This is a genomic window from Lysinibacillus sp. NPDC097279 (genome assembly GCF_044761745.1).
Lineage (GTDB): Bacteria > Bacillota > Bacilli > Bacillales_A > Planococcaceae > Lysinibacillus.
The window spans coordinates 57672-115342 of sequence record NZ_JBIWDA010000003.1 but is presented as its reverse complement, the minus strand read 5'-3'; the positions used below and the strand labels follow the sequence as shown (position 1 = coordinate 115342).

Sequence of the window (57671 nt, the reverse complement as noted above, 5' to 3'; positions counted from 1 at the left end):
ATAAGGACCAAAATAAGCATAAATCAAGAAACAAGTTGCGATAATCATAATCGGTAGGCCTACCGCGCGACGAGCAGCCTCAAGCACGAGAACGACAGCAATTAAACCTACTAAAAAGTCCAACTGTGTAATAGTACCATTACGATTAACAAGCTCCGTATAATTTAATGCCCAATATGAACCAACAACAACAGATAATAACGATAAAATATAATCAAACCATGCAATTTTATGCTTTGGCGCTTTTCTGCGAGCTGGGAATAATAAGAAAATAAGTGCTAACCCAAACCCTAAGTGGACAGTCCGTTGAATCGGTGCTGTAAATTGCCCGAAAATCGCAGTATATAATTGAAACAATGAAAATGCTAATAATCCAAAGAAGATTACATGCTTCATGATTCCTGAAATCGTACGCACATTTGATTCAATATCGTATTTTTCAAGTATCGCTTGTTGCTCTTCTGCCGATATTTGTTCAAATTCTTCTTTTACTTCGTTGTTGCGTTCCTTCAGTTTTGTCATTTCAACCTAACTCCTTTCCATCTTTCATAAAGTGATAATCGCTTCACCTCAAATAAATAGGATTTACCCCTTTGTAAATCTTTTTTTAAATCATATTCATCATTCTTGTAAACAAATACAAGATCCAAATCTAAATCCCCAATAAAAATTGTAAAATTATCAATCACTTCGTTGTCAAATTGCAGAAAATATTTACCATCTCGTTGTGTTAATGTTTGATTTTCTTCCGCGTAACCTGGCATACCAATCGCTAAGTCTTCGTACTCCATTCCTAACATTTGAATACACTTCTCTTCGACGCATTGATAATATTCAAGTACATCCGATTTATGGATTGAATGTGTGTACCTTATACGAAAAGCATCATCAGCAGCAAATGGTATATAATGCACTTTCGGGTTGTCTATACGTGTTTCTGTAAATGCGAATACCTTTTGAAGAGGAAGAAAAATAATTATGCCAAAGCATATACAACATAAGGCTATAACAAAAACTATTCTTCTCTTTCGCATCACATCTGTTCCCCCACTTTAAAAACTATCCGCCTTTTTTGTTTTATCTTAACGAAACAAAAGGGACCCGAAGCTTTACGCGATCCGAGCCCCTTTGTCTGTTTAGGAAAATGCTTATTCTTCTGCTGGAATAGTCACATCAGACAGTCAAACTTTGAGTAAATAAAAGTTTCCTCATTAGCTTGCAACTCGTGTATCCGATGTTTTTTTATTTTTGTTCATCAAAGTACTTTTGCGCACCAGGATGAATATCAATACTAATACCATCTAAAGCTGTTTCCGCCTTAATAAATGCACCTTTTGCATGCGAAATCTTATCCGTGTTGTCATAAATTGCTTTCGTCATTTCATATACAACATCGTCTGAAAGATCCTTACTTACAGCTAACATCGCAAGTACAGAAACAGTCTCTGTATCGCTTGCAATACCGTAAGTACCAGCTTTTACAGTATCTTTCGCATAGTATGGATATTTAGCAATAAGCTCATCTGCTTTACCAGCATCTACACCAATAATATTTACTTTCGTTGTTGCATTTAATGCCTCTACAGCTCCTGTTGGTGTACCAGCTGTAATAAACGCAGCATCTATTTGACCTGATTGCAGACCATCCGTAGATTCACCAAAATCAAGATTTTGCGCTTTAATGTCATCCATTGTTAAGCCATGGATTTCAAGTAATTGTTCCGCATTCGCATATGTCCCTGAACCTGGGGCACCTACAGATACTTTTTTCCCTTTTAAATCAGCATATGTTTTAATACCTGAAGCTTCTGTCGTCACTAATTGCACAGTCTCTGGGTAAAGTGCACCTAAAGCAGCAATCGAATCTATTTTTTTACCATCAAACATTAATTTTCCTTCAGTTGCGTAATAAGCGATATCCGTTTGAACAAACGCAATCTCACCTTTACCATCTTGCAAAGCGGTCATATTAGCTGCAGATGCTTGAGAAACTTCTGCTGTTGTTTTAATGCCTGTTCCTGTTGTAATTAAATCAGCAAATGTACCACCTAACGCATAGTAAGTCCCTTGTGTACCACCTGTTAATAAACTTAAAAAGTCTGGCTTTTCAGAGCTAGCTGCATCACCATTCGCATTTCCCTTGTCTGAATCCTTCGAGCCTGTACTACTATCCGTTCCACATGCAGCTAAAATTAATAACGCAATGGCACTGAATAGGATTAATAGTCTAAATTGCTTTTTCTTCATATTAACCTTCCCCCTTTGGATATAATATAAGAATCTATTTAAAATTATCAAATTTAGTATAATTATGTCAATCTATTTATAGTAAATTCAGATAATTATATTTATACCTTTTGTCCCAATTGATAAAATTATTAGATTCAAATAAACTCTCATTTACCCTTTATTTTTCTATTTTAAACTATTAATCATATTTTATCAGAAAATATAATTAATTTAAAATGTATACATTTTGTATAAAAGGTACACCAAACTTCTATGAATAATCTCGTTACATCGAAAAGACTGTATCTATATTTTTCATAGATACAGTCTTAATATGTCCCTTATTGAATAACACCACATGCAATTCTTGCACCAGAATTACCAGAAGGGTCCGTTTTATAGTCGTCTGCCGATTCATGAATAACTAACGCTGTACCCTCTCCATCAAGTAAGGAGTTTTCTACATTTTTTTGTAAAGAGACACCTTCAGCTACGAAATTCAAATCAACAGTACCATCTTCTCCAATTTCTAAATTCGGTAAGTCTCCTAAGTGATAGCCCTTTGGATTTAAAGTACCGTGCTCTTTGTTGGTCGGATTAAAGTGAGGACCTGCTGATTCAAACGTTGGCGGTTCACACTTTCCTACAGAATGAATATGAATACCATGTGTGCCTGCGGGGACTCCATTTAAAGCTAATGTCACTTTGACCCCATTGTCAACTTCTTCAAAATAGGCATTTCCATAGCTTTCGTTATTTGAACTAATTACTTTTGCGGTTGCCGTTAAAGATGAATTTGTAGCGTTTACAGCTACTTTATCCTCTTTTTTATCAAAGAAGCTGCACCCCCCGACAAATATGGACAAAGAAATAATTAATATTGAAATTTTTTTCATGTTATTACCTCCTCTATTTCTGATGGTGCCCAACTCACCCATTACTTATGCAATATGTACCGCTAATTTCTCTTCTCTTATCAAAAGGTAATAAAATGAATTACAATACAATATTAGCCATAATCTAAAATAGTTTATTTTATTTGGAGTGGACTATTACATTTCATATCAAGTTGATTGGAGGGAGAACTTGCCACTCCTGCGGGAACGCACAGTTCGTAAGACCAAAAGAACGCGTGTTAGTGAGGGTTGCGGCTTACGATGAGCCCACAAGCGCACGTTCGTAGCGGAAATCAATGGCAAGAGACATCTTTTTTATTTCAAATGAAAAAGGACTATACCTATAATAGATATAGTCCTTTACTATTTATGATTGAATTACGCCACAAGCAATTCTTCCACCTGATTCACCAGTAGGATCAGTCATATAGTCGTCCGTTGATTCATGTATAACAATCGCAGTGCCTTCTCCATCAAGTAATGAATACTCTGCATCTTTTTTTAAAGTGACACCTTCTGCCATAACAGTCATTTTTGCCGTGCCATCCTCAGCTATCTCTAAATTCGGCAAGTCTCCAAGGTGGTGACCATTCGGATTATCCTTCCCATGCTCTTTAAAAGTTGGGTTAAAGTGGCCACCTGCTGTTCCGAAATCTGGTCCTTCACATTTTCCAGCTTCATGTATATGCATGCCATGTAATCCTTTTGCCTCTGCAGGAAATCCACTTAAGTTCAATGTCACCTTGACTCCGTTATCCTGCTCTTCAAAAAAGGCATCTCCATAGCTTTCATTATTAGAACCTATTACTTTTGCAGTTGCCGTTAAAGGGGCGTCAGCTTCCTTTTTATTACTGGCGCAGCCTACCAAAAAGACACCTAAAGAAATAATCAATAAAGTTGTCAGTTTCATTAAATTACCTCCTTTTTTTTATAGTTTATCACCTGTTTAAACACTTTCGCAACTCATAACTAGGCATTTATCCTCATAGTAAAAAAATAGGGATTTCTCAGAAAATATACTGAGAAATCCCTATTATTTTTAATTCAAAATTTTCACTGTAACTGTACGTACACCCCAATTACGGGCTTGTCCATCTGATGGAATAAAAACATCAATTTTATTTCCTTTAATCGCACCACCAGTATCTGCAGCTACCGCTTCACCATAGCCTTCAACCCAAACTTTAGTACCGAGCGGAATAACTCGTGGGTCAACAGCAATGACTTTTAAATTTGGATTTGAGCGTATATCTGTCCCGTTTGCAGTAATACCTGAACAACCTTCACAGTAAGCAGTATAAGCTGTAGCGCGCATTGTATATGTTTGACCATCTTGACTAGGTGGTGCACTCGTGACTGTTGTTACGGGTTTTGTTGTAGTTTTTTTCACAGTACTTGGAGTACTTGGAGTACTTGAAGTACTCGCTACACTTTTTTCAGTTTTAGGTTTTGCTGCAGTTTCCTTCACAGCTAATGTTTCACCAACTAAAATTAAATCAGAAGAGAGGTTATTCCATTCCTGTAAATCTTCAACTTTCACGTTATAGACTTTTGCAAGGCTGAATAATGTATCGCCTGCCTCAATAAGATGGGTATTGTCGTTCGTCCCCTCTTTTAAAATCCTTTCAATACTTAAGGTTTGTTCTGGGTCAACCCATATGGAATCAATTTCATCTAACTCCTTCAAATCGGCTAAACTCAAATTGAAAATATTGGGTAAACCCCATAGTGTATCACCAATCTGACCAGTATATGCTGCCTCAGCAGAAGTGGTACTCCCGAACACCCCCATGCCAAGGGTCAATGCTACAGCTAATGCTATCGCTTTTTTCTTCATAAAAAGTAATACCTCCAGTTGTTTTATTTTTCAGCATTCTGTTGCTAGCACACTAGAGAATTAAGCTCTTAAATATGCACGCAATATTGTAGAATGCAACTAAATATCACAGGACCTCGGACCTGATATTACAAATTATTACTATTTAAACAAGAATTTATACAATTCCGTTCATTTTTTTAGCAAATCACACAATTAATTGGAAAATAAAGTGTAAATCACTACTAACTATTTGCATATTTTATATAATGGAAATACTGCTTATGTTACCGATAATATAGTAACGGGGGTATCTAATAGATTGAATTTCATAATGTGGAATTTGCTTATGAGGCTACTACTAAACGTAAATATGAAGTTGATTGCTAATTAATTATGTCGCTATACATACTTATAGTTTTCAATATCCCTTTTATTGTAAAATAAATCTTAATTATACTAATAATAACAATTTTAATATTATTAGTATTATTCACTGTACAACATAGTGAAGTTGTAAACTAATCTGAAAGTTGGTGTCCTAGTGTGATTCGGGTAATAATAGCAGACGATGAGCCGTTAGCTCTGTTAAACATGGAAAAAAAATTAGAAGAATTTAATTCAGTAGAGGTGGTTAAAGCATATTCAACGATTAACGATTTGCTGGATGAGGCACCGACATTAGATTTCCATGTGGCCTTTTTAGATGTGGAAATGCCTGGTATGAACGGCTTGGAGGTTGCTCAATTATTAAAAAAGTGGAAAAAGAATGTTCTTATTGTTTTTGTTACTGCGTATCGAGATTATGCTGTTCAAGCTTTTGAAATTAATACTCTCGACTATTTATTAAAGCCTATTTCTAAATCTCGCCTTGAAACAACGATTAATAGAATACATGAATTTTTCCAATTAGAAATACCAATCACTAAACAAGTACAACAGATTGAGCCCTCCCTAAGCATCCATTGCCTAGGTGGTTTTACCGTCTTTCATAATAAGAACATCGTACATTGGCGAACTGTTAAAACAAAAGAGTTGTTTGCCTTTCTTTTATCTAATCTCAATAGTCATATACCTCGAGACACAATCATCGATGCCTTATGGGCTGAAACTGAATACAAAAAAGCAAGGGTACAATTGCATACTACAATTTCATATTTGCGAACAACGTTATCATCTCTAGGCTATTTCAACGTGTTGCAATATGCAAACGGGTGTTATATTTTACAAATGGAAAATTTCCACAGTGATGTTATGGAATTGGAGCAACTGTTAAAAGACAAAGAAACGTTTGGCGAGCTCGATGTAGAAAAATCAGAATTATTTATTCAAAATTATCATGGAGAATACATGGCCACACTAGATTACTCTTGGATTCATAGTAAAGCGAATTTTATCCATAACCAGCTTACACTTTTACTAAGTTATTTAGTCGAGCATTATACAGCAAAACATAATGCAAAAAAAAGAGAGCAAACTTTACTGTTGATGATCGAGTATAATCCTTATTCTGACAATACTATGCAGCAACTTATTCAGCACTATATCGAAGAGGATAATCGTGCTAATGCAGTGAGAGTATACAACACCTTTAAGAAAAATCTGTATACAGACCTTGGCATTCTACCTAATCAAGAGACAATATCGTTATATGCTTCTATAGCACATGAATAAAAATAATGTAGCTGCCTCCAAACCATCGTTTTTCAGAGACAGCTACATTTTTTAGTTCAATGGTTAATTGCAATCGATAAATCCTCCACTATACGTATACAATTTCTCCCTGATTGTTTTGCTTCATATAATGCTTGATCAGCAATAGCAATTAACTGATTTGGGCTACTAAAAGTGGAAGTAAAAACTGTTACTCCTGCTGATAAAGTAACTGGGCGTCCACTAGGATTATCTGCTAATGCTTGTTTAATCCTTAAGTCTTCAGCTAAAGTGACAGCGTCTTCGATTGCGGTATGCGGTAAAATAACCATAAACTCCTCGCCTCCATATCGAAAACAACTCCCCTGCTCATGGACACTTTCCTTCATTTTATGTGCAAATGCTTTTAAAACTTCATCGCCCACAGTATGACCGTATGTATCGTTCACATTTTTAAAATCATCCAAATCAATTAATATGATGGCATGCGGCACTTTTTCTGTAATTAATTTATTTAATACATGATCCATACTTCGACGATTTGGAATACCTGTTAATGAATCTAATTTCAACTGGTCTGTCAATTCGTCAATTGCATTTTGTGAGTCTGCTAGCGATTTTAACATAGTATTTTTCAAGTTACTCGCCTCTACATACCAGTCATTTATGGATTGTAAAGAGCTGATTTTATTACCTTTGCGTCCACTTTCAGAAATTTCCTGTAGAGGGTGGGTAATTTTCATAGTTAGCCACAGCACAAACGAGAAAACGATTACAAACATTATTAATAAAGGCAAAAACACTTTTTTTAAGAACGCACTTAAAGAGAAAACGTTTTCCATTTGCACCTGATTGTCGACTTGTTTAACCTTTTCCTTTGCAAAAGTTTCTGTTTCAGCATTTTCTTGTACATAATTTACATCTATATCCGAAACTTCTGTTATATACTCTTCCTGCACGTCAGGTTTAGATTGTACAAGCATTTCGTTAAAACTTTGATAACTAATCCAAATACTAATACTAGATGTAACGAGTACAATAATAATCATCATACTAATAATGACAAACGATAATTTCAACTTAAGTTTCTCCACAATAGATCATTTCTCCCATTGAGATGATATTTTGCAAAAGCTATATACGATTTCAATATAAAAGTTTTTATTTTAACATCATACGTCATACCTCTTAAAAAATACTTAACAACTAATAGTTTTAACCTGTTTACGAAAAGGTTAATTACTCAAAAAGAACTAAAAAATTTCTTATTAGTTACATAAAGTTTTCTTTTATAGAAAAGTACATTTTCTTTTTCTTCAATCCATGGCATGGTAAAACAAGACAATAAATTATTATACTTACAGGAGGCTCTATGTAGCGTTGAAAAAAACCATGGTCAAACATTTATTAATTATTACTTTAATATTTATCGCCCTTACTATTTTCCGCATCCTTTGGCTAGTATATTTTATGCCTTCTAATGACCAACCAACTGCACAAGCTGGTATTTTAGATATGCGCCATCAATCTTTATCAGAGGATGAAGTTTTTCAAATGAATGGTGAATGGATGTATTATCCTGAAGTATTGTTAGATCCAACTAGCTCCACGCATTTAGAACAAACGTTTAGAACTGTTCCTATGCAAGCTTCGCCAGCAAAGACACAGCACTTTGGCACTTATCGTTTAAAAATTTTGTTAAATAATAATGATTTGTCAGATTACCGATATGCAATACAAGTTCCTGCAATCTCAACTGCCTCGGCATTGTATATTAACGGCAAACTTGTAGGACAATCAGGTGAAGTCTCAACAGATGCTACCACGCATAAAGGGCAGGCCGTTCCATATACTGTATTTTTTACAGAAGAGCAGCCTGAAATTGATGTCATTTTACATGTATCTAATTTTGATACACCATCGAATGCACTTATTACTAAACGACTTTCCTTTAGCTCAGCAGCAGCGATGACGCACTATCAACTCATTACGGAATTAGCATTAGTAGCGATCTCAATGTTACTCATTTTGTTTGCCTTATTTAGCATTCTTGTCTTTCTCTTTATTAATCGCAAAAAAATAGTATTGCTGTTCACAGTAGGCTTTCTTCTACCTTTGGCTGATGAACTGATTACAAATGATCGGTCAATTTTAGATTGGTTACACTTAGATTATGTATGGTCAATGAAGCTTTCTAATATTATTTATCTCGGTGCTTCATTTTTCTTTGTGCAATTTATTCGAATCTTGTTAGTTCAATATCAACATGCAAAATATTTTCGATTGTTCACAATGCTATATACATTAGGAGCACTTCTCATTTTAGTATTACCTATTCATATGCTAAGTACAGCTAACCTAATGTTCTTTATGCTCTATATTGTGTCCTTTTTATATGTCTTAACACTTGCCTTGAAGGAATACATAGGAAATCAGGAAAGTTCGGCTTTTATTGCGTTTACAGCCATTGGCACAACAAACGGTATTATATGGGGCCTTTTAAAAATGTATTTTGTTTTAACTATTCCGTTTTATCCATTCGATTATTTAATGATTGCACTTGGCTTTTCAGGGTATTGGTTTAAACGTTTTTATGACAACAAACAACAAATTAATTTGTTAGTTGCCCAATTGCAAAGAGACGGGGAATTAAAAGATGAATTTTTATTAAGCAATGCACAAAAATTATGGGATCCAATGAATAAAATGATTACCTTAGGTCAAACAATTTATGATAATCCAGACAATAGTTTTGTCAAAGAAGATAAACAAAATTTAAAATATTTAATAGATATTGGACGTAGTATGTCATTTACGTTAAATGACATATTGGATTATACACGCTTAAAAGAAGGGAATTTACATCTTCATAAGAAAAATGTTCGTATTCAAGGAATTGTTTCAGGTATTTTTGATATGCTACGATTTATTTCAGCTGGTAAACAAATTCAAATGACGTCTACCATTGCCCGAAACTTCCCGCGTGTACTAGCAGATGAAAAAAGATTAATTCAAATCCTTTTCAATCTTCTACACAGCGCAATTAAATATACAAACGCTGATTTAATAGAAATTGACGCTACTATTGAGAAAAATATGGCTGTTATTCATATTAAAGATACAGGCTCTGGATTAGATAAAAAGGATATGATACTTCAAAATCATCTATTTTCTTCTGATCAAAAGAATGCAGATAATGATAGAATGCATCTAAGTTTACTTGTATCTAAGCAACTAATCGATTTACATGGAGGGTCATTACGTATCTATTCCAGTCCAAATAAAGGCTTTGATTTATTTTTCACTATACCAATTGCCGAAGAGATGGAAAAAGAGGAACAAATGAATGATGGACAACAAGACAAGGCATTTTTATCAGCAAGTTCTTCAAACTTTGAAGCCACTCCTTCTGAAAAACAGTTTAAAATTTTAATGGTTGATGATGATCCTGTTAATTTAACAATGATGCGAAGTTTATTTTCCCCTACAGAATATGACATTACAACAGTTACAAGTAGCGAAAAGGTGCTTGAATTGTTACCTATGCATAGGTGGGATTTAATTATTATAGATGCTATGCTTCCTTATCTCTCTGGATATGCTTTAATCGAAAATATTCGTCAGCATTATTCCTTACTAGAGCTACCAATATTATTGTTAACTGCTCGAAGTAATCCCGAGGACGTTTACACTGGATTTGCTTACGGTACAAATGATTATGTTACAAAGCCTATTAATGCACTGGAACTAAAAGTTCGGAGTCGCGCTTTGATCGATTTAAAATATAGCATTACTCAACGACTACATTTGGAAACAGCTTGGCTTCAGGCACAAATACAGCCTCATTTTTTATACAATACGCTTAATACAATTGCCTCGCTTAGCACTATTGATCCAAATCGAATGATTGACTTAATGCACCATTTTGGCAAGTATCTACATGCAAGTTTTGATGTAAGGAATTTACAACGGGTTGTACCGCTTCGTGATGAACTAGAACTCGTCCGCTCGTATCTATATATCGAACAGCAACGATTTGGGGATTTATTACAAATTGATTGGGATATCGATGAACATATTCAAATAGAAATACCACCAATTTCATTGCAAACATTAGTAGAAAATGCTTTACGTCATGGCGTATTAAAACAAAAGGATGGCGGAACTGTTTGCATTCGAATCAAGGAGTTTTCGGACTACGTAGAAATAAGTGTTATTGATGACGGTATCGGTATAGAAGATAGTACATTAACACAATTGCTTTCTGATACTAACACAACAAGTAGAGGCATTGGCCTACGCAATACGGACCTACGCCTTAAAAGAATTTATGGACAAAGATTGCAAATTAAAAGTACACCAAATAAAGGCACAACAATCACCTTCCACATCCCTAAATAGTGTCAGGCACTCACACAATTTTAACTTAGAAAAATATCTGGAGGCTCTTGCGGGAAGGAACAGCACAAAACATAAGCCGCAACAATCGACGTATAAACGATGGTTGCGGCTTATTTGTGCGAGTGCCAGTCACTCACACAATTATTATTACATACATTAATTACCAAATAACAGGCTTAGCTACCATTAACCAGAGCATAATGAGCAATAATACAATATACATCCATGCTTTTCGATGTAACAGTGAGGCAAATTTTTGCTGATTGTAGGCTGGCGTATTAAATGTTCGAATCGTTGGTTTAAATGCTCGCGCCAAAAAGACGATGGAACCCGCCATCACGAGAAATGTTAAAACTACCCAGGAAGTTGTCCATGGATATCCTCCACGCCACATTAATAAAATGCCAGAAGCAACTAGAACATGTCCCGCATGTTTAACAATTGTAATCGCGCCTTGAAATACTTGGATATATGGTGACATTTCTTCATGTGAAGCTGTACGCATTTTCTTTACTATTGCTAAAACTACAAACAATGGCCCAATCGAAAGGACAGCACTTAAAATATGTATATATAGTAGAAGTGTATAAATGGATATCATAATGCATACTCTCCCTTTAATAAGTCTTACTAATTATAGCATTCCCCATTCTGTTCTCTCATTCTAATTGTGAATCCTTTGTAAACGTAGCGTGAATCATTGTAAAATTGTTTGAAATTTACACAAAGAGGGTATTCATTATAGTAACATGCACTTATAAAACAAAAAGGAGTGATTCTTATAGGAATTCATCAATTTTTTACAAATCTCAATGATCTAGAACGTATTATTCGTTGCCCAGGACGCTTCAAATTTGAAGAGCATAATGTAGCTGCCCATTCTTGGAAGGTTTCACAATATGCCATGTTTTTTGCCACACTTGAAGAAATGAATGGCGCAGCAGTTAACTGGAAGTCATTATACGAAAAAACCATCAATCATGATTTCGCTGAAGTATTTATCGGTGATATAAAAACTCCCGTTAAACACGCTAGCCCAGAGCTTAAACAAATGCTCGCACATGTGGAAGAAAAAATGATGGAAAAATTCATTATTAATGAAATCCCTAAAGAGTTCCAGGACATCTTTTTCGAGCGAATGAAAGAGGGCAAAGATGCAACACTTGAAGGACGTTTGCTTGAATTTGCAGATAAACTGGATCAATTTTATGAAGCATTTGCAGAATTAAAGCGCGGTAATACGGATATGGAATTCGTCTATATGTACCAAACAGCGCTGGCGAAGCTTTTAGCTATTCCCCTTCCAGCAACAGTCGAGTATTTCCGTACTGAAATATTAAAGGATGCTGTTAAGGAGAAAACACATATTGATATTCAAACGCTAACGAATGAAATTTTAAACCAAAAAAAATAACGTGCATGTACAAGTTTTCCGATGAATTGATCGACGGAAGGCTTTTTTTATTTCTTAAAAAAAGTCGTATAATAGGAGGGATAGGAGGGGAAAATTTTGTCACATGAATGTTCAATAGTAGAAGATTTACTACCTTTATATAAAACCAAACATCTTCAAGCTGATACAGCTGAATTTGTGGAACAGCATTTAGCTACATGTAAGCAATGTCAGCAGTTGGCAGCAACAAAGCTGTCATCTAATCAAAACTTATCAATGAAAAGCACATTAACCTTTTTCCACCTCGTTTTCATCGTGCTATCTTTTATGTTTGCCCTCAACTCATCTTTGCTTGGCGATCATAAAAGCTTTGTCGCGTTATATGCCCTTTTCGGTTGTCTTACTTATTTATTTTATAAAAATATTTGGATAGTCTTCGCCATAAGCTCAGTACCTGTTTTTGTCTGGGCCATCATTAATAATTTTAGCAATCCACTTTATATCCAGGGTCTCTCCTTTATGGATATTAGTGCACTTATCATAGGCGCTAGCTATATCGCTCTATTACATACGATTTTTGCCTTGCTTGGCTCTGCCTTCGCAATTATTTTACGTCGGTTTTAAATGGTAAAAGCATCTCTCATATGAAAGATGCTTGTTATCATTCCAGCTATTAGGCTTTTTTCACGAACTCTGATTTTAATTTCATTGCACCGAAGCCATCAATTTTACAATCAATATTGTGGTCTCCTTCAACAAGGCGAATACTCTTTACCTTTGTGCCCATTTTTAACGTTGAAGAGCTTCCCTTTACTTTTAAATCTTTAAGTACTGTTACTGCATCACCATCTGCTAACAAGTTACCATTTGCATCTTTTACAATAAGTGCATCTGACTCTTGCTCTGTTGCACTAGTGCTCCATTCATGCGCACATTCTGGACATACAAAATTTGTGCCATCCTCATATGTATATTCAGAATTACATTTCGGACAATTTGGATATGCTGCCATTTCCGCTTCCTCCCTTTCATTTTCGTTAAGTAAATGATTACGCTCCTATCTTTACACACTTACTTTAATTTCGCAAAGGTTGTTCGTATTTTCCGTTCGTATTTGTGAAAAATATATGAAGCCATTCCATATAATCCAAGCGCTTCATATGTATAAATTTCATGATTTATAGCGCATGCCCATTGACTTTTTTCTATAAACCATCTTGCTTGCAAGTTTGATTATCATGCCGTATTATATCTTTAAAGGCTGCATTGTTCGTATAATATTAAGTTTTAACCTTTAAGCTGTAAAAGGGAGTTTTATTATTGGAGTTGGAATGACGGGCCTCACACCAAGGTGCATGAGGATAAGCAGGAAAACTTCTGCGAACACCCACTTTGAGGAGTGGTGGTTTAAAACTTTCTATAATAACTACGGCATACGCGGCTTTTAAATTTTACATTAGAGCCTCAAGGCTTCAAAGCGACTCACCCTTCATTTATTGGAGGGTGAGTTTTTTTATGCGCTTTACTAGCGGTCCATTAGCACTTTTCTGTTGTTGATTATTTATCATTTCCTAATAATTTACCGACGAACCCTTTATGAAATGCCTTAAATTACTTCATAATCCCCTCTAGAGTAACTCCATCTACTTTAAAAATCACTCCTGTTTCCATGCTCTTTTTCCTCTTCCGAAAAAACCTTATCACATGTATCTTTCACGACCTACTTTTGAATTTGGCGTAATTAGCAAGTGATTTGTCACTATTCGCTAGTTACAAGACGTCATAGGAAAGATACTATAAATATTGTCCTAACAACAGAACAATACGAAGACCACATTTTCAACTAATAGATAGAGGAGGCATATGTGAATGACATTACAAACGACTAATCGTATTAAAATGCCATTAGGTTTTTGGGATAGCATACGCCAATTAGGGCTGACAGCTCAAGATGTAGCTCGCAAAGCACGACTACCTCTCACTATTATTACTGAACCAGTAGTCACCACTATCCAATACTTTGCGATTTGGCAGGCATATTCGGAGCTGATTGATGATACTGCACAAGGAATCATTAAGCTTGCGACTGGCTTTGAAACAGCTCATTATCCTCCTGCTGTCTTAGCTGCATACCATGCTCGTGACTATCGCGATGCTCTTAAGCGAATGACAAGGTACAAACAACTGTGCCCTCCTGAAAGCTTACACATTATAGAGAAAAGTGAGGATTGTACCATTGAACTAGACTGGCTAAATACCGAGCAGCCTGGCCCTCCTATACTTACTGGTATTACACTAGCATTTCTGCTCGAACTAGGACGTAAAGGAACAGGGCAATCTTTGACTGCGAAGTTTGTGGAATTTCCTCACTTCACGGGTGATGTCCAGACACTTGAAGCTTACTTCGAATGCCCTATTCAAATTGGGGCAAAGTGTAGCAAGTTAACGCTACATCGAGAAGATTTGGACCGCCCGTTTGTCTCATACAACGCAGAGTTACTGGAGATTTTGACTCCAGTACTAGATCAATCGTTGAATGCACAACAATACAATCGCTCAATCACCCATATGGTCAAGTGGATTATGAAGCGTAGCCTATCAGGAGGACGCCCTGACATTCATACTATTGCAAGCGAGTTAGGGATGAGTGAGCGCACCTTGCAGCGCAGGTTAACAGAAGAAGGATCGAATTTTAAACATTTATTAACACAAGTTCGGCATGAGCAAGCACGTGAGTATCTATCAGACCCCTCTCTTGATATTAAAGAAGTGGCATTCCTAATTGGATATGAAGACCAGAACTCATTCTACCGAGCATTCCGCGCTTGGGAGGGTGATACTCCTTCCAAATGGCGTACTGAACACTCAGAAGAAACTCGGTAAATTAATTTCGCAAAATAACTACAGGAACAATCAAAGGGGAATTTAATATGGATATGGGATTAAACAATAAAACAGCCTTAGTTACCGGATCAACAAAGGGTATAGGTAAAGCAATTGCCCTCGAGCTTGCTAAAGAAGGTGTTAATGTACTAATTAATGGACGAAATGATGAAGACGTAGAACGAACTGTAAATGAAATTAAGGCAGATTACCCGTCCACTAATCCGCAAAATGCTACAGCAGATATTGTAGATATTCAACAAAGAGAAGCTTTATTCGAAAAATATCCTAATATCGATATTTTAGTTAACAATTTAGGTATTTATGAAATTATGCAATACGAAGACGTGGATGATGAAGTATGGATACAATATTTCCGTACGAACGTTCTTGCCGCTAATGGATTATCTAAATTTTACCTACCTAAAATGGTGAATAATAATTTTGGTCGCATTATCTTTATTGGGAGTGAAGAAGCAATTATGCCTTCTGGTCAAATGCCTCAATATTGCATGACTAAATCCATGCTATTATCGTTGTCTAAAAGCTTATCTAAACTAACGATAGGAACTGAAGTTACAGTTAATGCAATTTTGCCAGGACCAACACTATCTGAAAATGTGTATCAAATAATCGAAGGCTTATACTCTAATGACGATATGACATTTTCAGAAAAAGAAAAAGATTTTATGACTACCAATCTACCGCAATCTGAAATACAACGATTTATCAAACCATTTGAAATCGGTAGAATGACTACTTTTGTCTGTAGTCCATATGCATCTGCATTTAAAGGCTCTCCAATTCGTATGGATGGCGGTATGGTACCGACTATTTTTTAATATTTAACGATCTCATAATTATCTGGATTCTTCTTACTATAAAGAAGAATAAGACTAGCTAACAGCTAGTCTTGTTTCATTAGAATCAGTCATATTTCCATGAAATTCAAAATAGATTTTCAGCTACTAAATCATCATATATCCCGTTCACCATTAGCTTCCCATTTAGCAATTTCCTCTCGTACACGAGGGGCAACTTCTTTCCCAAGCAATTCAATGGCACGCATTACTTGATCATGTGGCATTGTACTTAACGGTACATACATCATAAAACGTGTAATCCCTACATGCTTACGCAAATGGATGATTTTCTCTGCAACCGTATCAGAATCACCAACATACAATGCCCCTTCAAAACATCGTGCAGCATCAAAGCTTGAACGATCATAATAAGCCCAGCCTCGCTCCCTACCAAGATTATTCATACCAGCTTGAGTGGATGGGAAAAATGTATCTGCTGCCAGTTCCCTATTCTCCCCTACAAAACCTATCGAATGAGATCCCACCTTCAGTTTGGAGACATCATGACCTGCATGGGCCGCTGCTTTTTTATATAACTGTACAATTGGTGCAAATTGCATCGGGCTACCACCAATGATCGCCAGCATCAGTGGCAATCCTAGTAATCCTGCACGGATGGCAGAATCCTGATTTCCACCACTACCGACCCATATAGGTAAAGAATCTTGAACAGGTCTTGGATAGACACCTAAATTATTTATTGCAGGTCGATGTCTGCCCTCCCAAATTACTTTTTCCGATTGACGAATTTTAAGCAGCAATTCCAAGTGTTCTTCAAACAGCGCATCATAGTCGTTCAAATTATAGCCAAACAACGGAAACGACTCGATAAAAGAGCCTCGCCCTGCCATTATTTCCGCGCGACCATTTGAAATGCCATCTAGTGTAGCAAAATCTTGAAAAACGCGTACAGGATCAGCTGAAGAAAGCACAGTGACAGCACTTGTAAGTCGTATATTTTTCGTTTGAGGCGCAGCCGCTGAGAAAACCATTGCTGGAGAAGATGCTGCATAATCCTTCCTATGATGTTCACCAACACCAAACACATCCAGCCCTACTTGATCAGCAAGGATAATTTCTTCGACCACTTCACGTAGACGTTGTGCATGACTAATCACTTCGCCATTATAAACATCTGGTTTTGTTTCTACAAAAGATGTAATACCTATTTCCATTTAAATCTCCCCTAATCCAATAGATTGTCATTTCCAAATGCCTATCTTACAGTTAGCCAATGTTAAATTGACTACTCAAAACCCAAAAAAGCATAGCGACAGCGCTGACAGAGGCGCCAAGTAAAGAAACCCCTCCCCAGCCGAAATGTGCGTATATTTGCGTGGAAGCAATGGAACCACTCGCACTGCCGATAGAATAAAACATCATATATCCAGCAGTTAGTCGACTCTGTGCTTCCCTACGTAATGGAAGAATCATCGTTTGATTTGTAACGTGGATTGCCTGTACGGCCAAATCAAGTAGCATAATCCCAATCACTAATGCGACCAATGTCTGATGTAAACAACTGATGAACAGCCACGAAATTAACAACAGTAATAATGCAATACCAGTCGTTCGTTGTCCGTAACCCCGATCAGCGAGTTTTCCTGCGCTTGCCGCTGCTAATGCTCCCGCAACACCAATGAGACCAAATGCTCCTATAGCGCTATGGGAAAGAGCAAAGGGCGGTGTGCTAAGTGGCAACACAAGCGAAGTCCATAAAATACTGAAATCAGCAAAAATCAACATGGCTAGCACCGAGCGAACACGTAATGTTCGTTCTTGCATAAACAAAGTAAATGTTGACCTTATCAACTGGGTATAGGTCAATGATTTCACTTCACGTTCAACACTTGGCAGAACTTTCAAAAATAAACTGGCTAGCAAAAATAAGATGGCTGCAGTGACAAAATATACTGAACGCCAACCTGCTAAATCTGTTACAATACCAGCAAAAGTCCGTGCAAGCAGTATGCCGATTACGATTCCACTTGTTACAATGCCCACAACACGCCCTCGTTCTAAAGGAGAAGCAATATTTGCTGCAAACGCCACGAGTGTTTGTGTCACAACTGCAAGAATACCTACCAAAGCCATACCCACGAAAAGTACTACGCTCGAGAATGCAGTCCCCACTATAATTAAAGCTATTGTGGATAATAGCATGTGACCAACAATTAAACGTCGTGGATTTAACAAATCACCAAGCGGCACAAGTAGTAATAAACCCAAACCATAAAAAATCTGTGTGATCGTAATGACAACACCAATAATGGAATGATCCATACTAAAATCATTCGATAATTGATCGAGCAACGGTTGCGCAAAATAGATATTGGCCACTGATATTCCACAAGCAGTTGCAAACAATAGTGTCATCGCCGGAGACATCAATGACTGTTTATGCCCATTATTTTTTACAAGTTGATTACCTACTCTTGTCGCTGTTTTGTACACACCTTAACCTCCATTACGTTAAATTAGCAACTATAACATACCGAACGGTACAATATAATTATTGGTAAATATAGCTTAAACTTATTTTGATTGTCAACACTTTTTCATTTTCTACAAGAGCGCTTCATTTTATAGATTTGACTAAAAACACGGCTGACACTATACTAATTACATACTGTTCGGTATATAAATAACAATCTAATTGTTAACATACAAAACATTAATATCGAAAATTGAAGAGAGGTATTCTTATGGCAAGAACCCGAGAGTTTGATGAGGATCAAGTTTTAAACGCAGCAATGCAGTTATTTTGGGAGAAAGGATATGAGGCTACTTCATTAAGCGACCTTACTTCTAGAATGGGCATTCAACGCCCTAGTATTTATTCAACCTTTGGTGATAAGAAAGAGTTATTCGAAACAGCACTTCGCAAATATACAATGTCCCGCGCATCCGATATTCGAACCAAGCTCCAAAGTCACTCCTCTATAAAAGAGGCATTTTCTACTTTTTTTACAGATATCATCAATGACGAATATGGAGGTGCACTTAGTAAAGGCTGTTTTTGTATTAATACGATGGTTGAACTCGCACCGCATGATGAGCGATTTGAAATTTTAACTAGAGAACATCAACTGTACCTAACTGTTATCTTTCAAGAAACGATTGAACGGGGAATACAATCTGGTGAGTTGGAAGCCAACACTGATGCAAAATCTTTAGCACAATCACTAATTATCGCATTAATCGGTCTAACAGTTATGATGAAATCCCGCCCTCAACGCTCTTTTATCGACAATGCAATCGCAACGACTCTTACATTGCTCAAATGACATTTAACAGTCAAAATGACAACGACTGTTGCCTAGAATATAGAATATCCAATAGATAAGGGAAAACTCGCATGTTGATAAAACATAAATCAACATACGAGTTTTTCATTTTCCTTAATACGCAAAAATTTCTCTATATTTGATGTAATGCTCTGGCCAAAATTCTTTTTCTTACCGATGCTAGTCAGCAAAGGTCTAGTTTTTTTATCAAACTAATTTGCAGTAATAGTCGATTGGTGTCGAAATGTAAAACTTTCAAATTGATATAACAATAGTATAATTAAGGAAATTAAGAATGGAGGAACACGATGAAGAAACTCTTTTATGTATTTTTAATTTCTATATTTGCAATATCCGTCTACTCTTATAGCCCAACTGTATCAATAGCAGCTACTAAAGAAGATGAAGTCACTATTTTAAAAAAGCAATTAAAGGAAAAAGACCAAAAGATTAAAGAACTGAATGAAAAAATCAAATCATTAGAAGAAAAAGTAAAGGCCCTCTCTAATACGAATCAAAATAAAGAAACAACCGAGGATCAACTTTCAAAAACAATAAAAAACGTAACTGTTACAATCGATAAAGTAGTGCAAGATTCTGATTCGCTAAAAATTTATGTAACATATATTAATAATACAAATGATAAAATTAGTAACGGCAGCGATTTATCTAAAATAGTGGCAAATGGTAAACAATACAGCTATAGTTCAGATTTTAATTTCAAAAGATGGTATAAAAAAGAAAATGTCCCTCACGCTGATACATATATTGAGCCCGGTGTCACTGCACAAGATGTTATTTTCTATGCACCTGTTGATTCGGATTCAATAAACATTTTAATTCGTGCTAACTGGACTGATTACAGATTTAATAATGTAAAAATTACTAAATAAAAAAGAACAGTCACTAAAAATGAAACGACACCCCAAAAGTAGTCTAAACACTAACGATTGGGGTGTCATTATTTTGTTGTTTCAGCTATTTAAATAGACCCAACTTAATTGTTCTCAACACGTTTTCCCTTAACAAATAGAGATAACACAAGCCCAATAAGAGCAAGGGCTGCAATAAAGAAGAATGCATACTTTGTTCCTTCAGCCATTAATTCAAATGGTGAAGCATTTTGGAATTTCTCGAAATGCTTGTTTTGTCCACTGACCATTAATGTAATAGCCAATGCTGTCCCTGTCCCACCTGCAATTTGTTGTAATGTACTCATAACAGCTGCACCATCTGCGTATAATTCACGTGGCAACTGATTTAGCCCATTTGTTTGCGCAGGCATAATAATCATAGAAATCCCTATAAAGAATATTGTATTCGCTAAAATAATTTGCCAAACGGGTGTATGTGCAGAAATCGTAAAAACAAAAAGCACACTTGCAATGAATGTTAGAAGGAAGCCAAGAGGTAAAAATTTCTTTGCACCAAATTGATCGAACATCTTCCCTACAACAGGTGATAATACAGCATTCATGGCACTACCAGGCAAAAGAATAAGACCAGCTACCGTTGCACTGAATAATAAGGCACCTTTTAAATACATTGGCAATAGTATCGCTGTTGATAAAATTAAAAGCATACCGCTAAATAACAACACCGTCCCTAATGTAAACATAGGATATTTAAATGTCCGTAAATTAATCATCGGCTGCTCCATTTTAAATTGACGAATAACAAATAACGCAATTGCCACTAAGCCAATAATAAATGGAATATATACGCCTGCAGAAGCAAAGGATTTCTCTGCAATAGTACTTAAACTGTAAATGAAACCACCAAATCCAAGTGTCGATAATAGAATTGAAACAATATCAATCGCTGGTTTTGTAATAGTAGATACATTATCGATTTGTTTTAGCCCCGCTATAACTAATCCTGCATAAAAGACAAGGCTAATCCAGAAAATATAAGACCAATCTAACGAGTCTACAATTAAACCTGCTAAAGTAGGCCCTATTGCAGGAGCTGTCGTAATAACAAGCCCCATTAACCCCATGACCGCTCCACGTTTATGAATCGGAAAGATTAATAAAATCACATTCATCATAAGCGGTAAAATAATACCTGTTCCAAACGCTTGAATGATACGACCTAGCAGTAAGATGGGAAAGCTTGGTGCTAAAGCTGCTAAAATCGTTCCTACAATCGAAAAAATTAATGATCCAACAACTAACTGCTTTGTTGTAAACCATTGAATGAGAAGAGATGAAACAGGCACTAAAATACCTATCGTTAATAAATAGCCCGTAGTAAGCCACTGTGCAGTCCCCGCTGATACAGTGAAATCAGACATAATATTTGTCAGCGCCATATTTAAAGCTGTCTCACTAAACAGCCCTATAAAAGCGGCAAACATAAGTACAAAAGCCATACTTTTAGGTTTTCGTACGGGTACAACTTGCATTGATGGAGCCATAAAATACTTCCTTCTTTCTTTATCATTAATTAGACCGGTCTATATAATAAGCATTAAAATGAAAACCCCTTTTTACTTTGAAAGCAATAAAGGGATCATTTTGTTAATTTGAATTAAAGGCTCACCCGATTTTTTAGTTATACATAACGTAATGCCGCCTTCAATTAATGCACTTATTGATTTGCTAATTAAGTAAGCACGTTCTTCACTAAACCCACTACTTCTTAATTTCTCAAAGTAAAGATTTCCCCATATTTCAAAGGTTTCTTCACAAGCCTGCCGTAAATTCTCATTTACAAATGCTGTTTCCATTGCGAGTAAACCCATTGGAACGTTTTTTAATTTTGATATTGGTTCTACATCTTGAAAAATCCTAGAAATAAACTCTATATGATATTGGAATGCCTGAGTAGGATCATCGAAAGCTGCTAAATTTTGCTCTATCTCTGCTGCAATTCTTGTTGCTGATAAATTAATCGCTTCAAAAGCTAATTGCTCCTTACCATTAGGAAAATGATAATATAAAGAACCTTTTGGAGCCCCACTCTCTTGGATGATTTGGCTTAATCCTGTAGCGTGATACCCCTTCAAATGAAAAAGCTCTGTTGCAGCTTCTAAAATTTTCTCTCGAGAAGAATTTTTACTAGACATAGGCTGAACCTCCCTTAAAAAAATTATAACGAACGGTCTACATAATAATAAAAGTCTTTTTGATTGCTGTCAAATTAAATTTTTTCAAAGCATCTTCTAACACAATGGATACTATATTAGTTCACTTCCACTACAAATGTGTAGGATACTTCACCATTTGACCAGCTAGCTAATACCTCATAAATGTATCGACCTTCGTTTTGCGGGACAGTCATTTCATTATTTTTTATCATCATTTCCTTATCTCTACCGTTTTCATTCCATAGATAAACAACCATTTCTGGATTTTCTTCAACCTCAATATGGATGTTTGTATTGGGGGCTAACTGAATTGTATGTAACTGATCAGCTACTTGGTTTGGAGATAAATGATCGGTTTGAACAGTCTCAGTTGTTAGCCCTTTTTTTCTTTCCCACCGATAACCGCCCTCATCCATTTCATAACTTTGGCCATTCACTTGAACCCACCCTGCCATAGAGGGTGGAAAACTTTCTCTATTATTTTGCGTTTTATTTACATCATTCGAACACCCCGCTATTAAAAGTGCAATCAAGCCAATTATTAAAAATAACTTTTTCAATGCACAACCTCCTTTTTCTAAATTTGACTTATATTTCTGAAATTCGTTTCATTTATTTAAAATAAAGTTTAAAGAGACGATTGCTCTTATTGAACAATCGTCTCTTATTTAAAGGGAATTTTCTTCACTGATGAATAAATTAATTCTCCTGAATTAGAAAAACCGCAAATGTTTACAGGTAAAAAAATCGATCCTTCTTCTCTTTTTAAGAAAAAACGCTGTCCAGCAGACTCTATAAATGGCACATTTTCAAAAATCCCTTTCTGCGTTTCCACCGTTATTTTAACGATTTCTGGATCTATCACTTCACCAAAATAATAACTGATATTTTCTTTACTCTTTCCTGAAGCACTCCATGTAATTTGATCGTCTTCTAATGGAGGGTAATATGTTGAGGATAGCGTGTTACCATCGCTTAATATCCACGTACCAAACCAATTTTGTTTTAGCTCTGCAACGGAAGTAGATTGGCTCGTTCGAAATATTGTTAACCATCGTTCATCAATTTCCTTAATGAAATAAACTTCCTCTACAGATTCAGACCAATTTTTCGTTAGATGCAAAACATCCTTTTCAGTTGGTTGCTGAAGATGATTGTAGGGTATAATTAATGAGCAAATTATTAATGTAAAAACAATTCCAAGAATTATTTTTTTCATAGCAATTGCCTTCCCCCTTTGCTTTTCGTATTAACATATTCAACAACATGCAAACAAACACCTTCAATTCGAAATATGAATGCACCATCTCATTTTAAATGATAGTGGTCGATTCCTCTTTTAAACTTTGTTTTACTAAAAAACTATTTCGATGTAACATTATTAAAAACAAGCCTAGAACAACTCGATTTTGTGAGTCTCTGGACATTTTTGTTGGCTCCTTGTAACATTGATTTATAAACATATTGTTTTAGTTTTCTTCATGGCTCACTGAAATGTTAGCCAATCACAAGCAACAATTTAGACAAAAAAAAGCTTGGCTTATTTTTATTTTGTTTTCTTTACTCAATGAATATAGGATATACTTTTATAGTCCTGTTATTGGCACGTAAAATAAAAATTTAAAATTCAAGAAAGTTTTATTGGAGGTTTATTATGAATTACAGAATTATTAACAAACAAGTATTTGAACAAGCGCAGCTACGTTCGGTTTCGGATGTACCATTCACTGAGGAAGAACTTCAAAACGGTATGAAAATAGCAGTCTCTAAAGCGGATGATACATTAGCTTTATATTTACTAGATATCGAAGGTCATAAAAAGTTCGAAGTGCGTTGGGATGATTCATCAGAAGTTTTCAACGGTTGGTATTCAGCATGGGATAATTTCTCTTGGTGCCTTGATGTAGTAAGCAAATAAATAGAACCTGATGAAATAATATCAACTAGAAACAACATCCTTTGTTTTCGGTTGATATTATTTTTATTTAAGTACGATTGTATCGGAGGATTAGTTATGAAAAATGTAAAGATAATAATGACTATTTTATTTATTGTCCTATTGAGCATACTGGCCATTTTACTTACTTCTGGTCCTCCTAAGCCAATTGTAACGGTAGAAGGGACAAAAATAACACTTGTACAAGGATCATATTGTTGGAAAAGGATTGCTGGAACAGGGTGTGTTGATAAAATTTCACCACCAGAGCTCCTTGAAAACAAAAAAATTACGCCCTTACCTGTGTCCCCTAATAGCGAAATAAAGATCAAGTTTACTAAACCACCCATTGATGAAATAAAAGTAGAGTACTGGTTGAACAATAGCGAGAGTCCACTAGTAACAGTAGAAGATGATGCTTTTACTGCACCTAAAGAAGAAGGCATCTATATTTACTCTGTTTCAGGTAGATGGGCCAAGGGAAGTTCGTCTTTCATTTTTAGTATACGTGTTAAATAAGAAATCATATGTTTAATAAGGAGTGATATTTTTGAAACTTTTTAACAAGATTAAATTTATCCATCCTATAAGAAAGTACATACATTTCATTTTAATAATTTTGATGTTTTCACTTGTCATTCCCGCTGGATTCAATCCAAAATATTTAAATATAATCATGTTTATTTTTGGACTGGTAGTACTAAATCGTGGGTTTGATTATAAAGGAACAGATAAAAAAGCATTTTATCAATGCTTGTACACAGGTCTCACAATGTGTTTAGTATTTCTAATATTATTCATCATCTAATAACTTTGGGTAAACCGTAACGGGTAGAAATGATTTACTACATATCGATTAGAAAAAATAGTTTCGACTCCCTATAACTTTGTATAATTCATAAGCAATTTGAACATATATGGAGTAACAAGGGAGGTAATCATTATGAAAAAACTACTTTATTTCTTAGTACTATTCACATTATTACTATCAGCCTGTGGCAAAAATGCAGAACCGAAGGAAGTCGCAGTCGATCAAGACACATCTGTAAAGGATATCGTGGGGGCAGTGGTTAAAAATAAATTCACTGTAGAAGAAACAAAAGGAATTGTTACTATATCGATTCATGATACAGATATACGAGAAGGCTCGAAAAATCAGATGCTGAAAGATTCCGGTAAAATATTTGCCGAGCTGTCGAAGCTAAAAAGTGTGAAAACACCTTCGATTATTTGGTTTGCGCCATTGACTGGCGCTAATAGTAATGAAGAAATGACGAAAGTATTAAGCATTTATTTTGACGAAGAAGATTTTAGAACCGTCAATTGGGCCGACTATTCACAATTAAATATAGAATCCATTGCCACTGAATATAAGGAAAACCCAGCTTTAGGAGATTAACAAATCCAAGAGATATTAGGACAAAGGTGTTTGTAAATTTTCGCTATGTAAAATGAAAACTAGATTTTCTTGCTTTTGCAAAATTAAAATTTAGAAGAGCGCCCTAGTTGTTGGGAGCGGAGGCGGCACTTCTGCGGGAACGCACAAAACGTATGACGCAACAGGCCGCACGTTAGCGAGGGTTGTGTCTTACGGTGTGTCCGCGGAAAGCGACCACCAAAGTGGAATTACAAAAAGCGTTAAATTGATTGCAGTCAATCTAACGCTTTTTGCTTTTGTCCCAACCTCTTTTAATATTCGATCTATGTATAGTTTCCCTTCATATAAAAGTGAGGGTGATACATGTTGTCCTTTACCGAATATAAAAATTTATATGCCCATTGTATTCATTAATACAAGACGCCAGCCATCTGGATCTTCAATCGTTACACCTTTTTCTGCCCAATAAAGATTTTCTGGCTCCACTTCTGGATAACCCATTTGCGACAGTCGTTGTACAATGCGTTGGATTGCTTCAATGTTTGGCATGTAAAGCACAAGAAGATTATCCTTTGTGGGTGCGGGACACGGGCTTCCTTCAATGTGCTCCGTAAATTCTAAATGATAATTAGCATTCGGCAGACCAATCATCATTCCATTGTAGCCTCGATGCCCTGTAAACGAACCAATCTTTTCTAAACCTACACCTTCACAATAAAACCGTTCGATTGCCGTTAATTGATGAGTTGGTCTTGCAACACGAACCTGTACAACTTCTTTTGCCCATTGTTCTTTCATCGCCATCTCTCCTTCTAGGACGATTATATAATGGGAAAACTTGAGAGGAGAACAGTCAATAGTCTGAGTTCTATTCCGCGTGCCATAGTAAATCTGCTTTTTGTAACGGCTGTTCCTTTGTTAAGTAATAATCCTCCGCAACCCAATATCTTTCCTCATACTTCTTCCTTATTGCTGATACGTCCCCTATATATGAATCACGCTTTAAAACTCTTTCTTCCCTAACATGTTTTGGGCATTCTAAAAATATCGTGTAGTCATAAAATTCCCTCCACTCATTACGCTGAAGAAAGACGCCTTCTATTAATAAAATACTATTCGACACAAATAGCCTTTTACTATTTATCACTGTATTCGTTGCCCGATTATAAAAAGGCAGTGTTAATTCTTGGTGATTATTATGTATTTTTAAAAGGCACTTTTTTATTAACTCTATATCCCATTGTAAAAAATAATATTCAAACCATTCTTCATTGCCAGTATTGTAACGTTTTTCACTTTCTACAATGTAATCATCGATATGTAGCACATTGATGATATATTCATTTTCCAGCGTGCCCACTAGTTCCTTTACAACAGTTGTTTTTCCTGCCCCACCTAATCCGTCAATGGCAACAATAAGCGGCCTTTGTCCTCTATCTAGACTGTTAAATCGTTTTATTACTTCCGTTGTTACCTGAGACACCCTAAGCAATTATCTCACGCTCCTAAAATTAAAATAACCAGTCTACTTCTAAATAAAGTAAACTGGTCTTTTTTAAATTATTGGGATAAAGCAACATCGAATGAAGCAGCGGTTTTCGCCTTTACTTCCTCCAATGTTACACCTTCTGCTAGTTCTATTAGCTGCATTCCTGTAGCTGTAAAATCAAAAACAGCTAAGTCCGTTATTAATCTGTGCACAACACCTTTACCTGTTAACGGTAACTCACACTGCTTTTTAATTTTTGACTCTCCATTTTTATTCACATGCTCCATCACAACGACGACTCTTTTCGCACCGACAACAAGATCCATGGCGCCTCCCATGCCCTTTACCATTTTCCCTGGGATCATCCAATTGGCAAGATCACCTGTTTCGGAAACTTCCATTCCACCTAAAATCGCAAGATCAATATGCCCGCCACGAATCATGGCAAAGGACTCAGCACTATCAAAAAAAGATGCGCCTGGCACAGCTGTCACTGTTTCTTTGCCAGCATTGATGAGGTCAGCATCTACCGCACTTTCCTCTGGATATGGGCCGATTCCAAGGAGTCCATTTTCGGATTGTAAAAGCACCTCATAATTAGCAGGAATGGCATTGGCAATAAGTGTTGGAATACCGATACCTAAATTAACATTCATGCCATTTTGTATTTCCTGGACAGCTCTATTCACAATTTTATGTCTTGTATCCGCCATCATGCTTCCTCCTTCTTTTTAACAGTTAAACGTTCAATACGTTTTTCATAGTTTTCCCCGAGTAATACACGTTGCACAAAGACACCTGGTGTGTGGATATGATCTGGATCCAGTTCGCCCACTTCTACAATTTCTTCCACTTCCGCAATTGTAATTTTGCCTGACATCGCTGCTAACGGGTTAAAATTACGCGATGTTTTTCGATAAATTAAATTGCCTAGCTTGTCTGCCTTCCATGCTTTGACAAGCGCAAAGTCTGCAACAATTCCTTCTTCTAAAATATATTCCTTACCATCAAAAACCTTGACCTCTTTACCTTCAGCAATTGGCGTTCCAACCCCAGTAGCTGTATAAAAGCCAGGAATACCTGCTCCACCTGCTCGCAAACGCTCTGCCAATGTTCCTTGTGGTGCAAGTTCAACTTCCAGCTCACCACTTAAAAATTGCTGTTCAAATATTTTATTTTCCCCTACATAGGAAGCGATCATTTTTTTTATTTGTTTATTTGCTAGTAATAATCCTAATCCCCAATTATCTACACCACAGTTATTACTAATTACGGTTAAATCCTTTGTTCCCTTTTGTTGTAACGCAGCAATAGCCTTTTCTGGAATACCACTTAAACCGAAACCCCCTACTGCTAACGTAGCGCCATCATTTATATCTGCAACGGCTTCCTCAAACGAATTCCATACTTTCCCGTCCACCATATTGAAACCCCCTAAAATTGCTCGTTTATTAAAGAAAATTCTACCTCATTCCTGTTTTATAAGTAAAGGGATTAATTGGAATGGTATTTATGCTCATTTTGCATAAATCGATGGATACTATTCTTTTTCCGTTCGAATAGTCTTTAATAATTGTTTTAACGCATAAGATTGATATGTATTTTTTTTTGTAATTACACCGAGACGCCACGGCATATAAAAATTTTTTAAAGGGATGATTTTCACATTCCGATTCGTTTGCTTTGCTGCAATAGAGTATGGCAAAAGGGTCACGCCTAAATTCGAGGACACCAGCTCCACAATTAAATCCCATTGTGAACTTTTATACCCTATTATTGGTGTGAAGCCTGCACTTTTACATGATTTAATAACATAATCATGCAATGAAAATTCCTCAGTAAAAATAATGAACGTTTCATTTTTTAGCTCTTGCAATAAAATCTGTTCTTGATTGGCTAATGGGTGTTGGTCATTAATAAAAACATAAAATTGATCTTCAACGAAAGATTGAACATTAAATTTCCGTTCGTCAGTCGGTAAAACTACAATGCCCATATCTACTTCTCCACTTTCTACTAAAGTACCAACTAATTTTGCTCCACGCTCGACTAGCTCTAAATGAACATTTGGATATTGTTGATGAAACTTACGTGCAATGTCGGGGAAAAACAAAGTACCAATGAGCGGAGGGATACCCAATTTAATAGATCCCGTTTTGATGTTTAATAAATCATCGAGCAATATGTGCAAATCATGGACAGAACGCATAATTTTTTGGCCTTGTTGATAAACGATATTACCAGCATCCGTTAACTCTACATGTCTTGTAGAACGATTTAATAACTCAACATGAAGATTATCTTCTAACTTTTTAATGCTCTTACTTAATGAGGGCTGTGATACAAAGCTTTCACTTGCTGCTTTCGTAAAATTTCCATGTTCTACTACTGCCATAAACGCCTTTAAATCTCGTAACTCCATATGAAAACCCCTTATTTATTCTAATTTGTTATGGAAAAATTCATTAAAGTATTAATTAGTTATAAATTCTCCTCATAATTTTATAATCCTTCCTCGAAAGCAAAATACCTATAAATACAAGAATGATAAGGTTTTCTTATATATAAAATAATATTAATGTCTATTATTCTTGAGGGACATTATATTTTTTCATTTCTATTTAACGTTTCATAATCTGTCATTAATTCCATTTTTCTCTTTATTTACCTTGTTCTCTATGTAATATTAGAAATAAGGGATGGATGAAATAGAAAGGGGATTACTTAATTGAAAACGTTAACACGAATATCAAATGCTATTATGGAAAAATATTTACCTGACCCATACATATTTGTCACTATACTCACAGTACTCGTGTTGTTATTAGGGGTCACGTTAACAGATTCCTCACCTTTAAATATGGTTACTTATTGGGGAGATGGCTTCTGGGGGTTGTTAGCTTTTACAATGCAAATGGTCATAGTCTTAGCTGCTGGTCATATTTTAGCGAATAGTCCAGTCTTTAAAAGAGGTTTATCGTCCGTTGCTAGTAAAATTAAAACCCCAAGTATGGCAATTATTATAGTGACATTTGTTTCTTTAATTGCTTGCTGGATTAACTGGGGATTCGGGCTTGTAATCGGCGCACTTTTTGCAAAGGAAATTGCACGTCATGTAAAAAAAGTGGACTATCGTTTACTAATCGCAAGTGCTTATTCAGGATTTGTTATATGGCACGGTGGTTTAGCAGGTTCAGTACCACTATCTATTGCAACAGATGGGCATCCATTTGCAAATATTATGGGTGTTGTACCAACAAACGTTACACTTTTCTCATCGTACAATCTATTTATTGTAATCGTCATCATACTAACACTTCCATTTTTTAACCGTTGGATGATGCCAAAAGAAGAAGATGTAGTTGAAGTTGAGCCATCTTTATTAAAAGAGGAAAAAATAGAGCTACCTAAAGCAGATAACCATTTTGCAAGTCGTTCAGAGCGTAGTTATGTCTTAACAATCTTAATCGGACTTATTGGTGTTATTTATTTAATACATCATTTCATAACGAAAGGATTTGTATTAGATTTAAATGTTGTAAATACTATTTTCATTGTGCTCGGTATCATTTTCCACGGCACACCGCAACGCTTTCTAGCGGCAGCGCAAGATGCTATTAAAACTACAACAGGTATTGTTTTTCAATTTCCATTTTACGCCGGCATTATGGGGATGATGACCGCTTCTGGCTTAGCCGCTGTATTTTCTGAGTGGTTTGTTAACATCTCTAATGACCATACATTCTATTTATTTACATTTTACTCTGCAGGCCTTGTAAACTTTTTTGTGCCTTCCGGTGGTGGCCAATGGACAGTTCAAGCACCAATTATGTTGGATGCAGCAACTAAATTAGGCGCTGATTATGCTAAAACTGCTATGGCTATTGCTTGGGGCGATGCTTGGACGAATATGATTCAACCATTTTGGGCTCTACCTGCTCTTGCAATTGCTGGCTTAAAAGCAAAGGATATTATGGGCTTCTGTTTATTTATCCTTCTCTTTACAGGAGTTATCATCAGTATTGGGTTATACTTCTTCTAATGAAGATAGCCTTTTAGAACCTCATATTGAACGTTTTTAACGTTCTTGTGGGGTTTTTTGTTTATTTCAAAGACTAAGTAATGGTAAATTTCCGCAAAAGTCGATATATTTGACTAGTTGGGCGTTTTTGAGGCTTTAGCATACTATAAATACATAAGTATTTTGTCGCAATTTTATAAAAGTTAGGAGATAGTAGCTATAACTCTGGTCGCCACTGTTCTATTAAATAATATTAAAAGGGATTTTGCGGATGCTAATTTATATCATTATTTTTTGTGCCATTATATTAGGGGGATTCTTTTTAAAAAGAATGTTTCAAATTAAAAAAGACCGTCTAGAAAAGAAAAAGATTATGGAGGAACGATTAAAAAAGCTTATTTTTACGAATTCTAAGTAACTATTAAATAAATTTCTATACACCAATACATATGTGGAATTTAACGTTAAGACAACACTTGTGCTAGTCTTTATTCTAATTCTAGCCCAACTACATAAGCGAAAAAAATGACAACAAACTATGCTTTTTATTTCAAATCTTTTTAGTTTAGTGGTAAACTATCTATTGTCAATTAAATGAAGTAGTAATGAGTATGATTTATGTTTAACTGTCAATACTCAGTTTATCACTCAAACTAGGAGGAATTTTATTATGAAACGTGTTGAAAATAAAGTAGCACTTGTTACTGGCGGAGCGTCAGGTATCGGTTTATCAGCAGCAACTTTATTAGCTAAAGAAGGAGCTAAAGTTGTTATTGCTGACTATAATCTTGACGGTGCAAAAGAAATTGCTGATGTATTAGTAAAAGAAGGTTATGAAGCAGCTGCAGTATTTTTAGATGCTGGTGATGCTGATTCAATCAAAGCAGCAGTAGAATTCACTGTTGAGAAATTCGGTTCTTTAACAGTATTATTTAACAATGTTGGTTCAACAAACTTACAAAAAGATTTAGATGTTGTGAATATGGATTTAGAAGAGTTCGATCGCCTAGTTAACATCAACTTAAAATCAGTATTACTAGGTAGCCGTTTCGCAATTCCACATATGCAAAAAGCTGGTGGTGGTTCTATCATTAACACTGCTTCTATGGGTGGATTTGCAAGTGACCAAATCCGTACAGCTTACGGTACAACTAAAGCTGGCGTAGTTCACTTAACTAAATACATTGCTACTCAATACGGTAAAGATAAAATCCGTTGTAACGCTATCGCTCCAGGATTAATTTTAACTCCTGCTGCTAAAAACAGTTTACCAAAAGAATTACTAGAAATTTTCACAAAATACAATGCCCTACCATACAATGGTGAAGCAGATGATATCGGTTACGCAGTAGTGTACTTAGCTTCTGATGAATCTAAATTCATGACTGGTCAAACTCTTCAAATTGAAGGTGGCCATTATATTGCTAACCCAACAATTGCAGATACAAATGTTTGGGCTGCAAACCAACAAAAATAATAACCTTTTGAGCTGATTGAAGTTGAACTTACGATCAGCGTAAAAGGTGTTGAGATTCAGAGGCTTATATTTTCGGTATCTCTGGCTGTAGATAAACTCCAAAGAAATTTGGAATTGTCTACAGCCTTTTTTTAATAAATTGTTTAAGTGGCTGACAATCCATGCACCTAGCATTATATCAGCTTCTTAAAGCGTAAAAATCCATTTCGCTTTCCGCGGGCACGTTGTAAGCCGCAACCCTCGCTGTCGCGCGGTTTGTTGCGTCTTACTTATGCGTGCGTTCCCGCAGGAGTCTTCGTGGATTTTTCCTTTGTAGTTATAGAATGCATAGGAAATTGTTTGAGTGCCTGACAATCGTATAGGTATGCATCTAGCATCATATCAGCTTCTTAAAGCGTTAAAATCCACTTCGCTTTCCGCGGGCACGTTGTAAGCCGCAACCCTCGCTGTCGCGCGGTTTGTTGCGACTTACGATGCGTGCGTTCCCGCAGGAGTCTTCGTGGATTTTTCCTTTGTAGTTATAGAATGCATAAGAAATTGTTTGAGTGCCTGGCACCTATGCTTTTTCTAATGCTAATTTAATGCCAAAGCCAATTAGAACCGTTCCTGTTAGGCCTTCGATTACTGCCTTTGTCATAGGTTTTTTCATAAAAGTACTAATTTTATCTAATAAATATACATAGAAGATGAACCATAGTGCAGTCAAGGCGGTATAAATAAGCCCCATTAGTAGAAATGGGAAAAATGTGCTGTTTGAGCCATCTACAAATTGCGGTAAGAACGTTAAAAAAAATACGGCTACCTTTGGATTTGTAACATTCGTTAAGAAACCTTGCTTAAAGCATGATTGATGCCCATATTTATTATCAATTTGAGTGTCATCATTTACGACTGGAGACTGCGTGCGAATGGTCTTTAAAGTCCATAATGTTTTTACACCTAAATAGCATAAATACACCGCTCCAACGTATTTTAAAATAGCAAATATATAGGCTGACTTTACAATAATTGCAGAGAGTCCGATAACCGCTGCTAGTGTATGAATTAATAAACCGCAACATGAGCCAAGTATTGTTTGTAACCCACCCTTTTTATTAACTGTTAAAGTATTTTTCGTTGCAATAGCAGTATCAGGTCCAGGTAAAATTATTAATAAAATACACATCAATAAAAACATCGGAAAATTTTCCATGCTACTCCCTCCTATCCGTCTGAAAATTATAAAAATAATTCTACCATACGTTACCTCCTCAAAAAAGAGACCACTTAAAAATTTTTCCATCTCCTTTATGATTGACATATAACCATAAGGTGTTATATATTCGTAACACCTTATGGTTATATTTTTTATAAAAAGGAGACTATACAATGTCAGAGCAACTACAAAATATCGTTAAAACTGTTACACTAAATGCGCCTATCGAGAAGGCGTGGGAAACAGTTACAAATGCCGAAAAACTTGGTTCTTGGTTTATGCCAAATGATTTTAAACCTGTGGAAGGACATGAATTTACACTACAATCTCCATTTGGTCCATCCCCATGTAAAGTAGAAAAAGTAGATGCACCTCATTTTGTGCGTTTTGCATGGGATACTGATGGCTGGTTTGTCACATTCGAGTTAAAGCAAGTTGGAGAGCAAACAGAATTTACATTAACACATGGCGGCTGGAAAGAAGCATCTCATATTATTCCAAAAGCTAACATGTCAGCGGAAGCTGTTCGTCAAAATATGGATGGTGGCTGGACAATGCTTGTTGGTAAAAAGCTAAAAGAGATTGCAGAAACAAAATGACACAGCTCGCAGAACAGTATGATGTTTTCCAAGCAATTGCTGATCCAACAAGACGTCATGTACTTCAACTGCTAGCCGAAAGCGATAAACCAATAGCTCTTCTTTCAGAGCATTTTACGATTAGCAGAACTGCTGTCGTCAAACATCTACACATATTGGAGCAAGCCAAGCTAGTATCCGCCCAAAAAAAGGGGCGAGAAAAAATTTACACGTTACACATTGAACGCTTAAAAGAAATTGAAGATTGGTTACAATACTTTCATTTATTTTGGGATAATAAACTGGCACAATTACAAACGATGGTCGAAAACGATTGACCTAGTTTTTATGGCAGCAAAATAAACAAGCCGCAACAATTTGCATATGCAATCGTTGCGGCTTTCTTTTATCTCATATAAAATAATCCACCATTTACAATTTCGATTTTAATTTTTGCATCGTATTGTTCTTCTAATGCTTTTCTCTCTATTTCATAACACTCTGGCTTTTCTTCCACATCTTCATAAAAGAAGTCTAACACGCGTTGATCCCGTTGCCATCTCTTTTTAGCCTGTTCAGCCCATGTATGATCATCTTGTTGAATAATTGCATCAATCGCTTCATCCAAGCGTTGAAGCGCACGTAAAGGCTTAATTATATATTGTACATAAAAAGCATTTTCCGACTGCTTCATATCCCACTCAAAATGATTTATTGTTTCATGGAAATGATCATTTATTGTCCCTGTCAGTAAGTTAATACCAAAAGAATACAGCATTTCTTTCGTTCGGTCACAACAATACGACACTTTATAATTTACACCAAGCCAAGGAGTAAGCATGACTTGCCCTATACTCGCATCTACTTTTTGAAACATTTGGACATACGCTCCTAGCTCTCTCGTAGCTTGAAACAATTGATTGAGCCTTGGAGAACCAAAATGGACGACTTCCCCGATTATTTTTTCTGACAATGCACTTTGATCTGTAATAAAGGTTACTTGTGCAGGGTTAGGTTCGCTATTTGTCGCTTCTACGTATTGCCAGTAAAAGGGGCGATTCATAATTCTCTTATCAACAGCAATCGTTAATTGTACTGTTAAGTAATGGTCACTCTCCCATACCATTTCGCATTCATTTTCTAAAAAAAATTGTCGTAAATAACTGTGAACCTGTTGTGGATACATGCCCCTCTCCCCTTACAAATCAATTATGGCTTGGGATATTGCGTTTAGATTTGTCAGTCTGCTCGAAAAGCTCCTCTTCAAATCTGTGACATATGCCAATGCCTTTTTTTATTAAGAATAGCAATCCTCACTAGTAGAAAACTTCTATTAATCGGGTTATACAGACTTTTTGAAATTTGTTAAAATGGCATCTAAGTCTCCTACTACCTTTTCAAAAACATCGATTTTTGTATGCAGTAATGCCAAAATATCCTTTTCAATCGTATCTTCTACCGCAAGATTATAAATATGGACATCATGTTCTTGTCCTAAACGGTGAACACGACCTATGCGTTGCTCAAGCTTCATTGGATTCCAAGGCAAATCGTAGTTAATTACATGATGGCAAAATTGAAGGTTAATCCCTTCGCCCCCTGCCTCTGTTGCAATTAATACTTGCGCTTTTTCCTTAAATATATGCTTCATATAATCCCGCTTGTTTTTATTAAACTTCCCATTAAATAAAACACTCGTTATGCCATGTGAATGTAAATACCACTGTAAATAGATTTGAGTTGCACGATATTCAGTAAAAATAATGACTTTATCTTTAGCCTGCTCAATAATCTCTAGCGTCTTCTCAGCTTTAGAATTCACTTCTAATGACATAACTTTTGCAAGAATTGCTTCTAGCTCCTCGCGTTCTGAACTATTTTCAAGCATTTTGGACAGCGTTAAAGCTGTTGCCTCTTTGCTGCTACACATTTCTTTTTGCAATGTAATTAATGAGAAGGAGCCTGTTGAGGTTAGCGAGCCAAGCAAATGATAAACTTCCATTTCCTCAGGGCTAAATTGAATAGGCACTATTTGAACACGTCGACTAGTCCATTCGATGCCCGTGTCCTCTCTTCGATTTCTTACCATCACTTGGTTTACTAGTTCTTTTAAATAGTCATCGTGCTGTAAATCGTGCTTGCTTGCTGAAAACGCAGATTGAAACGTCTCATAATTGCCAAGATGACCTGGCTTCAGTAAAGAAATAAGATAATAAAGCTCAAAAACATCATTTTGAATCGGTGTAGCCGTTAATAATAAGCAAAACTTCTTCTTTAATCCTTGCACAAATTCATAAATTTGTGTTTTATGGTTTTTTAATTTATGTGCCTCGTCAATAATAATCATGTCATAATTTTGCGCATAAATTAATTCTTTATGTGGGCTTTTTTTTGCCGTATCCATGCTCATAATAACAATATCGTAACGCTCAATCGGGCAATTTTTTTTATACGCAATAGCTGGAATATGAAATTTTTGATTTAATTCTTCAATCCATTGATTAATAAGAGATGCAGGTGCTAAAATTAGCGCTTTTTTCACTAGCCCTCGTATCATGTATTCCTTTAGTATTAAGCCAGCTTCAATTGTTTTCCCTAGCCCCACCTCATCTGCAAGTATCGCTTTCCCATTCATTCGTTCTATAACGGTTTGCGCTGCTTCTAGCTGATGGGCAAGTGGTGTTAGCTTTGGTAAAAACTTTGTTGCTTGTAAACCTGTAAATTCCGGAATTAAATTCATTTTCACAATTTCATAGTTCGTTTTGTACAAAGTCCAACTATGCCATTTTTCATCGTTTTCCAGCCTATTTATCAATCCTTCTTGCCAATCGGACGACCTCTCCACAATCATGATCATCACCTCATGCTATTATTTCTAAATTAGGTTGTCCAAAAAAGAAAAAGCTATGTTAGATTTTGCTCATGAAAAAATATACATATTTTAAGTGACATGCAAATGACTTCTTACCGTTCAATAATTTAATTCGAGAAATAAATTTGGAGCATTGATTAAAATTTAATTAAAGAGGATTTAATGATTAAAACGAAGCATAATAATATCCAAGCTATATAGGAAGATAGAAGACGTTAGTTTTTATAAAAGATTTTCGCATAGTATTGAATCATAAAAAGAGAAGGCTTTTATGCCTTCTCCTTCTACTATTCACGTTACTTCACATATGCGACAGCTCTTACTGGCGATGCAGTTGAGTTTTTCAATTTAAGCGGCAGTGCCATAAAAGTAAAACGGTCATTTAAAGGTAACTGTTCAAGGTTAACTAGGTTTTCTACTATATAAATAGGAACACTTAGCAGCTTTAAATGTACTTCACGTTTCATATTGTCATGAACATCTATATTCGCTAAATCAAGACCGATGCATTTAACTTGTTTGTCAAATAACCAATCACCTGCACAAGTTGCAAATGCATGCTCTTCAAAAAAGTCTCCTTGGCCCCACTTTGCAGTGCGTGTTCTTACTAACACAATATCACCTTGCTGAACAGTAATTCCTTGTCTTTGCTCAGCCTGTGAAAGCATCTCTGCTGTAACAGGTTCAAATGGATCCTTGAAAGAGGAAACATCAAGTAAGACAGCATCGCCATATGTTTTTGTTAAATCCATTTCAGCAGTAGATTCCCCACCTCTTATAAAGTGAAGAGGAGCATCAATATGTGTTCCACTATGATCAGACATACGTAAAAAGCGAGATTCAAATCCTTCACATGGAGCTACGTAGCGATGACCAGAATTATCAAAAGTGGATTCTTCTTGTATCGCAATCGGTGGATGGGATGTGTAAGAAACTAAACCATCATAAATTTCTAATGTTAAATCAATAATTTTCATTTAAATTTCCTCCTTAAACTGAATCACAACTTTGCCATTTACTTTATTAAGGGCACTTTCAAAACCATCCAGACTATCTTTAAATGGAACAGTGTGTGCGATTAACTTATTAAATGGATAGTTTGCATCCGCAGCCATTTGTAAAACCGCTTCATAATTAGCTTGTGTAATGCCGTAACTGCCTTTTATCATTATTTCACCACGTACAATTTGATCCATTGGCACAGCAAACTCAGCAGAATTGATGCCGACTAATACAAGCTGTCCACCACGTTTAAGTAAACGAAGTGCCTCTTTCGGAATAGCTGGATGACCAGAGCAGTCAATGATAGCATCATAGCCTGCAAAATTATCGTGAATCAGCTCCTCCGTAGAAACAAATGTTGCATGTACTCCGATCTCTTGTGCTAAATGCAAACGATTTTCATCTTGTGGAACTCCTAGCATATGTGTTTCTTGATTACCCGCTCCTACTAATATAGCTGCTACCCCTAATCCTATCGGTCCAGGTCCAATTACTAAAATCGCCTTATTCTTATAATCAGGTACTTTTAAAACGGCTGTATAACTAACTGCTAATGCTTCCGAAATAGCTGCTACTTCATCACTTACTGCATCGTCAATGACAATAATATTATTTACATCGACTACCATATACTGTGCCATGCCACCAGCCTCACGGAATCCATATCGCAGTGCCTCCGTCGGTGTTTTGATTAATTTATAGTCATTAAAATCACAACAATTCGTTTCACCACGTTGACAATAATCACATACCCCACAGCTTTTATATGGATTAATGACCACTCTTTTATTTAAAAGTGCTTGATCACCACAATCCCCCATAGCTATTACTGTTCCCGTTACTTCATGCCCTAGCACAAGTGGATACGAGACCCAGTCATAGCCACCATGCCCGTCATACATATGCAAATCACTTCCACAAATTCCAACGGCACTTACTTTTAATAAACATTCATTACTATTTAATTCAGGAACAGAATAGGTCTTAAATTGAACATCCTTTTTCTTTGCTGAACACTTTACTAATGCTGTATATTCCATCACCAATTCGACTCCTATTCTCATTTCATATTTACTGCTTTTAATGGATCGCTACTGAACTAATTTAATAATATCTATTAGGATCTTTTCTTTTTCGGCTAAATATTGTTGTTTATCGATAGATGACCAATCATAGAAGCCCTGATTGGTTTTCATACCATATTGTTTGGCTTCTATTTTTGCATGATGTATTGCAAGTGGTTTCGTACCATTCTCTAAAGTCGGGTATACATGATCGACAATGGCATAATGTGTATCTAAACCATTAATATCCCGTTGCTCAAGTGGTCCTGTATGAGCTAATCGTACACCAAGGCTCATTTTAGCAATAAAGTCGAGCTCTTCAGCAGTTACAATTCCTTTTTCAACTAAAGACATCGCTTCCCTTGCAAGTGCACTTTGTAGTCTGTTTGCTACAAAGCCCTCAATTTCCCGTTGTAACAAAATAGGCTTTTTACAAACACCCTGTAAAAATTCCATAGTAGCATTTGCCCGTTCCTGGGCTGTATAAGCGCTAGGTACCACTTCTATTAAAGGGGTAATATGTGCGGGAGAAAAGAAATGCGTCCCGATTAAGCGTTCTTTATGCAACATATTCACTGCAATATCGCTAATTAAATAACTTGAAGTATTGGTACAAAACGTAACTTCTTTTCCATAAAATGAATCCAGCTGTTCAAATAAAGATTGCTTAGCCTGTAAATTTTCAACAATTGCTTCAAAAACAAATGTTAAATCATCAATTTGTTCTAGTTGCTGTAAAAAAGTAATTTGGTGTAAATCAGATTGCTGCTTCAATTGCTGTAATCTTTCCATATTAGGCTCATATAAATAAACATCCACGTTATATTGCACAAAATATTTCGCGATAGCCGAGCCCATAAAGCCTCCGCCTATTATCAGTACTTTTTGCATTGTTAGTTCTCCTTCGTTAAGCTTTACTTTCTTCATCATTCCATAAAGCTTTGATGCCAACCGCATAAATACATATTGCTTTTACCTCATCTAAAATATCGATACTCGCACCGAGTGAAATGGCATTTGTTTTATGAATCAGAATGCCTTTTTCATAGCCATCGCAAACGTTTATAGCATACAGCAATAATTCCTTCAGTAATCTAGATACTGCACCATCTCGTAAAGATGTTGTACGCAAATTGCTATATGTTAGTAAAGTGTCTGGTGCATAATCTACTAAATATTGAATCCATGTTGGTAATACATCAAACTCTCTTTGATAATAGTCAATACATTCCCGCTGGGAGGAAAATGTATCAACCTCTTTGCCGATTTTAGTGGCATGTGCGTCACCTGATAGCTGAATTGCATAAGTGATAGCTTCTATTCCAGATAACCAAGTTGGAATACCTCTCGAAATAATAGCTGATGCAATTAGTTCTGCTATTTCTGTGACAGCATTGCCCTCTTCCACTGCTTGCTTTACAAAATAAAGCATTTGTTTTTCCTCACGTCTTGCTGCAAATAATCCTACAAGTAACAATGTTTTTTCTTTTCTTGTTAAAGCCCCTTCTGTTAGAAGTGCTTGATACATGCTGGACATTTATATTTCCCCCTCAGGTTATGGCGATTGGACATATGTCGCTGTCCGCTACGGCGGATGCTTTCCGCGGGTTTACTGGCGATTCACGGGCTTTTATCGGTGATTTCCATTGTCTTATCGGCGATTCACGAGCTTCTATCGGCGATTTCCACTGTCTTATCGGCGATTCACGAGCTTCTATCGGCGATTTTCACTGTCTTATCGGCGATTCACGAGCTTCTATCGGCGATTTTCACTGTCTTATCGGCGATTCACGAGCTTCCTTCAATGCAAAAAATTCGCTCTCTTTCTGTGGAGGAACCGCAACCCCTTCTAAATGCTAAAGCATCTGCGGAGGCTCGCTTGGCTCGCTTTCTCACAGAAGTTTAGCGAATTTTTTGCTGAAATCCTATAACCTTAACTCATCATTTTCTAAAGTAAATATGACCAAGCTAACATTGCTATAATGTAAATAACACCTACGAAGAACATAATCATAACTAGGAAGCCCATAATATCTTTTAACTTCAAGCGAGAAAGTGCCAGTGCTGGTAAAATCCAGAATGGTTGTACTAAATCGTTCCAAGCATTCCCTAACATAACGGACATTGACGTCTCTGATAAGGATGCGCCTAATTCTTTTGCTGCCTCAATCATAAATGGACCTTGTACTGTCCAGTGTCCTCCTGCAGATGGTGCAAAGAAGTTAATGAAGAAGGAACTAATTAATCCCCAGAAAGGTAGTGTTTGTTCGTTTGATAGGTCAACGAATATTTTAGCAATAGTGTCCACTAAACCAGAAGCTGCCATGATCGCCATAATCCCCGCGTAGAACGGAAATTGCAGTATAATTCCTGAAATCGTTTTAACCCCATCAGCTAAGTGCTCAACATAACGAGCAGGCGTGCCTAGTAAAATAATGCCTAAAAATAAAATAATAAAGTTTAAAATATTTAAGTTTAATGAATTTCCTTTTGTGAAATAGATTACAATATAAATCAGCCCTAACGCACCAATTGCGTATGCTAGAATGCGGCTATTATTTAATCTATTCGCTAATGTATTGTCTTCCAAAAGGTTTAATTTTGCCTTTGGTTGGTCTGCATATAATGCGGGATCAATCTCCACAACATTTTTAGGATCTTTTGGATGCAGCATTGCATTAAATAGCGGTAATGTAATTAATAAAACAATTGTTGTAATAATCATTGGTAAGCTAAAAATTGTTTCTGATAATGTAACTAAGCCCATGGCACCTTCTAAGAAGTGACCAGGCGTTGAAATTAAAATCGGAATAGAAGCAGATATACCTAATCCATAGAAAGTGAATCCAGAATAGGCAGCTGCAATAATTAGCGGATAATGGACCCCTTTAACTTTTAATGCTAATTTTTTCGCGATAATCCCACCAATTACTAAACCAAATCCCCAGTTTAAATAACTACCGATACCTCCAACAAGTGTTGCCACAATAATTGCCATTTTTGGCGTGTGAACCATACTTGCAATTTTATTTAATAACTTATCTGTTATAGGTGCTGTAGCTAATACATAACCCATTGCAAGAATGACAGCCATTTGTGTTGTAAAGGCTAATAAATCCCAAAAGCCACCACCCCAGGCAGTTGTTAGATCCATAAAACTAATATCTTCAACTATTAGAGCCAATACAAACGTTAATAATGTAAGTCCAATTGCAAATACAAATGGATCTGGTAAATATTTTTTCATTACATTTGTGAAAAAATTCGTTAACTTTTCCATACAATTTCCCCCTTGATGTGTTCTCCTAAGTAATTTTTGGAATTAGCTCTTTAACGTGTAAACATGATAAAATGAAATCACAATCTTTACATGTTGGAGGGCATTTTCTTGCAAAAATTAACTAGTATTTTAGTGACCGCTTATGCTAAGGCACCCCAAGGCACGTCTATGTACGAGATGTACAAACATGCCGGCATTGTGTTAGAAATCGATCAACAAAGTCATAAAATTATTGATGCAGAATTTACATTTGTTACTGATCTTGCTCAAGATTTCTTTAAACGAATGTTAATTGGCTTTGATCTTACCGCCAATATTGATGAATTAATTGCTCGTGTAGATGAGCACTATTATGCTCCATCAAGTGGATCCGTCGTAGTAGCTCTAAAGTCTGCGCAAAAAAGATATCTTGAAAAAATTCAAAAAGATAGCTAAGTATTTTCACCGAGTCATGTACTCGGTGTTCACTATGCTTGGCAGTTTTCAACGATAGTTGAAACACCAAGTCCCCCTGCGATACATAATGTTACTAAGCCATAACGCTTGCCTGTTCGTTCAAGCTCATGAATAAGTTTTGTCATTAAAATGGCACCAGTTGCCCCAATAGGATGCCCCATGGCGATCGCACCACCGTTCGGATTTACTCGATCTATATCTAACCCAAGCTCATTAATTACTGCGATAGATTGCGCAGCAAAAGCTTCATTTAACTCAATAATATCAATATCTTGAATCGATAAATTTGCTTGCTTCAAGGCTTTTAATGTCGCTGGAACTGGACCGATCCCCATTATCGATGGATCAACCCCCGCGGCTGCTTGAGCAATGATTTTTACCTTTGGCTTATAGCCTAGTTCTAGCGCCTTTTCATTCGACATGATTAGCAATGCAGCTGCACCGTCATTACGCCCACTACTATTGCCCGCTGTTACTGATCCACCTTTACGAAATACAGGTTTTAACGTACTTAACTTCTCTTTACTCGTTAAAAATGGATGTTCATCTTTATCAAAAATATCTATTGATTTTCGCTTTTTCACTTCGTAAGGTACGATTTGTTTGTCAAAATAACCTTCTTGCATAGCTTTTGCTGTGCGTTCTTGACTACGATGTGCAAATGCATCTTGCTCTTCACGGGAAATAGAAAATTTTTCGGCTAAATTTTCTGCTGTTTCCCCCATCGTTGAAATGCCATAAACTTCAAACGGTTGTGAGCCTGGTTGGCTTTCTGTATTCGGATCTAACAGGACAGCATTACCAACGCCATATCCATAGCGAGCATTGCGTAAGTAATATGGAGCTGTACTCATGGATTCTGTTCCCCCTGCGATAATAATATCGCTATAGCCAAGAGCAATTTGCTGTGCCGCATTATTAATGGATTGTAGGCCAGAACCACATTGGCGATGTACTGTATAACCAGGTACGGTAATTGGTAGCTCTGCACGTAGAGATGCAAGACGCGCCACATTGGATTGATCCGCACTTTGTTTTGCTTGTCCCAAAATCACTTCATCAATTAGTGTGGGGTCTAGCTGTGTACGATTTAGAAGTTCGCGAATAACTGTTGAACCAAGAATATCCGCTGTCTCATTAATCAATGAACCGCCTAACTTCCCTATAGCTGTTCGAATACCTTCTACAATAACTACTTCTTTCATGCAATATCCCTCCTATTTCAACGCATTGACAAAGCTTGCTTCAGTGCTAGCCTCTACTTGCTGTAATGTAATGCCAGGCATTAATTCAACCAAATGTAACTGTCCATCCACATAGTTAAAAACAGCCAATTCAGTAATAATCGTATCCACGCTACGTGTTGAGGTAATCGGATAAGTACAATTTTTTATAATCTTACTTTTACCATCTTTTGATGTATGCGTCATTGTAACAATGACCTTCTGTGCACCGATTAATAAATCCATTGCACCACCAACACCAATAATATTTTTCCCTGGAACTGCCCAATTGGCGATACGTGCTTGTTCATCCACTTGTAATACACCTAAAATGGCGACATCTACATGCCCCCCTCGAATCATGCCAAATGATTCTGCACTATTAAAAAAGGATGAACCAATTGCTTCTCCAACTGGCATTTTTCCAGCATTCACTACATTCGGATCAATATCCTCCTCATCTACACCTACTACGCCTAGCATGCCGTTTTCTGTATGAAAGTGGACATTGTCATTTTCTACATACTTTGCAACAAGTGTAGGGATACCGATTCCTAAATTAATAATTTGTCCATTTGCAACTTCTTTAGCAGCTCTTTTTGCTATTAGCTCCTGAATTGGATTAGCCATGATCCACAACGCCTTCCTTCGTTAAAATCTTCTGTGCTACAATCACTCGATCAATGAATAAATGTGGCGTAATGATCTCATCACTGCTTAGTTCGCCTGCTTCTACAATTTCATCTACCTCAACAATGACAGTCTTCGCTGCAGTTGCCATAATCGGATTAAAATTCCGTGCAGTTTTGTAATACACTAAATTCCCAAGTCTATCTGCCTTATGTGCACGAATAATTGCGACATCCGCCTTTAATGCTTGCTCAAAAACATATTCTTCACCATTGATAAGTTTTGTTTCTTTCCCTTTCGCCAAATCTGTTCCAACAGACGTTTTCGTATAATAACCACCAATTCCTGCACCACCAGCTCGAATCGATTCAGCTAATGTACCTTGGGGTAATAATTCAATTTCGAGTTCTCCTCGTTGAAATGCTTCGCCAACATCTCGATTGCCAGTAAAGTATGAGCCAATTGCTTTCTTTACTTTCTTTTGCTCTAGCAATTTCCCAAGACCCTTCCCTTTTTCTCCTAAGTTATTGCTAATAATGGTTAGGTCATTAATCTCTAACTCTACTAGAGCATCTATTAAAGTAAGTGGCCCACCTACTAAGCCAAAGCCACCTACCATTATCGTTTGACCACTTTCAACACAAGATAAAGCCTGTTCTACGGATTCATAAATTTTCATTGTCTTCACTCCATTACTTTTGGATAAGCGCATCACTGATTTCAAACCAAGAAGGAATGCCAGCTGTTAATAGGCAAATATAGCCCAACTCTGCCAATTCTGCTTCTTCTACACCTACTTCACGTGATTGTTTAGCCCAATAATCTGTTTCCTCATTTTTCAGTACTGTTGTGTAAATGCCTGTCATCAAAATATGCTTCATTTGCGTCGAAACAACATTGCTATCAAGCAACGACACTTTTAAAGCGTTTTCATCTTTTTCAACAAAGAAGCTTACTAATCTCTCAAAATAGGCCTTACTTTGATTTGTTGAAGCAAACGTACTATAATAGCGCACAATCTCAATTGCTGAAGCATCATGTGAAATTTTATCAGCAGTCGTATTTGTTAGTTCTAAAGCATAGTCAAAGGACTGCAAGCCAATTTGTAAGGCTCTTTCTCCCCCATAGTTAAATGCTATAAGCAAGTACTCTATCAATTCCTCAAGTGTAGCCCCACCATCCATGGCGCCTTTTGTATGGTACACCATGCTACGTGCATAATGTCTTGCAGCATTCATGCCAACTAATAAAATGTCTTTGTCTTTGACAGATAGGACACCTGGTGCCATAGCTGCGCCACGTAGTGCTGTATAATGGTCTAGCATTGCTGGATTATAATCATGCATTTTTTGCACCCATTCAGGTACAACATCATAAACTTTTTTAAAATACTCTAATCCTGTATTCATCCAACAAATCCCCTTTTTGTTAATTTTGAATAAAAAAAGGCCACACTTCCCCAAAGACGGCATATACCGTACGTTTAGAAAAGTGTAGCCAACAGTCAAGCAGGGAAAGTAGAAAAAGGTCATTTTTCTACAGCTGCTTGATAGGCATTTAATATTTGTTATTTAATTATTCGCATAAAATTTTAAAAACTGCAACTCTTTTTTTCAAAAACGCTCTAAAAAGCGCGCTATTACTCGGTTAACATCTTTTCTCTCTTCAAATACCAAAGTGTAATGATTGCTATTTGAAGTGAATTTCCAAATATTTTTGGCATATTTAAGTGTTTCAGTATAAGATTCTGCTAAAAATAATGCGGGCATTGCTCCAATACCACCAGTTGAATGAATTAAAAGGATTGGGCAGTCCACTTTTTCAAAAACCTCTGCAGGCTTGTAGTCATAAAAACTTTGAAAATCTAAACGAATTTTCTCTTCATCAGACTTATTTCCCCAATGTCCATCTTGGGCTGCAATTTCATAACGACCGACACTAGCTAAATGATCCGTCCATTCCACACCTAGCCGACCATAAATTGCCTTTATTTCCTCGATATACGCATCTGCTGATTCATACGGCTTGCTAATTCGACCTAGTGATGGCTCAACAATTTGGCGTTGATGATCTGTACAAGTTGCTGCTCCATCAAGTAAAATGACCCCTTTTACATCTTTACGCTTACTAGCAACATTCGCCATAATAAATGCTCCCATTGAGTAACCCATTAATATTGGGCTCTCAATGTTTAATGCATCAAGCAAAGCTAAAATATCTTGTGTATGTAACTCAATACTTGTATTTGCAGGTGCTGGTGCACTATTACCACGCCCTTTTAAGTCAACCGAAATAAAACGATAGTCACCTTTTAAAAGCTCAGCATAGTAATGCATTTGCATATGGTTACCAGTTAAACCATGGACGGCAATAATAGTCCCTTTCTCGCCTGGATAATCTACAAAATGTAACGCACTACCATTCACTTCTATTGTTTGGTATTCCATTTCCATCATCCTCCCTTATAAATTATGCGGCGTGTAAAAGCACATTTGTAAGAGGAACATTCATTATCCCTCACCTAAACATTCGCCGAACAAAGATAAAGTTATTTTTACATTGTTATTTCAAAAAAGTCAAAAAATTTTTTCTAGAACGAATACATACATTGCACCTTTTTCATTGCAATATTTAGAAAAATCTACCTTACTTTTCTCAGAAAAAACATTATTTTAAAATAATTAATATCTCTTTTTAATTTCCATTTCACATTTTCTATATGGGCTAAAACTATTGTTATTTAGATATTTACCAATTATATACATTTGTATTACTCAAGTTATTTCCTTATTGAAATAAAACTATATTGCCATAAAAATTGCCAAACCATAAATTTACTTTTAATGGATTAAATGTACGGCAGAATTACTTTTTGTTACACTATTTGAAAAAGAAAAAAGGAGTCTCTTTTGAATAGAAAAAATAGAAAAATATTTATAATACATGAAATTTATGGGGTTAATGATTTTATTCGAGAACAGGCATGTTCCTTTATGGATAAGCATACCGAGGTAGTTTGTATTCATCTTTATACAGATAAAAGAAGCTTTACTTATAATCAGGAAAAGGAAGCTTACCACTATTTCACTAATGAAATTGGCTTTGATGCGCCTTTAGAAATGCTCATTACACAACTAAACACTGCCATACAACAATATGAAAAAGTAATTGTAATTGGTTATAGTGTAGGCGCAACACTTGCTTGGCGTCTTGCCGAACTGCCGTTGTATCGTGTTGTTTGTATCTACGGCTCCCGCATTCGCCAATATGTTGACTTGCAACCGAATTGCCCGACACTAATTATTTTCCCTAGTTTTGAAAAAAGTTTTAATGTCGAAGAATTGAGTCATACACTAAAGCGTCATCCCTTTGTACAAACGATACAATTTCCAGGGAAACATGGCTTTATGGATCGTTATAACGCTTCATTTGATCAAGAAAGTGCTATGCTAGCGCAGGCATCTATTAAAAATTTTTTATAAAACTAATTATGAAATGGAGGTTATCATTTTGAATCAACAGCAGCTTTTAGAAATTGATCCATACACGGAATCAGGAAATGTCATCTTTCCAAGCTTTCAACTTCCTTTGCATATAGGAACGATTGTAGGTATCCACACAGATGTAACGAAAATCAACACTTTAATGCATTGGTTTACAAAGCAAGAAAAGACATATACGCATATTCGTGAAGGTGCATTATACGAACGACTAACAGTGGATGAGTATATCCATTTTTCTATAAAACTTTTTTCACCCCATCTACATAATAAAGAGGCCATTTTAAAACTATTTGCTTTAACTGATCAAAGGAATACTAAAATTCTTAAACTTCAACATGGGGAAAAACAACGTTTAAAATTGTTATATACATATTTAAATTCAGCTCCTACTCAAATAATCGAAGAACCCCTTCAAAACTTAGATGAATTTTCGAAACAAAATGTGCTCAAGCTTTTAATGGCACTTCAAAAACAAGAAAAATCCGTAGTTTTACTTTCAAACAATTTGGAGGACCTAATTATTTCGTGCGGGAAAATATACAGATTGGATGCATTCGGTTTACATGCACTCGATGTTAAAGAGGAGGAAATGGAAACAGCTTCTACTCCTATTGAAAATGCACCTATAAGGCTTGATAAAATTCCAACGAAGAAAAATGACAAAATCATTTTATTTAATCCTCCAGAAATAGATTACATTGAAAGTGTGGAAGGTATTGTAAGTGTTTATGTTGCAAATGAAGCTTATCCATGTACATTATCCCTGAATGAATTAGAACAAAAATTGACACCATTCGGCTTTTTTAGAAGCCATCGTTCTTATATTGTTAACCTGCAAAAAGTACGTGAGATTATTACGTGGACGCGTAATAGCTACAGTCTTGCATTAAATAGCAACGAAAAAACAATTGTACCTTTGTCGAAAAACAAACTAGCAGATTTAAAAGAAATACTCGGAATATAGTAGATTTCCCAGGAAATAAACGACTCCTGTCAGCTGTATATTTCTCCATTGACGCTCAATTTTCCGCCTTTCACCAGTAATTTAATGTTTACTCCTCCATCGTGCTTTAAAGTGAGGTTATCAACAACCACAGGAGGTTTACACATGGAGACAGTAATTATTGATGTTCAACATTTAAAAAAGGTCTTTAATCGTGAGGCTGCATTGCAGGATGTTTCCTTTACTATTAAAAAAGGAGAAATATTTGGTTTTCTCGGTCCAAGCGGCTCTGGTAAAACAACTACTATTAAAATATTAACTGCGCAAACTGAAAAAACGGCTGGAGAGGTTTCATTATTTAATCGATCAGCTAGTGAAATGAAATCTAGCCAAAATCGTCAGCGCTTCGGCATCTTAACGGATAATAGTGGGCTGTATACACGGCTTTCAATTGAAGAAAATTTATTACTATATAGTAATTTGTATCAATTACCTCATACAGCAGTAAAAGAGGCGTTAGATTTTGTTAACCTTTATGCAGAGCGCAAAAAGAAAGTGAGTCAGCTCTCTAAAGGTATGATTCAACGTGTGACGCTAGCTCGTGCCATTATGCATAAACCTGAATTGTTATTTTTGGATGAGCCAACATCAGCACTTGACCCAGTGAATACTCAGCATATTTATAACGGCTTAAGAAAATTAAATGCGCTCGGAACAACTATCTTTTTAACAACACACGATATGAGCGAGGCAGAAATACTTTGTGATCGTGTTGCCTTTTTACACCAAGGAAAAATTCGAGCAATCGGTTCACCGAAGCAATTAAAAAGTGAATTTGGAGATGAAACGCTTACTGTAGAATTGAAAAATGGCCAATCTGAAACGATTCAAAATGGCGCTCAAGATGCAAAACAATTATATGATTGGATGCAATCAAATGCAGTGGCACGTATCTATACAAACGAACCAACTTTAGGCGATATTTTTATGCAAATAACAGGGAGTGATTTAATATGAATATATCAATAACACGTATTCAAGCTATTTTTATGAAGGACTACAAGGAATTCTCAAGAAATTATGCAGTGTCTGTTATGATTTTTTTACCCTTAATTTTAGCGTTTGCTTATAATAAAATCGGAACGGATAGTATTGATGCTTATTTTTTACCAATAAATTTAGTGTTTGCTGTTGTGACAGCCTATGTACAATGTTGCTTAATTGCAGAAGAAAAGGAGAAAAATACTCTTCGAAGTTTAATGCTTTCTCCTGCTTCACTTGGAGATATTTTAATAGGTAAAAGCTTGTTTGTCTCTATTGTTACGATTGTAGTAGTAGCTTTGTCGATTTTCCTTGTTGGCTACGAGCCAGCTAACCTGTTTATCTTAGCAATTGCCCTATTACTTTCTATCGTTTTTTATATCGCCTTAGGAACATTATGTGGGTTATTTGCAAAAACAATTATGGAAGCATCGATTATCGTGTTACCTGTTATGTTTATTTTCTCATTTGGACCGTTTGCCTTAACTTTAGCTTCTGTTTATCCTGTTTTAGAAATTGCAAAATGGCTTCCAAGTGCTCAATTAGTACTTCTAGCAGAAGCTTTGGAAGGTAACTACTCTTCGATGGACTATATCATCCCTATCGTTACTATTATTGCTTGGTCAGCAGTAGCTTGGATTGTTACTGGATTTGTTTATAAAAAAAGAATGGTAGATTAAAACCATTCTTTTAGCGTATTGGCAAGGCATTAAGATTTTCCTCTCAATGCTTTGCATTTGTTTGAGTGCCAGGCACTCAAACAATTTTCCATTAAAGCAATTGTTGTTCAAGTTTTTCGATTTCTTCTAATGTGTCTGCATACCAAATACCAACAAATCTCGATGGAACTTCGCTTTCAAAATAATCCCCATCATAAAAAGCTAATGGGAATAGAACATTTTGCTCTATCAGTTGCTCAATCTTTTGAAAAAATTGTTCATTATGTTCCACACCTTTTGATGCATAAGAGGCAAATTTATTAACTGGTTTACCTAATGCTTCATGAAACATTAACATAGAGGTAGAGCCGTTTTGGCGGAAGTTCAAATCAATCGCCTGCACATCTCCTGCCTCTGTGACGATTAAGTCAAACCCAGCTACACCAACGAAGCCTTCTGCTACACCTTGCTCCATTATATGGCGCCCTACTTCAATCACTTTATCTGGTACTTTTTCTACAATGACATTCCCCTCATAAATTCCATTTTCATCTGTCATTTGTTGAGATGCACCTAAATACTGTATACCGAGCTCTTCAGAATACACGTACTGACAACTATAATTATCTTTTGCCTGTAACAATTCTTCGATAATAATGCTTTCCGTTCCATTCATACGAAATTGGCGTAAACCCTCTGTTAACTCATCTTGATTTTGGCAAATGATGACGCCGTATCCACCAGAAGTAGGTGAATCATCTCCTGGCTTGAGCACAACAGGTGGCTTCCAATTTTTCATGGCATCCGATAATCTATATAGTTCGATATTCAAACGACTTGGTACGTATTTACTATCAATTAAATGGTCAATATAAGCTTTTGTATTTAACTCATTAAATTTGGCGGCATCCATCCAATAGCAATTACGGTTCATATGCTCTGCGTCATGTAAATACTGACAAACAATCGTCTTTCCTTCTTCACACCAAGCATCTAATTGCGCTAAATATTCTTCTTGTGTTTCATACGTATACGGCTGCTCTACCCATGTTAAACCCGCTAATTCATGTATTTTTTTAGCCTTCGCCGTTTGCGTCGCACGGTGCACTAAAACAGGAATATCCGCGATGGCGACTTCCCTTGCTGTTAATGCATCTAGTTTATGGCAATCATCCATCATCCACGGATTATCGCTATATGGTGTACGAGGTGTATACACAGCATTATCACCGTAAATTTGTCGTAATGTTAATTTCGGCTTTAACATACTATTCCCCCACTTTTCAAAAATAGATTTTAAGTAATCTACCCTTGATTACCACAACTCACACATAATTTTACAAAAACTAGATTATAAGACTAGCAAATATCCATTTTTTTACTTGTTTTTAGTAAGGAAATCGAATGTAGAAAGATTTTTAGTTAGGCTAATGCTAAAAATTGCTCAATTCGCGCTTTTACTTCGGGCCATTCTTCTAATGTCATACTATACATTACCGTATGCCGAATTGAACCATCTTTACGGATCATATGATTACGTAGAATACCTTCTTTTGTAGCCCCTATCCGCTCAATTGCCCTTTGAGAGCGTATATTTTCATGGTCAGTTTTAATTTGAACACGGTGTAAGCCTAGTACATCAAAACAATAGCTAAGTAATAAATATTTGCAATTAGTATTTACAGCAGTTCGCCAAAATGCTGGTGTAAGCCATGTAGTGCCTATTTCCAGACGTTTGTGCTTATGATCTATGTCCATATAGCGAGTTGATCCTATAATTTGGCCTGAATGCTTATCCACAATGACAAATGGAAACTCTGTCTGTCTATCTTTGTTAGATAAGGCGTTTTCCACAAAGTTATGCACATCCATTTCACTTTCTATCGCTGTGGGCAAATATGGCCAAATCTCTGGATAACTTCCTGCTGCAAGTAACCCTTGGATATCTTCTTTTGCTAGAGGTTTTAATAAGACGACTTCATTTTCTAAAACGTTAAATTTCAATGACCTTCACTCCTTTTTTAATATTTAACTGCAATTTTGATATGATGGATATAACCAATTTTGAATATATCGACCATACCAAGGAGTTGATAGACGATGGAACTTTCCATTTCATTCACAGGACTTATTCCGAAATATGTACAGATTTATGAAAGCATTAAACAAGCTATTGTTTTACATAAACTTTTAGCACATGAACAATTACCTTCAAAACGTATGCTTGCAACAACATTAAATGTTAGTGTTCATACTATTAAAGAAGCCTATGAGCAATTGCTGGCAGAAGGTTATATTTACAGTAAAGAGCGCTCAGGTTACTATATAGCACCGTTGGAGTTTGAATGGCTTCAACAAGGTCAAACAATAAATACAGTTTCCTTGCAAACGCATCACAAAGTGAAATTTGATTTTAGTAATGGGCATGTGGATAAAGCGGCTTTCCCACTACAAACATTTCATAAGCTAATGAAAAAACACTTTACAATAGATGTTTTATCCATAAGTCCGTGGCAAGGAGAGACTGCATTAAGACAAGAGATTGCCCACTATGTTGGACGCTCACGAGGCGTTATTTGTGAACCATCGCAAGTATTTATCTACAGCGGCACTCAAAGTCAACTACAGGCTCTAGGGCATTACTTTGGGCCACAAACTAAAGTCGGTTTAGAAGAACCAGGTTTTAAACGAGTAAAGGCAACTCTACAACAATGTGGTTTATTAACTCACCCGATAATTGTGGATAACTCAGGCGTTACCGTACCTAAAAAAACTATTCACATGTTATACACAACACCCGCACATCAATTCCCACTCGGTATGGTAATGTCAATTGAACGCCGTGCATCACTGTTACAATGGGCAACCTCCAATAATACATTTATTATCGAGGATGATTATGATTCGGAATTTCGTTATAAGGGGCTTCCAATCCCTTCTCTCGCGAACATGGATCAGCTACAGCGAGTCATATATTTTGGTACATTTTCAAAAACACTGCTACCTTCTCTACGTATTAGCTATATGATTTTGCCCAAATCACTAGTGGCGGGATTTACCCGCTTCCATCAGGAACAAAAGTCAGTCGTTTCAAAGGTAGATCAGCTCGTGCTTGCTGATTTTCTTGGGCAAGGGCTATTCGATAAACATTTAGCAAAAATGCGCACTATCTATCGTAAAAAGCAACAGACTTTACTTGCAGCGATTCGTAGTCAATTCTCTGAGGAATTTGAAATTATCGGCGAAAATGCTGGTCTACATATTATTGTAAAATTACCTAAAAGATTATCCGAGCATATGGCTATCCAGCTTGCTTATGCGGTAGGTATCAATGTCTATCCTTGTTCTACTTCATATCAGCACCCAACTGAACATGGCATGATTATTATTGGATATGGTGGATTAACACTTGAACAAATTGAAGAGGGCATTACATTACTTGCTTCTGTATGGCAATAGATTATGTATGTACTTGAAACTTTTTAGATTCGTTTACGTATTGTAACTAAATGCACTCACAAGGGGACTAGATAATGGAGAATCAGGAGCAATTAAAAATATATTTACAAGAAATTGAAGCGTGGGAAAAAGACCAAAAAGGTCTATGGTTTTGGGAAAGATTAGGACGTATTCCATTTAAAATTTTAGATAAGATGACACCTACCTTTATTCAACAGAAACTAGCTTTACTTGTTGATGAGCTTGGAAGCTATGTTCAATCAGGTGGCAAATATTTAATCAATGAACAAACAATGATTCAAAAAATCCGTAACCATTCTTCGCATCAAAATATTTTTGCAATATCTGATATCGGTAACATTCCTTTAGAAGAGATGATTGCTCTAAGTGATAAGCTTCAAAAAGAACGCGTGAAATTGGCAACAGTTCAAGGTGCCTCTACTGGTTTTGGCGGCATTTTCACATTGGCAATTGATATCCCTTTTATTTTAGGAATGGCTTTAAAAACATTACAGGAAATTGCAATTATTCACGGCTTTGACCCGAATGATAAAATGGAACGTATTTTCATCGTGAAGTGTCTACAGTTTACATCCGCTGATATTGTAGGTAAAGAAGCTATTTTAGAAGAAATTTCATCCATGCACGACAATCAACAAGTTTCCGAAACGATGATTTCACAACTTCAAGGGTGGCAGGAAGTATTCTTCACATATCGTGACCAAATGGGCTGGAAAAAGCTTTTCCAAATGGTTCCGATAGCAGGTATGATCTTCGGTGCCTACGCTAATAAAGGCATGATACAAGATGTAGCAGAAACAGGAATCATGCTTTACCGAAAAAGAAGAATATACGAAAAATTAAAATAGTGCCAGGCACTCACACAATTCATAAACAATTTATATTTAGCTGCTGGAAAGCACGCAACGTAAGCCGCAACAAACCGTGCGTATGCAAGGGTCGCGGCTTACAACACACCCACAAAGCTAAGTGCCAGGCACTCACACAATTTTAATTAATATTTTCCCTTGATGCTGACGGCTCTCCATCAATTCATGCGCCTTTTCCATGTCCTCTAAAGCAAACACTGCTGCTATCGGCACTTGGAAGCTTTCATCCTGCAATAGTGTAAAAATAGCTGGAGCTACTTGTTGTAATAATTCAGGCTTCAAAGCCCGAGTCGTTCCTAAGCTAAAGCCTTTTACATTACGGCAACTACTATGTAAATCAGCAGTTTTAATATTGCCCGCTTTACCGCTACTATTACCAAACTGTACAAGAGTACCGTATGGTGCTAAACAATTTAAACTTTCTTCTGTAATCGTTCCTGCAATCGAATCGAAGACAACATCGACACCAAGTCCATCTATATATTCATTGACTTTGGCACTAAAATTCTCATATGTTAACACATGATGGGCACCTAGCTCATATGCTATCGGTGCTTTTTCTAAATTGCTTACAGTACCTATAATTTTTTTTGCACCACGACTTTTCGCCATTTGAATAAGCATTGTCCCCACTCCGCCTGATGCAGCGTGAATTAAAACACTATCCTGCGAGCCAATTTGTGCGATGCGATCAATTAAAATGTAGGATAAAAATAAAACAGTCGGTACAGCTGCTACCTTTTCAATAGGTACACCATCCGGTATGCGAAAGACTAGCTGTTCATTGGCAACAACATATTGTGCATACGCACCGTTCTTAGGAAAAGCAATGACGTAATCTCCCTTTTTAAAAATACTGCTATCATCAAAAACTTCTTCAATAACACCAGCTACATCTAAACCAAGTATCATAGGAAAACTAGCCTTTGCTTTATTTCCTGTGCGGTTTTTAATATCAGCAAAATTTACACTCGTAAAGGATGTACGTATTAGCACTTCCCCCTTCGAAATCATAGGTTTTGGGCATTCCACAACTGTTAGTACAGCTGGTGACCCGAATTCATTTATTGTCACAGCCTTCATAATTTACCCCCTTCCTGTTATAGTAAAATTATAACTAACTTTATATAAAAAAGTTACATATTTACATTTTTCAGTTTAAGATAAGGGGGATTATGATGACAATCAAACCTAGTAAAGAAACTTACAACTGTATTGCATACAATTATTATGATATGAATAGTGATAAAATTTGCTTTATGTTTTCAGGTACAGGCTATAACTATGATAAACCATTAATGCATTACGCTACTTCACTCATGCTCGAATTAGGCTATGATGTTGTCCAAGTTTGTTATACATTTGAGCAACAGCAATTCAATCAGCCACCAGAAGCTATTTCAGAAATGGTTTATAATAGCGTCGATTCTATCGTTACATATTATTTACAATCTAATACTTACAATGAAGCTGTTTACATTGGAAAGTCGCTTGGAACATTGCCGATTTCCGACTATTATTTACAACAAGAGGCTCTTATCCCTTCTCGTTATATCCTGTTAACACCATTACTATCCCTTGAACATGTTGTACAGAACTTAGGAAATCAACATAGCTTCATCGCTATTGGGACAGCTGATCCTCATTTCTCCAATGAAAGGATGAGTCTGCTAACATCTCATCATCTTACTATCGTGCAAAATGCAAACCATTCACTCGAAATAGCGAACAATACGCTAGAATCGATTTCTACGTGTCACACTATCATATCAAAGCTCAAAATTTATCTTCAAAATTAAGCTGATTTAATTAAACTATTCTACCAGTTAACAACTCCTAGCGATACCTTCTAGAATCGCATACAAACACTAATAATAAAATCTCAGCACAGGTCCAACTCAAATTTATATGTAATTATAAAAAACCCCGTAAAATGTTAGCTTTTACATTAACATTCACGGGGATTTTTTAGTTATTCAGAAATTAATACACTAAGCCGAATAGCGCTTTGATATGTGTAAGATAGCGAATATTAGACGCTTCTTTCATAAGTGTTGCAGGAA

Annotated in this window: 61 protein-coding genes and 1 other RNA gene (2 of these 62 cut by a window edge); 25 read left to right on the top strand and 37 right to left on the bottom strand. The window is 36.2% G+C overall.

Features of this window, described 5'->3' with window-relative positions:
• The 6 genes from ACIQ1H_RS14360 to ACIQ1H_RS14335 all read right to left on the bottom strand — a co-directional run.
• A protein-coding gene (locus ACIQ1H_RS14360; protein WP_402889649.1) for a TRAP transporter permease crosses the window boundary here: on the bottom strand, positions 1-522 show its start. Its footprint begins 1524 nt before the window's first position; 522 of the gene's 2046 nt are visible here — the first part of the coding sequence; it begins with the start codon at positions 520-522; its stop codon lies off the left edge, out of view.
• Positions 519-1034 carry a DUF1850 domain-containing protein gene (locus ACIQ1H_RS14355; protein WP_402890027.1) on the bottom strand — a complete coding sequence of 172 codons (516 nt, stop codon included), beginning with the start codon at positions 1032-1034 and terminating at the stop codon, positions 519-521. The genes ACIQ1H_RS14360 and ACIQ1H_RS14355 overlap by 4 nt, the downstream gene beginning before the upstream one ends.
• A 208-nt stretch (positions 1035-1242) precedes the next feature.
• The gene (locus ACIQ1H_RS14350; protein ID WP_402889647.1) at positions 1243-2247 is read right to left on the bottom strand and encodes a TAXI family TRAP transporter solute-binding subunit; all 1005 of its coding nucleotides are present in this window, start codon (positions 2245-2247) and stop codon (positions 1243-1245) included.
• A 323-nt stretch (positions 2248-2570) separates the two neighbouring features.
• Complete coding sequence (locus ACIQ1H_RS14345) at positions 2571-3125, bottom strand: superoxide dismutase family protein (protein ID WP_402889645.1); 555 nt, start codon at positions 3123-3125, stop codon at positions 2571-2573.
• 367 nt (positions 3126-3492) lie between these two features.
• Positions 3493-4035, bottom strand: a complete 543-nt coding sequence (locus ACIQ1H_RS14340; RefSeq protein WP_139859480.1) for a superoxide dismutase family protein — start codon at positions 4033-4035, stop codon at positions 3493-3495.
• Between the two features lie 129 nt (positions 4036-4164).
• Complete coding sequence (locus ACIQ1H_RS14335) at positions 4165-4962, bottom strand: 3D domain-containing protein (RefSeq protein WP_402889643.1); 798 nt, start codon at positions 4960-4962, stop codon at positions 4165-4167.
• 525 nt (positions 4963-5487) lie between these two features.
• Here ACIQ1H_RS14335 and ACIQ1H_RS14330 point away from each other — a divergent pair.
• Complete coding sequence (locus ACIQ1H_RS14330) at positions 5488-6615, top strand: response regulator (RefSeq protein ID WP_402889641.1); 1128 nt, start codon at positions 5488-5490, stop codon at positions 6613-6615.
• A 56-nt stretch (positions 6616-6671) separates the two neighbouring features.
• Here the strand turns inward: ACIQ1H_RS14330 and ACIQ1H_RS14325 are convergent, their stop codons facing one another.
• A complete protein-coding gene (locus ACIQ1H_RS14325; RefSeq protein WP_402889639.1) occupies positions 6672-7688 on the bottom strand; it encodes a GGDEF domain-containing protein in 1017 nt (338 codons plus the stop codon).
• A gap of 286 nt (positions 7689-7974) precedes the next feature.
• Between ACIQ1H_RS14325 and ACIQ1H_RS14320 the strand changes: the two genes are divergently transcribed.
• Positions 7975-10995, top strand: a complete 3021-nt coding sequence (locus tag ACIQ1H_RS14320) for an ATP-binding protein (protein WP_402889638.1) — start codon at positions 7975-7977, stop codon at positions 10993-10995.
• Between the two features lie 160 nt (positions 10996-11155).
• Here ACIQ1H_RS14320 and ACIQ1H_RS14315 read toward each other — a convergent pair whose 3' ends face one another.
• Positions 11156-11596, bottom strand: a complete 441-nt coding sequence (locus tag ACIQ1H_RS14315; RefSeq protein WP_402889636.1) for a DUF2269 family protein — start codon at positions 11594-11596, stop codon at positions 11156-11158.
• Positions 11597-11767: 171 nt separating this feature from the next.
• On the opposite strand from ACIQ1H_RS14315, the gene ACIQ1H_RS14310 reads away from it, so the two are divergent.
• Positions 11768-12409 carry a YfbR-like 5'-deoxynucleotidase gene (locus ACIQ1H_RS14310; RefSeq protein ID WP_402889634.1) on the top strand — a complete coding sequence of 214 codons (642 nt, stop codon included), beginning with the start codon at positions 11768-11770 and terminating at the stop codon, positions 12407-12409.
• A gap of 96 nt (positions 12410-12505) precedes the next feature.
• Positions 12506-13012: a zf-HC2 domain-containing protein gene (locus tag ACIQ1H_RS14305; RefSeq protein ID WP_402889632.1), complete on the top strand. Its 507-nt coding sequence runs from the start codon at positions 12506-12508 to the stop codon at positions 13010-13012.
• Positions 13013-13061: 49 nt separating this feature from the next.
• Here ACIQ1H_RS14305 and ACIQ1H_RS14300 read toward each other — a convergent pair whose 3' ends face one another.
• Positions 13062-13400, bottom strand: coding sequence for a zinc ribbon domain-containing protein YjdM (locus tag ACIQ1H_RS14300; protein ID WP_402889631.1), 339 nt, complete (start codon positions 13398-13400; stop codon positions 13062-13064).
• Positions 13401-13643: 243 nt separating this feature from the next.
• Between ACIQ1H_RS14300 and ssrS the strand changes: the two genes are divergently transcribed.
• From ssrS to ACIQ1H_RS14285, 3 genes are all read left to right on the top strand, one after another.
• Positions 13644-13836, top strand: a non-coding RNA gene (gene ssrS / locus ACIQ1H_RS14295) — 6S RNA.
• Between the two features lie 421 nt (positions 13837-14257).
• Entirely contained in the window at positions 14258-15271 is a 1014-nt protein-coding gene (locus ACIQ1H_RS14290) for a helix-turn-helix domain-containing protein (RefSeq protein ID WP_402889629.1), read from the top strand.
• A 47-nt stretch (positions 15272-15318) separates the two neighbouring features.
• Complete coding sequence (locus ACIQ1H_RS14285) at positions 15319-16113, top strand: SDR family NAD(P)-dependent oxidoreductase (RefSeq protein WP_402889627.1); 795 nt, start codon at positions 15319-15321, stop codon at positions 16111-16113.
• Between the two features lie 134 nt (positions 16114-16247).
• On the opposite strand, the gene ACIQ1H_RS14280 is transcribed toward ACIQ1H_RS14285, so the two are convergent.
• Together ACIQ1H_RS14280 and ACIQ1H_RS14275 are read right to left on the bottom strand one after the other, a co-directional pair.
• Positions 16248-17309, bottom strand: coding sequence for an LLM class flavin-dependent oxidoreductase (locus tag ACIQ1H_RS14280; protein WP_402889625.1), 1062 nt, complete (start codon positions 17307-17309; stop codon positions 16248-16250).
• A gap of 52 nt (positions 17310-17361) precedes the next feature.
• On the bottom strand, positions 17362-18522 hold the full coding sequence (locus ACIQ1H_RS14275; RefSeq protein ID WP_402890025.1) for an MFS transporter: 1161 nt from the start codon (positions 18520-18522) through the stop codon (positions 17362-17364).
• A 317-nt stretch (positions 18523-18839) separates the two neighbouring features.
• Between ACIQ1H_RS14275 and ACIQ1H_RS14270 the strand changes: the two genes are divergently transcribed.
• Both ACIQ1H_RS14270 and ACIQ1H_RS14265 read left to right on the top strand, forming a co-directional pair.
• Positions 18840-19421, top strand: coding sequence for a TetR/AcrR family transcriptional regulator (locus tag ACIQ1H_RS14270; RefSeq protein WP_402889624.1), 582 nt, complete (start codon positions 18840-18842; stop codon positions 19419-19421).
• Positions 19422-19729: 308 nt separating this feature from the next.
• On the top strand, positions 19730-20314 hold the full coding sequence (locus ACIQ1H_RS14265; RefSeq protein WP_402889623.1) for a hypothetical protein: 585 nt from the start codon (positions 19730-19732) through the stop codon (positions 20312-20314).
• A gap of 104 nt (positions 20315-20418) precedes the next feature.
• Here the strand turns inward: ACIQ1H_RS14265 and ACIQ1H_RS14260 are convergent, their stop codons facing one another.
• The 4 genes from ACIQ1H_RS14260 to ACIQ1H_RS14245 all read right to left on the bottom strand — a co-directional run bounded on the left by ACIQ1H_RS14260 (position 20419) and on the right by ACIQ1H_RS14245 (position 23731).
• Positions 20419-21840, bottom strand: a complete 1422-nt coding sequence (locus tag ACIQ1H_RS14260; RefSeq protein ID WP_402889622.1) for an MDR family MFS transporter — start codon at positions 21838-21840, stop codon at positions 20419-20421.
• A gap of 72 nt (positions 21841-21912) precedes the next feature.
• Positions 21913-22491 carry a TetR/AcrR family transcriptional regulator gene (locus ACIQ1H_RS14255; protein ID WP_402889620.1) on the bottom strand — a complete coding sequence of 193 codons (579 nt, stop codon included), beginning with the start codon at positions 22489-22491 and terminating at the stop codon, positions 21913-21915.
• 116 nt (positions 22492-22607) lie between these two features.
• Positions 22608-23072, bottom strand: a complete 465-nt coding sequence (locus ACIQ1H_RS14250; RefSeq protein WP_402889619.1) for a hypothetical protein — start codon at positions 23070-23072, stop codon at positions 22608-22610.
• Positions 23073-23176: 104 nt separating this feature from the next.
• On the bottom strand, positions 23177-23731 hold the full coding sequence (locus ACIQ1H_RS14245) for a hypothetical protein (RefSeq protein WP_402889617.1): 555 nt from the start codon (positions 23729-23731) through the stop codon (positions 23177-23179).
• A gap of 435 nt (positions 23732-24166) precedes the next feature.
• Here ACIQ1H_RS14245 and ACIQ1H_RS14240 point away from each other — a divergent pair, with 435 nt between their 5' ends.
• The 3 genes from ACIQ1H_RS14240 to ACIQ1H_RS14230 all read left to right on the top strand — a co-directional run bounded on the left by ACIQ1H_RS14240 (position 24167) and on the right by ACIQ1H_RS14230 (position 25847).
• Positions 24167-24430, top strand: coding sequence for a hypothetical protein (locus ACIQ1H_RS14240; RefSeq protein WP_173478775.1), 264 nt, complete (start codon positions 24167-24169; stop codon positions 24428-24430).
• Positions 24431-24526: 96 nt separating this feature from the next.
• The gene (locus ACIQ1H_RS14235) at positions 24527-24967 is read left to right on the top strand and encodes a hypothetical protein (protein ID WP_402889615.1); all 441 of its coding nucleotides are present in this window, start codon (positions 24527-24529) and stop codon (positions 24965-24967) included.
• A 424-nt stretch (positions 24968-25391) separates the two neighbouring features.
• On the top strand, positions 25392-25847 hold the full coding sequence (locus ACIQ1H_RS14230; RefSeq protein ID WP_402889614.1) for a hypothetical protein: 456 nt from the start codon (positions 25392-25394) through the stop codon (positions 25845-25847).
• A 369-nt stretch (positions 25848-26216) separates the two neighbouring features.
• Here the strand turns inward: ACIQ1H_RS14230 and ACIQ1H_RS14225 are convergent, their stop codons facing one another.
• The 5 genes from ACIQ1H_RS14225 to ACIQ1H_RS14205 form a co-directional block, all read right to left on the bottom strand.
• Positions 26217-26624 (bottom strand): VOC family protein, encoded by a 408-nt coding sequence (locus tag ACIQ1H_RS14225; protein ID WP_402889612.1) that lies wholly within the window; start codon positions 26622-26624, stop codon positions 26217-26219.
• Between the two features lie 70 nt (positions 26625-26694).
• The gene (locus ACIQ1H_RS14220) at positions 26695-27309 is read right to left on the bottom strand and encodes a nucleoside/nucleotide kinase family protein (RefSeq protein ID WP_402890023.1); all 615 of its coding nucleotides are present in this window, start codon (positions 27307-27309) and stop codon (positions 26695-26697) included.
• A gap of 77 nt (positions 27310-27386) precedes the next feature.
• On the bottom strand, positions 27387-28028 hold the full coding sequence (locus tag ACIQ1H_RS14215) for a 3-oxoacid CoA-transferase subunit B (protein ID WP_337982220.1): 642 nt from the start codon (positions 28026-28028) through the stop codon (positions 27387-27389).
• Positions 28028-28738 carry a CoA transferase subunit A gene (locus ACIQ1H_RS14210; protein ID WP_173478778.1) on the bottom strand — a complete coding sequence of 237 codons (711 nt, stop codon included), beginning with the start codon at positions 28736-28738 and terminating at the stop codon, positions 28028-28030. The genes ACIQ1H_RS14215 and ACIQ1H_RS14210 overlap by 1 nt, the downstream gene beginning before the upstream one ends.
• A 117-nt stretch (positions 28739-28855) precedes the next feature.
• Positions 28856-29737, bottom strand: a complete 882-nt coding sequence (locus tag ACIQ1H_RS14205; protein ID WP_402889610.1) for a LysR family transcriptional regulator — start codon at positions 29735-29737, stop codon at positions 28856-28858.
• Positions 29738-30043: 306 nt separating this feature from the next.
• On the opposite strand from ACIQ1H_RS14205, the gene ACIQ1H_RS14200 reads away from it, so the two are divergent.
• Together ACIQ1H_RS14200 and ACIQ1H_RS14195 are read left to right on the top strand one after the other, a co-directional pair.
• Complete coding sequence (locus tag ACIQ1H_RS14200) at positions 30044-31357, top strand: short-chain fatty acid transporter (protein ID WP_402889608.1); 1314 nt, start codon at positions 30044-30046, stop codon at positions 31355-31357.
• A 649-nt stretch (positions 31358-32006) separates the two neighbouring features.
• Positions 32007-32813, top strand: coding sequence for an SDR family NAD(P)-dependent oxidoreductase (locus tag ACIQ1H_RS14195; protein ID WP_173478781.1), 807 nt, complete (start codon positions 32007-32009; stop codon positions 32811-32813).
• A gap of 556 nt (positions 32814-33369) precedes the next feature.
• Here ACIQ1H_RS14195 and ACIQ1H_RS14190 read toward each other — a convergent pair.
• Complete coding sequence (locus ACIQ1H_RS14190) at positions 33370-34005, bottom strand: LysE family translocator (protein WP_173478782.1); 636 nt, start codon at positions 34003-34005, stop codon at positions 33370-33372.
• A 176-nt stretch (positions 34006-34181) separates the two neighbouring features.
• Here ACIQ1H_RS14190 and ACIQ1H_RS14185 point away from each other — a divergent pair, with 176 nt between their 5' ends.
• The gene (locus ACIQ1H_RS14185; RefSeq protein ID WP_173478783.1) at positions 34182-34607 is read left to right on the top strand and encodes an SRPBCC family protein; all 426 of its coding nucleotides are present in this window, start codon (positions 34182-34184) and stop codon (positions 34605-34607) included.
• Positions 34604-34924: an ArsR/SmtB family transcription factor gene (locus tag ACIQ1H_RS14180; RefSeq protein WP_402889606.1), complete on the top strand. Its 321-nt coding sequence runs from the start codon at positions 34604-34606 to the stop codon at positions 34922-34924. The genes ACIQ1H_RS14185 and ACIQ1H_RS14180 overlap by 4 nt, the downstream gene beginning before the upstream one ends.
• Positions 34925-34992: 68 nt before the next feature.
• On the opposite strand, the gene ACIQ1H_RS14175 is transcribed toward ACIQ1H_RS14180, so the two are convergent.
• From ACIQ1H_RS14175 to ACIQ1H_RS14150, 6 genes are all read right to left on the bottom strand, one after another.
• Entirely contained in the window at positions 34993-35772 is a 780-nt protein-coding gene (locus ACIQ1H_RS14175; protein WP_402889604.1) for a YqhG family protein, read from the bottom strand.
• A gap of 156 nt (positions 35773-35928) precedes the next feature.
• The gene (locus ACIQ1H_RS14170; RefSeq protein ID WP_370635699.1) at positions 35929-37443 is read right to left on the bottom strand and encodes a DEAD/DEAH box helicase; all 1515 of its coding nucleotides are present in this window, start codon (positions 37441-37443) and stop codon (positions 35929-35931) included.
• 311 nt (positions 37444-37754) lie between these two features.
• Positions 37755-38435, bottom strand: coding sequence for a cyclase family protein (locus ACIQ1H_RS14165; protein WP_173478787.1), 681 nt, complete (start codon positions 38433-38435; stop codon positions 37755-37757).
• Entirely contained in the window at positions 38436-39500 is a 1065-nt protein-coding gene (locus ACIQ1H_RS14160) for a zinc-dependent alcohol dehydrogenase (RefSeq protein WP_402890022.1), read from the bottom strand.
• A gap of 51 nt (positions 39501-39551) precedes the next feature.
• Positions 39552-40451: a 3-hydroxyacyl-CoA dehydrogenase NAD-binding domain-containing protein gene (locus tag ACIQ1H_RS14155; RefSeq protein ID WP_402890020.1), complete on the bottom strand. Its 900-nt coding sequence runs from the start codon at positions 40449-40451 to the stop codon at positions 39552-39554.
• Positions 40432-41061 (bottom strand): carboxymuconolactone decarboxylase family protein, encoded by a 630-nt coding sequence (locus ACIQ1H_RS14150; protein ID WP_402889601.1) that lies wholly within the window; start codon positions 41059-41061, stop codon positions 40432-40434. Before ACIQ1H_RS14150 ends, ACIQ1H_RS14155 begins: the two co-directional genes overlap by 20 nt.
• A gap of 99 nt (positions 41062-41160) precedes the next feature.
• Here ACIQ1H_RS14150 and ACIQ1H_RS14145 point away from each other — a divergent pair, with 99 nt between their 5' ends.
• Positions 41161-41430 (top strand): hypothetical protein, encoded by a 270-nt coding sequence (locus tag ACIQ1H_RS14145; protein WP_402889600.1) that lies wholly within the window; start codon positions 41161-41163, stop codon positions 41428-41430.
• Between the two features lie 42 nt (positions 41431-41472).
• On the opposite strand, the gene ACIQ1H_RS14140 is transcribed toward ACIQ1H_RS14145, so the two are convergent.
• Positions 41473-42804 (bottom strand): short-chain fatty acid transporter, encoded by a 1332-nt coding sequence (locus ACIQ1H_RS14140; protein WP_402889598.1) that lies wholly within the window; start codon positions 42802-42804, stop codon positions 41473-41475.
• A 108-nt stretch (positions 42805-42912) separates the two neighbouring features.
• Here ACIQ1H_RS14140 and ACIQ1H_RS14135 point away from each other — a divergent pair, with 108 nt between their 5' ends.
• The gene (locus ACIQ1H_RS14135; protein ID WP_173478792.1) at positions 42913-43239 is read left to right on the top strand and encodes a DUF3870 domain-containing protein; all 327 of its coding nucleotides are present in this window, start codon (positions 42913-42915) and stop codon (positions 43237-43239) included.
• A gap of 32 nt (positions 43240-43271) precedes the next feature.
• On the opposite strand, the gene ACIQ1H_RS14130 is transcribed toward ACIQ1H_RS14135, so the two are convergent.
• From ACIQ1H_RS14130 to ACIQ1H_RS14110, 5 genes are all read right to left on the bottom strand, one after another.
• Complete coding sequence (locus tag ACIQ1H_RS14130; protein WP_402889596.1) at positions 43272-44465, bottom strand: thiolase family protein; 1194 nt, start codon at positions 44463-44465, stop codon at positions 43272-43274.
• A 12-nt stretch (positions 44466-44477) separates the two neighbouring features.
• Complete coding sequence (locus ACIQ1H_RS14125; protein ID WP_173478794.1) at positions 44478-45113, bottom strand: 3-oxoacid CoA-transferase subunit B; 636 nt, start codon at positions 45111-45113, stop codon at positions 44478-44480.
• Positions 45106-45792, bottom strand: a complete 687-nt coding sequence (locus tag ACIQ1H_RS14120) for a CoA transferase subunit A (protein WP_173478795.1) — start codon at positions 45790-45792, stop codon at positions 45106-45108. Before ACIQ1H_RS14120 ends, ACIQ1H_RS14125 begins: the two co-directional genes overlap by 8 nt.
• Positions 45793-45805: 13 nt before the next feature.
• Positions 45806-46522: a carboxymuconolactone decarboxylase family protein gene (locus ACIQ1H_RS14115; RefSeq protein ID WP_402889594.1), complete on the bottom strand. Its 717-nt coding sequence runs from the start codon at positions 46520-46522 to the stop codon at positions 45806-45808.
• 204 nt (positions 46523-46726) lie between these two features.
• Positions 46727-47560 (bottom strand): alpha/beta fold hydrolase, encoded by an 834-nt coding sequence (locus ACIQ1H_RS14110; RefSeq protein WP_402889592.1) that lies wholly within the window; start codon positions 47558-47560, stop codon positions 46727-46729.
• A 462-nt stretch (positions 47561-48022) separates the two neighbouring features.
• Between ACIQ1H_RS14110 and ACIQ1H_RS14105 the strand changes: the two genes are divergently transcribed.
• From ACIQ1H_RS14105 to ACIQ1H_RS14090, 4 genes are all read left to right on the top strand, one after another.
• On the top strand, positions 48023-48595 hold the full coding sequence (locus ACIQ1H_RS14105) for a dienelactone hydrolase family protein (RefSeq protein ID WP_402889591.1): 573 nt from the start codon (positions 48023-48025) through the stop codon (positions 48593-48595).
• Between the two features lie 28 nt (positions 48596-48623).
• Complete coding sequence (locus ACIQ1H_RS14100) at positions 48624-49580, top strand: LytTR family transcriptional regulator DNA-binding domain-containing protein (protein WP_402889589.1); 957 nt, start codon at positions 48624-48626, stop codon at positions 49578-49580.
• Positions 49581-49724: 144 nt separating this feature from the next.
• Positions 49725-50576, top strand: a complete 852-nt coding sequence (locus tag ACIQ1H_RS14095; protein WP_402889587.1) for an ABC transporter ATP-binding protein — start codon at positions 49725-49727, stop codon at positions 50574-50576.
• The gene (locus ACIQ1H_RS14090; RefSeq protein WP_402889585.1) at positions 50573-51280 is read left to right on the top strand and encodes an ABC transporter permease; all 708 of its coding nucleotides are present in this window, start codon (positions 50573-50575) and stop codon (positions 51278-51280) included. Before ACIQ1H_RS14095 ends, ACIQ1H_RS14090 begins: the two co-directional genes overlap by 4 nt.
• A gap of 91 nt (positions 51281-51371) precedes the next feature.
• Here ACIQ1H_RS14090 and ldmS read toward each other — a convergent pair whose 3' ends face one another.
• Together ldmS and ACIQ1H_RS14080 are read right to left on the bottom strand one after the other, a co-directional pair.
• Positions 51372-52526 (bottom strand): L-aspartate--L-methionine ligase LdmS, encoded by a 1155-nt coding sequence (gene ldmS / locus ACIQ1H_RS14085; protein WP_402889584.1) that lies wholly within the window; start codon positions 52524-52526, stop codon positions 51372-51374.
• A 155-nt stretch (positions 52527-52681) separates the two neighbouring features.
• Complete coding sequence (locus ACIQ1H_RS14080) at positions 52682-53263, bottom strand: GNAT family N-acetyltransferase (protein ID WP_402889582.1); 582 nt, start codon at positions 53261-53263, stop codon at positions 52682-52684.
• A 96-nt stretch (positions 53264-53359) separates the two neighbouring features.
• Here ACIQ1H_RS14080 and pdxR point away from each other — a divergent pair, with 96 nt between their 5' ends.
• Positions 53360-54718, top strand: a complete 1359-nt coding sequence (gene pdxR / locus ACIQ1H_RS14075; protein WP_402889581.1) for a MocR-like pyridoxine biosynthesis transcription factor PdxR — start codon at positions 53360-53362, stop codon at positions 54716-54718.
• 74 nt (positions 54719-54792) lie between these two features.
• Positions 54793-55587 (top strand): EcsC family protein, encoded by a 795-nt coding sequence (locus tag ACIQ1H_RS14070; RefSeq protein ID WP_402889579.1) that lies wholly within the window; start codon positions 54793-54795, stop codon positions 55585-55587.
• Between the two features lie 132 nt (positions 55588-55719).
• On the opposite strand, the gene ACIQ1H_RS14065 is transcribed toward ACIQ1H_RS14070, so the two are convergent.
• Positions 55720-56691 carry a quinone oxidoreductase family protein gene (locus tag ACIQ1H_RS14065; RefSeq protein ID WP_402889578.1) on the bottom strand — a complete coding sequence of 324 codons (972 nt, stop codon included), beginning with the start codon at positions 56689-56691 and terminating at the stop codon, positions 55720-55722.
• Between the two features lie 95 nt (positions 56692-56786).
• Between ACIQ1H_RS14065 and ACIQ1H_RS14060 the strand changes: the two genes are divergently transcribed.
• Positions 56787-57407, top strand: a complete 621-nt coding sequence (locus ACIQ1H_RS14060; protein ID WP_402889576.1) for a hypothetical protein — start codon at positions 56787-56789, stop codon at positions 57405-57407.
• 184 nt (positions 57408-57591) lie between these two features.
• Here the strand turns inward: ACIQ1H_RS14060 and ACIQ1H_RS14055 are convergent, their stop codons facing one another.
• A protein-coding gene (locus tag ACIQ1H_RS14055; RefSeq protein WP_173478808.1) for an NAD(P)/FAD-dependent oxidoreductase crosses the window boundary here: on the bottom strand, positions 57592-57671 show its 3' end. Its footprint extends 1105 nt past the window's final position; the window shows 80 of its 1185 coding nt (coding positions 1106-1185); the start codon falls outside the window, past its right edge — the gene reads right to left on this strand; it ends in the stop codon at positions 57592-57594.

Excerpts from the sequence above, each read along its gene's own strand:
- ACIQ1H_RS14065 (WP_402889578.1), bottom strand. The coding sequence starts at position 56,691 with ATGAAGGCTGTGACAATAAATGAATTCGGGTCACCAGCTGTACTAACA.
- ACIQ1H_RS14300 (WP_402889631.1), bottom strand. The coding sequence starts at position 13,400 with ATGGCAGCATATCCAAATTGTCCGAAATGTAATTCTGAATATACATAT.
- ACIQ1H_RS14205 (WP_402889610.1), bottom strand. The coding sequence starts at position 29,737 with ATGGAGTTACGAGATTTAAAGGCGTTTATGGCAGTAGTAGAACATGGA.
- ACIQ1H_RS14335 (WP_402889643.1), bottom strand. The coding sequence starts at position 4,962 with ATGAAGAAAAAAGCGATAGCATTAGCTGTAGCATTGACCCTTGGCATG.
- ACIQ1H_RS14225 (WP_402889612.1), bottom strand. The coding sequence starts at position 26,624 with ATGAAAGAACAATGGGCAAAAGAAGTTGTACAGGTTCGTGTTGCAAGA.
- ACIQ1H_RS14155 (WP_402890020.1), bottom strand. The coding sequence starts at position 40,451 with ATGAAGAAAGTAAAGCTTAACGAAGGAGAACTAACAATGCAAAAAGTA.
- ACIQ1H_RS14315 (WP_402889636.1), bottom strand. The coding sequence starts at position 11,596 with ATGATATCCATTTATACACTTCTACTATATATACATATTTTAAGTGCT.
- ACIQ1H_RS14125 (WP_173478794.1), bottom strand. The coding sequence starts at position 45,113 with ATGGCTAATCCAATTCAGGAGCTAATAGCAAAAAGAGCTGCTAAAGAA.
- ACIQ1H_RS14170 (WP_370635699.1), bottom strand. The coding sequence starts at position 37,443 with ATGATCATGATTGTGGAGAGGTCGTCCGATTGGCAAGAAGGATTGATA.
- ACIQ1H_RS14195 (WP_173478781.1), top strand. The coding sequence starts at position 32,007 with ATGAAACGTGTTGAAAATAAAGTAGCACTTGTTACTGGCGGAGCGTCA.
- ldmS (WP_402889584.1), bottom strand. The coding sequence starts at position 52,526 with ATGTTAAAGCCGAAATTAACATTACGACAAATTTACGGTGATAATGCT.
- ACIQ1H_RS14120 (WP_173478795.1), bottom strand. The coding sequence starts at position 45,792 with ATGAAAATTTATGAATCCGTAGAACAGGCTTTATCTTGTGTTGAAAGT.
- ACIQ1H_RS14255 (WP_402889620.1), bottom strand. The coding sequence starts at position 22,491 with ATGTCTAGTAAAAATTCTTCTCGAGAGAAAATTTTAGAAGCTGCAACA.
- ACIQ1H_RS14070 (WP_402889579.1), top strand. The coding sequence starts at position 54,793 with ATGGAGAATCAGGAGCAATTAAAAATATATTTACAAGAAATTGAAGCG.
- ACIQ1H_RS14355 (WP_402890027.1), bottom strand. The coding sequence starts at position 1,034 with ATGCGAAAGAGAAGAATAGTTTTTGTTATAGCCTTATGTTGTATATGC.
- ACIQ1H_RS14230 (WP_402889614.1), top strand. The coding sequence starts at position 25,392 with ATGAAAAAACTACTTTATTTCTTAGTACTATTCACATTATTACTATCA.
- ACIQ1H_RS14140 (WP_402889598.1), bottom strand. The coding sequence starts at position 42,804 with ATGGAAAAGTTAACGAATTTTTTCACAAATGTAATGAAAAAATATTTA.
- ACIQ1H_RS14340 (WP_139859480.1), bottom strand. The coding sequence starts at position 4,035 with ATGAAACTGACAACTTTATTGATTATTTCTTTAGGTGTCTTTTTGGTA.
- ACIQ1H_RS14260 (WP_402889622.1), bottom strand. The coding sequence starts at position 21,840 with ATGGCTCCATCAATGCAAGTTGTACCCGTACGAAAACCTAAAAGTATG.
- ACIQ1H_RS14090 (WP_402889585.1), top strand. The coding sequence starts at position 50,573 with ATGAATATATCAATAACACGTATTCAAGCTATTTTTATGAAGGACTAC.
- ACIQ1H_RS14165 (WP_173478787.1), bottom strand. The coding sequence starts at position 38,435 with ATGAAAATTATTGATTTAACATTAGAAATTTATGATGGTTTAGTTTCT.
- ACIQ1H_RS14115 (WP_402889594.1), bottom strand. The coding sequence starts at position 46,522 with ATGAATACAGGATTAGAGTATTTTAAAAAAGTTTATGATGTTGTACCT.
- ACIQ1H_RS14190 (WP_173478782.1), bottom strand. The coding sequence starts at position 34,005 with ATGGAAAATTTTCCGATGTTTTTATTGATGTGTATTTTATTAATAATT.
- ACIQ1H_RS14160 (WP_402890022.1), bottom strand. The coding sequence starts at position 39,500 with ATGGAATATACAGCATTAGTAAAGTGTTCAGCAAAGAAAAAGGATGTT.
- ACIQ1H_RS14130 (WP_402889596.1), bottom strand. The coding sequence starts at position 44,465 with ATGAAAGAAGTAGTTATTGTAGAAGGTATTCGAACAGCTATAGGGAAG.
- ACIQ1H_RS14110 (WP_402889592.1), bottom strand. The coding sequence starts at position 47,560 with ATGGAATACCAAACAATAGAAGTGAATGGTAGTGCGTTACATTTTGTA.
- ACIQ1H_RS14280 (WP_402889625.1), bottom strand. The coding sequence starts at position 17,309 with ATGGAAATAGGTATTACATCTTTTGTAGAAACAAAACCAGATGTTTAT.
- ACIQ1H_RS14185 (WP_173478783.1), top strand. The coding sequence starts at position 34,182 with ATGTCAGAGCAACTACAAAATATCGTTAAAACTGTTACACTAAATGCG.
- ACIQ1H_RS14290 (WP_402889629.1), top strand. The coding sequence starts at position 14,258 with ATGACATTACAAACGACTAATCGTATTAAAATGCCATTAGGTTTTTGG.
- ACIQ1H_RS14060 (WP_402889576.1), top strand. The coding sequence starts at position 56,787 with ATGACAATCAAACCTAGTAAAGAAACTTACAACTGTATTGCATACAAT.
- ACIQ1H_RS14215 (WP_337982220.1), bottom strand. The coding sequence starts at position 28,028 with ATGGCGGATACAAGACATAAAATTGTGAATAGAGCTGTCCAGGAAATA.
- ACIQ1H_RS14180 (WP_402889606.1), top strand. The coding sequence starts at position 34,604 with ATGACACAGCTCGCAGAACAGTATGATGTTTTCCAAGCAATTGCTGAT.
- ACIQ1H_RS14245 (WP_402889617.1), bottom strand. The coding sequence starts at position 23,731 with ATGAAAAAAATAATTCTTGGAATTGTTTTTACATTAATAATTTGCTCA.
- pdxR (WP_402889581.1), top strand. The coding sequence starts at position 53,360 with ATGGAACTTTCCATTTCATTCACAGGACTTATTCCGAAATATGTACAG.
- ACIQ1H_RS14265 (WP_402889623.1), top strand. The coding sequence starts at position 19,730 with ATGAAGAAACTCTTTTATGTATTTTTAATTTCTATATTTGCAATATCC.
- ACIQ1H_RS14345 (WP_402889645.1), bottom strand. The coding sequence starts at position 3,125 with ATGAAAAAAATTTCAATATTAATTATTTCTTTGTCCATATTTGTCGGG.
- ACIQ1H_RS14175 (WP_402889604.1), bottom strand. The coding sequence starts at position 35,772 with ATGTATCCACAACAGGTTCACAGTTATTTACGACAATTTTTTTTAGAA.
- ACIQ1H_RS14285 (WP_402889627.1), top strand. The coding sequence starts at position 15,319 with ATGGATATGGGATTAAACAATAAAACAGCCTTAGTTACCGGATCAACA.
- ACIQ1H_RS14350 (WP_402889647.1), bottom strand. The coding sequence starts at position 2,247 with ATGAAGAAAAAGCAATTTAGACTATTAATCCTATTCAGTGCCATTGCG.
- ACIQ1H_RS14235 (WP_402889615.1), top strand. The coding sequence starts at position 24,527 with ATGAAAAATGTAAAGATAATAATGACTATTTTATTTATTGTCCTATTG.
- ACIQ1H_RS14240 (WP_173478775.1), top strand. The coding sequence starts at position 24,167 with ATGAATTACAGAATTATTAACAAACAAGTATTTGAACAAGCGCAGCTA.
- ACIQ1H_RS14210 (WP_173478778.1), bottom strand. The coding sequence starts at position 28,738 with ATGGTGGACGGGAAAGTATGGAATTCGTTTGAGGAAGCCGTTGCAGAT.
- ACIQ1H_RS14150 (WP_402889601.1), bottom strand. The coding sequence starts at position 41,061 with ATGTCCAGCATGTATCAAGCACTTCTAACAGAAGGGGCTTTAACAAGA.
- ACIQ1H_RS14270 (WP_402889624.1), top strand. The coding sequence starts at position 18,840 with ATGGCAAGAACCCGAGAGTTTGATGAGGATCAAGTTTTAAACGCAGCA.
- ACIQ1H_RS14095 (WP_402889587.1), top strand. The coding sequence starts at position 49,725 with ATGGAGACAGTAATTATTGATGTTCAACATTTAAAAAAGGTCTTTAAT.
- ACIQ1H_RS14275 (WP_402890025.1), bottom strand. The coding sequence starts at position 18,522 with ATGTCTCCGGCGATGACACTATTGTTTGCAACTGCTTGTGGAATATCA.